This window comes from Pseudoalteromonas sp. Angola-4 (assembly GCF_028599265.1).
Lineage (GTDB): Bacteria > Pseudomonadota > Gammaproteobacteria > Enterobacterales > Alteromonadaceae > Pseudoalteromonas > Pseudoalteromonas atlantica.
The window spans coordinates 1-57,671 of the sequence record NZ_JAQREK010000010.1 but is presented as its reverse complement, the minus strand read 5'-3'; the positions used below and the strand labels follow the sequence as shown (position 1 = coordinate 57,671).

Genomic DNA, 57,671 nt, shown 5'->3' with positions numbered 1-57,671 from the left:
AAACATAACCGCTGCAGTGTGCGCGTTAACTAAAAAAGATGGCGATTTAACCGTAAGGCTGCCTACTAACGATAACAACGAAATATCAGAGCTTGCCGCTAACTTTAATTTATTTTTAGAGCAGCTACATGGCATGTTTAAGCAAGTGTCGGACTCAGCAAACCATGTTAAAAGCATTTCAGAAAATGTGTTAGTACAAGTACAGGGCGCGGCCAACTTGGCCGAGGTACAATCATCTAGCACGCAAACGGTGGCGGCAGCCGTTAACGAAATGGAAGTAACCGTACAAGATATTTCAAACAGTGCCAGTAACGCCTCTGACATTGCGACTTCAACAGAAGAAGCGACTCATAAAGGGGTGGAGTTTGTAAATAGCACGATAAAGCAAATGGAGCAGCTAGAAAACGCCATGGCTACCTCGGTTGCCTCGGTAACTGAGCTTTCAGGAGAGATAAAGTCAATTACGCAGGTGCTTGATGTTATTAAAGCAATATCAGAGCAAACTAACTTACTGGCACTCAATGCTGCCATTGAAGCTGCGCGGGCAGGCGAACACGGTCGTGGTTTTGCCGTTGTAGCCGATGAAGTAAGAACCCTTGCTATGCGTACTGCAGAGTCGACCGAGCAAATTAACGAAATGATAGACACGTTAAATTCTAAGGCTTCAAGTACGGTGTCGGCTATAGAGCTTGGCAGTAAAAATACCCTAGAAAACGCCGAACGTTTAAAAGTAACGGGGAGTACCTTAACGGGTATATCTCAAGAAATTGTTACCCTAAGTGAGCTAAATAGCTCAGTGGCTACAGCCACCCGCGAGCAAACGTTGGCTACCTCAGAAATTAGTCAAAATGTGGTGATGATTTCTGATTCTGCTGAGCAAACAAAACAAAATATGAAAACCTCAGAGCAGCTATGCAATGGGCTAAATGAAGAGTCGAATATATTAAAAGACTTACTGGGTAAGTTTACACTTTAAAAAAGTGACAACATTAAGCTAAAAAACGCGTTGTACCTTAGTTAATCTAAGCTTTGGTTAAGAGGTTTATTACCAAAGCTTAGGTTAATAACAACGCGTTTTTAAAAGGGTTAATTTTTACGGTAAATTTCGTGTTGAATGTCGTAAATATTAACGCTTAAGCTGTCAGAATCTCGGCAATAAGTTTTTAAACACTCAAGCAAGCTCTCGCTTAACATTTGTTTTTGTTCAATAGAGCGCCCGGCCATGATATGCGCCGCAATATGAATAAACCCTTCTTTTCCTTCACCTAGCTGGTATTGCTGATAAGCAATAGCGCGGGTTTTAATGGTTTCTAAGTCAAACAAACCACTTTGAAAAGTCGCGTTGTGCACTTTTTCAACAAGTACTTGCGGTAATACAGGAAGATCTTCAGAGTGTTCAATAATAATGTGCGGCATTTACGCGTTTCCTATTATGAGTTACTACGTGGGCGTACGTATAATTGTACCAAAGCCTGAACTGTGCGCTAACCCCTCAATGGCCTAAATTTAGTTGTATTAATTTTTGATGGTAGTATAAAAACAGTCACGTGAACCTTCGCTTATAAAGCAAAATTAAGGATTAATATGAAATTACCACACCGCTTTAAACGTTTAGCTGTGCTATTAAGTGCAGTGGTTACCTTAAGTGCCTGCTCAGATGATGTTGCATCGGTGAGCTTAGGGCTGTTTACTACTAAAGATGTAGTGGTAAATTCCCAGCAAGACCCGTTAGTAAAAGGGGTTACGTGCCATATTAGCCATATTGAGGCCGACTTAGATTTTTCAGATCCCTCTGATATGTCTATTGCGTGTCGCCAAACTGGGCCAATTACAGCCGATATGTTACAAGCAATAGATCGCAGTAAGTCGGGCGAAGTGGTGTTTAAGTCATCAAAAAGTATTTTATTTAAATCGCTAAAAGTGCGCCGTATTTACGATGCACAAAACCGCACATTACTGTACTTATCGTACTCGACTAAAGAGTCGAGCGGCAGCCACCACCACGCACTTTCAACTGTGCCTTTATACAATACACAAGCTTGGAACTGGGCACTTGAACAAAAATAAGAGCACACTATGTTAGCGTTATTTAAATCAAAGCCGCTGCTAGAACAAGCCGAGCAGCAGTGGCTAATTGATACCTTTATTTGGGCGGTAGAGCACTTTGATGCCGCATTTTTTACCAAGCACACGCAAATAATATTGCCAACGGTGGCGCACTTTCCTGATTCGGTATCAAGTATTGAGGAAATGGCCACTAAGGTATTTGTACGAGTACGTGATTACGCAGGTATGAGTGCGTGGCCAATACAATTAGTTGCGCCACAACAGTTACAGCCGCAAGTATTTCCGCATTTTGAATTTGCTGAGCACTTACGCGGAGAGCAAAGCCAGCTTATTGTACCGCCAAGCCACACGATTAATATCTCGTTTAATCCTAATCAAATTAATCAGCCGCAAGATTTAGTGGCCAGCTTTGCCGGCACGTTGGCTACTGTATTAATTCATCATGTTGGGGTGTTACCGCCAGGCGGTAAAGACTACTTGCCACAAGCGGCCGATGCGCTGGCCTGTTTTTTAGGGTTTGGGGTAATGATGAGCAACACTGTGTATCAATTTAAAGGCGGGTGTGGCTCGTGCTATAACCCTTATGCTAATCGTGAAGCGAAGCTCAGTGAAACTCATACCGTATTTATGCACGCGCTGATTAGTTATTTTAAAAACGATCGTGACTCTAAAAAACATTTAAAGCCACATTTGCGCAGCCAATTTAAAAAAGCCCAAAAAGAGATCAAAGCATTAGTTGATAACTCTGCTAATCCGCTATTGCTTGCCTATGCACCAACTTAAACCGGATACTTGTGAACTACTTAGACGAATTTTTACTGATTGCCATCGCCCACTTTTTTGCAGTAGCCAGCCCAGGCCCCGACTTTGCCGTTGTGCTCAAACAAAGTATACAGCAGGGCAGGCGTAACGCCCTATGGACAAGCGCTGGCGTGGGCGCTGCTATTTTATTACACGTAGGATACTGCGTATTAGGGGTTGCGCTAATTTTAACGCAATCGCCTAATTTATTTATGGCATTAAAGTACGTTGCAGGGGCGTATTTAGCCTATTTAGGCGTACAAGCATTAAGGGCTGCCAAACCACCGGTAAATAAAACAGACAACATAGAAAACAAAACAACCCCACAAGAAAGCGTATGGCATGCATTTAGGCGCGGCTTTTTAACCAACGCGCTTAATCCTAAAGCCACTCTCTTTTTTATGTCGTTATTTACCTTAGTTATTAGTGTAACTACACCAACTAGCGTGCAAATTGTGTATGGGGTTTATATGGCTCTGGCAACGTGGGTGTGGTTTTCTATGCTTTCTTTAGTGTTGTCAAAACCCAGTGTACGGGCGTTTTTTCAAAAAAGCGGCTATTGGTTTGACCGGGGTATAGGTGTTATTTTAATTGCTTTAGCCATTCGTGTAGTAATTTAACCCTAGGGAGAAGTCATGCCTATTTATAATTTTTCGTTTGGATCGAATATGTCCTCTAACCGCTTGCTTGCGCGTTTACCAAAAGCAAAGCGAGTCGGCACGGCTGTACTAAAAGGCTACGAGCTTACGTTTAATATGTTATTTAAAGATGGCTCGGGCAAGTGCAGTATTCAAAAAAGTGATGACAAAAACGCCTTGGTATATGGCGTGGTGTATGAACTTGATGAAGCCGAAAAAGCAATTTTAGACACCATAGAGGGCCCAGGCTACGATTGCGTGGCTATTAAGCCCGCTTTGTTAGATGGGGAGCAAATAGAAGCCCATTGCTATATTGCAAACACCCACGATAACGATGTACTGCCATACGACTGGTATATTCAGCACGTTCATCGCGGTGCACTTGAGGCGGGCGTACCAAAAGAATACAGTGATGCAATACTTAATCGGCCGCATAAGCCCGATACAAATAAAGAGCGTGCTGATATTGAATTTGCAGTGCACCAAAAATAATAAGGATAACCATGAAACTCACCAAATTAGCCAGTTTAGCGTTGCTTGCCAGTGCCACTTTTAATAGTTGGGCACAAATTAATACCACGGACTTAGAAGAGGTCATTAACACCTCAATGACACGCTTTGACGTACCGGGTATGGCGGTAGCGGTTGTGCAAGACGATAAAGTTGTATTTGCTAAAGGGTTTGGGACAAGCAACCTCAATACAAATGCAAAAGTGAACAAAGACACACTTTTTGGTATTGCCTCAAACACAAAAGCGTTTACCAGTGCAGCGCTGGCTAAGTTGGTTGATGAAGGTAAGTTAAGCTGGGATGACAGGGTAATTGACCACTTACCTGAGTTTAGGTTGTACGATTCCTACGTCACCCGCGAAATGCGTGTTCGTGATTTATTAAGCCATCGCAGTGGCTTAGGGCTTGGGCAGGGCGATTTAATGATTTGGCCAAGTACTGATAAATCTATAGAGGATATTTTAGCCGGCCTACAGTATTTAAAGCCAGCCAGCAGCTTTCGCAGCCAGTATGCCTATAACAACTTAATGTTTGTAACCGCAGGCGAAGTGGTGGCACGTGTATCAGGTATGAGCTGGAACGATTACATCGAAAAAAATATATTACAGCCTTTGCACATGGATAACTCTCGCGCGGGCTTTTCGCGTATTCCAAAAAGCAATAAAAACTGGGCAATTGGCCACATACCAATGGATGGTAAGCTCAATCCTTTTTTTGTTAACTACCTAGAAGATTTTAGAGGCGCAGGGGCTATTGCATCAAGCGTAAACGATATGAGCCAATGGTTACTAACGCAGTTAGCTGGCGGAAAAATGCCAAGTGGCGAGCAACTATTTAGTGAAAAACAGCAAGCGCAAATGTGGCACCCGCACATTACCTCTATGGCTTCTAAAAGTGCGTATGAGGCCTATCATCAGCAATTTAGAGGCTATGGGCTAGGTTGGAGCATTGAAGATTACCACGGCTTTAAAAAGCTAGGCCATGGCGGGGGTATTTTAGGTATGGTGTCGCAAGTTACATTATTGCCTGAGAAAAAGCTCGGCATTGTTATTTTATCTAATCAGCAAGCATTTAGTGCACTTTCGGCAGTAACCCACGAAGTGCTTGAAGATGCCCTTGAACTTGAAGATAAAGACTGGGTTGAAGAGTTGGCTAAAAAACATTTTGCGAGTAAACAAAAAGCCTACGCCAATGCAAAACCCGACACCCCAGCAGATTACCAGTCACAGTTACCTAATATAAATTACACCGGCACGTTACATGACGATTGGTACGGCGATGTAATTATTGAGCAACTCGATGGCAAACTACGTATTGATTTTACCCATACCAAACGCTTAAAAGGCACGCTTGAGCATTACACAGGTAATACGTTTATTGTTAAGTGGGATGAAAAGCTACTCGAGGCCGATGCGTTTATTCGTTTTGATATGGGCGCAAACAACCGTGTTAATAGCGCAAAAATGCGCGCCGTATCAACAGCGGTAACAGACTTTAGTTTTGATTTTAGAAACCTTAATTTAAAAGCTAAGTAGTGATGCTATACACCAAAGTCGCAAAGCCACCGTAAGGTGGCTTTGTTATATTAAGCACTCACATTAAAGGAGCGTTTATGCGTACTGCAGTTATTTCACATCCTCATTGCCGTAAACATAAAATGATTGACGAACATCCAGAGTGCCCAGAGCGCCTAGACGCTATTGCTGATAGACTTTTGGCAAGTGGTGTAGATATTGGCTTAACGCATCTACAAGCGCCTAAAGCGCAGCGTGAGCATTACTTATTAGCCCATGATGAGTCATTAGTTAACCTTGTGGAGCGCTTAGTTCCTCAGCAGGGGCTGCATAACCTTGATGGCGACACCTGGCTTTGCCCTGATTCATTTAAAGCGGTAGAGCGCGCCGTAGGAGCAGGGTTGCTGGCTGTAGATGAAATTCTCGCAGATAAACTCGATGCGGCGTTTTGCGCTGTACGCCCGCCAGGGCATCATGCCAATGCACACGCTTCATCTGGGTTTTGTGTATTTAATAATTTAGCTATAGCGGTTAAGTATGCCCAAAGTAAAGGCATTAAACGTATAGCAATTGCTGATTTTGACGTACACCATGGTAATGGCACCCAAGACATATTTATAAACGATGAAAACGTATTACTTTGTTCGCTATTTCAATACCCATTTTACCCAAACACGGCCGTAAAAAATAACAGCCACATAGTTAACTCCCCTTTGCCAATTGCCAGTAGTGGCGATGATTTAAAAGAAGTGTTTAATACCCAATGGTTGCCAAAATTAAAAGCCTTTAAGCCAGAGCTGCTATTTATTAGTGCAGGGTTTGATGCCCACCTAGAAGATGACATGGCAAGTTTAAAGTTTGTAGAAGATGACTACAGCTGGCTTACAGAGCAATTATGCGACGTTGCAAAAGAGAGTGGCTGCAAAGGTGTTATATCTTACCTTGAAGGGGGCTATGCGCTATCAGCATTAGGAAGGAGTGCTGTAGCGCATATAAAAGTGCTTAGTGAGTACTAAGACCAATCCGCAATAATACTTAATTAAGCGAATTGGTATAACTAAGGGTTACAAACCCAGTAAATCAAACGCCTGCTTGGTATTAAGGGTTTTAATTTTGCCAAGGCAGCATTGCCCTTCATTTAATAAATAAGTGGTGACCAGTTGCGCTAGCTGCTCCTGTGAAAGAGGGGCGCATGCAGCGCCTTGCAGGTCAACGTACTCACCTTGCTTGTTCAACACACGCACATTACTAAGCTCACTTTGCGTAACGCTGTGCAAACACGCTTCTTGTTCTTGTTTATCGTGCGCTATTTCAAGCTCATTATAAACAATTAATAACTGTGGAAAGCTGTTTAGCATAGTTACCCTACTGTTACCTCGTATGAGGTAAATTTACGCACATTAATAACGCCAGTATCAAAAATTAAGTACTGACCTTTTATACCTTGCAGCACGCCGCTTACTACTGGGTTTTTATCAAAATTAAACGAGCTAATTTTAGTAGGGTACTCTGTCACCGGAAAGTTTAAATCAACCACGTCTTCATCAAGTTGCTCTATGGCTGTGGCACCAAATAACTCGCTTAGCTCGTTTAATTTATCGCTAATTTGCGGGATCAGCTCTGCCGCAGCGGCTTTAAGGTCAATGGCTTCGTTTTGACCCTTTAGCATGTTACGCCAATTGGTTTTATCGGCAATAAACTCGGCCAATGCCACCTCAACTAAGCCTGATTGCAAACGTGTTTGTACTTTAAAAATAGGCAGTGCTTGAGTGGCGCCTTGATCAACCCAACGTGTCGGTATTTGCGTATGGCGAGTAATGCCTACTTTAAGCCCAGAGGTGTTGGCTAAATACACATAATGCGGGATCATGCAGTTTTCTTCGCCCCATTGCGGCTCGCGGCAAGTGCCTTTATCGTAATGGCAAGTTTCTGGTTTCATAATGCACATATCGCAGCTAGCAAGCTTGCGCATACACACAAAACAGTGGCCTTGCGAGTAACTCTTTTTGGTTTTTTTGCCACAGTTTGAGCATAAAATGGTACCGCTAAACGTCAGCGTTAACTCTTTACCAATGAGTGCGTTTAGGTCGACTAGGTTGTCGCCCACAGGAAGATGATATTGAACCGGCTCTGTTAAGCTCGATTTTAATTTACGCAAAGTGCCTTGCATCTTTACTTGGCCCCTAAAGATGTTGATATTAAAGCGTGGAGTTTAACATCTTTAAACTGTATTGGCTTTTTAAGAAATACAAATAGTCATCTAGGGGGAGTGGCTTAGCGTATAGGTAACCTTGCGCTCTGTCGGCGCCCATTTCTTTTAATAAGTGGTGCACATCTTGGGTTTCTATGCCTTCCATGGTTATAGATAGCCCTAGGTTATGTGCCATATCTATAGCGGTTTGCACAATCACTTTATTGGCGGTGTTATTCGTTAAATCAAATACAAACGATTTATCTACTTTGAGCTCCGTAAAGCGGTAATTAACCAAATAACTTAGCGATGAATAGCCAGTGCCAAAGTCATCAAGGACCACGCGCACCCCTAAATCAGAAAGCTCATTAACCAATGAAATAAGCGCTTCGTGGCTTTCGACTAATGCTGACTCCGTTAATTCAAACTTAAGAAGCTGCGCCGGAACTTGGTATTTTATAAGAATGTTTTCGACTTTTTCGGCTAGGTTTTTAATCGACAGATTTTTAGCACTTAAATTTACGCTAATTGGGTGATCGTTATAGCCTTGCTCGGTTAGTTTGACGATATCTTTACAGGCTTGCTCAATAACCCATAAGGTAAGCTCGTTAATAATACCTGTGTGCTCAGCAAGGGTGATCAGCTCTTCTATCGATACGCCTTTAAAAGCCGGGTCGGGCCAACGTAGCAGCGCTTCAGCGCCACATACTTGATTAAAGTTCAGCCCTATTTGAGGTTGGTAATACAACGCAAGTTGGTTGTTTTTAATCGCTTGTTGTAATTTAGCGGCCAATGCCACATCCATTAATATATTACTGCCGTTAGAAGCGCTTACTACTAAATCGTTATTACTTTTAGCTTTTTTAAGTGCCAAGTAACCCCGTTTCGTCCAGTATTCAAAGTCGTCACTGTGGGCTGCGCTACTAATCCCTATGTTATAGGTAAGTTGTAAGTTTAAGCCTTGAATTTCGTATTGTTTGGGTAGGCTATTTATAACTTTAATTAAGACCCTTTCAAGTGACTCCTGGTTTTGGTTTTTAGTAGATATGCAGGCAAATACCCCGCTGCCTAAGTCGGCTAAGCGGGGGCTGTTATTAAAATCTGTATCTAGGTTGGTAAATTCGCGCTCATGGCTAAGCTCTAACTCTATTTGCTTAGCCACATGCTTTATTAAAGTGTAGCCCTGTGATGGGGTAATAATGGTATTGAGCGAGTTAAAATGGCGGATTTTAATTAAACACAAGGTGGTATTTCGCCCCTGCGCTTGTAAGCTCATAAATGCTTGCTTTAATTTGGCACTGTTAAGTAATTTAGTTTGCTGGGTATGTGTAGCATGATAAAGCGCACGCTCGCGCTGGTAGCGCACTCTATCGGCAAGTGCCATAGCCATTAAAATAACTTCACACAATATAGCCACTAAAAACGCGTGACGAATCGCAAAGCTATAATCCAAATAGCCCGTTAATTCTAACGGCTGTATTGCCGCGCCAACAATGAGGGGAACCCACGAAAAAACGTAGAACTTCGCCCACCTAAAGCCCGTGCGTAGTTTGTTATAAATTAAAATAACACACGTAATATATAACAAGCTTAATACACAAAAAAAGATGGGTGCTGAAATGTACTCGGGTATAAATAAAGTGGTGATTGATAATAAAGATATTAAAATAAGTAGCGCTTTACTCATTTTATAGCGCCAGCATTTGTCCTTGTGGTAGCGCAAAAACATGGTGCAAAAGGCGAGCGTAAAAAAGGCCATTGCGTAGTTTGAAAAAATCACTTTTTCGTGTAAGTACAATTGCCACTCTAGGGGCCACAAGTAAAAGCCAAAGCCCATTACAATGCCCATTAAACACAGCGCACTAATTATATAGCCTATATAAACTAAATAAACGCGGTCTTTAATCCCAAAATAAAGCACTAAATTATACAGAGCAGCCATTAATAACACGCCGGCAAATATGCCCCAAATGCCGGTTTGCGAGCGAACTAAATCAACAAATTCTTTATGGCGATACAAATTAACTGGGGTTTTGCTGATCCCCGTTGTATCTATTTTTATGGCTAAGCGCTCTGTTGTTTTACTCTCAAGTGCAAAACGTATATGCGGTACGCTATATTGGAAAAGCGTGAGAGACTTTACTTTATCACCTAATTTATAGCTTTCTATAAGCTCATTTCTTTTGTTTAACCGATACACGCTGAGGTGATCAACCATCGGGTTATCAAAATGGGCAACAATGTCTTGAGCATCCAAACTTTTATTTTCAAGGTCTATAAATAGCCAATAGTTTTGCTGCTTAAAGCTCCATTGAATATCGGTTAACGGCTGGTGGGTGATTAGCTCGGGATTTAAAATAATATCGTTGAGTGTGTGAGATTTACTTTCATCTATGTAGTAGGCAAAGTCTAAATATACAGGCGTGGTTTTATCGATGGTATAGCGAGTCGGCACAACCAGGTTAGAAGCGAGTGTGCTAATAATATAAAATATGAAAATCAGTATGGCTATGGCCGCGGCATGATAACGTAAAGTTTTCGTTTCCAACGTTGTATACTTGTAATAAATCTTTTAATTAGTGTAGCACTAAAAAAGCGCATATAAACTGCGCTTTTTTAGTTAAATTTTTAGGACCTGCTTATCCTTCAGGATTAAAATTTGTTCTAACTAGGGACGATTTAATCGTGGCGCGAGGTTTGTAACCTAGTGGGCTAAGTAAAAACCGAGCAACAAAGAGTTAATCGTCCCTAGGACGAACCTTCGTGCAGCGCGTGTTTGGTATTTATACTGCGTTATCGCCTATTTATGGGGAATAACCACACTACATAGGCTCTGCCTTGCCTAAATACCAAACACACTACTGCAAATTTAATCTCGAAAGATAAACAGGCCCTAAGTTAAACCAATAATTTAGTTACAGGCTACTGCTCTCGGGCAATCGCTCTGTAAGCAATATCGGTGCGGTACTCCATACCTTCCCAGCTAACTTGTTTTACAAGCTCGTATGCACGTTGCTGTGCCTCGGTAACGGTATTGCCGAGTGCCGTTGCACATAATACACGTCCACCTGCGGTGACAACGTTTTCGCCATCTTGCTTAGTACCCGCATGAAATACTTTTTCATCAGCAGGGTAGTTAACTTTAAGGCCTGATATTGCATCACCTTTAGGGTAATCACCTGGGTAGCCTTTAGCAGCAAGTACAACACCTACGGCTGCGCGCGGGTCAAACTCAATGGTTGTTTTATCAAGTTCTTCGCGGTTTGCCGCTTCAACTAGTTCAACTAAGTCTGATTTAAGACGAAGCATCATAGGTTGCGTTTCAGGGTCACCAAAACGACAGTTGTACTCAATTACTTTAGGCGTGCCCTGGGCATCAATCATTAAGCCTGCGTATAAAAAGCCAGTGTAAGGATGGCCTTCGCTTGCCATACCCTCAACGGTAGGAACGATGACTTCGTTCATAATGCGCTGGTGGATTTCGTCGGTTACTACAGGTGCCGGAGAGTATGCGCCCATGCCGCCAGTATTTGGACCTTCATCGCCATTGTATGCACGCTTATGATCTTGGCTTGTTGCAAATGGCAAAATGTTTTTACCATCAACCATAACAATAAAAGAGGCTTCTTCGCCTTCTAAAAACTCTTCGATCACGACGCGGCTGCCAGCCTCGCCAAAAGCATTACCGGCAAGCATATCGCGAATAGCGTCTTCAGCTTCGCGTTCATCCATTGCCACAATAACGCCTTTACCAGCTGCTAGGCCATCTGCTTTTATTACAATTGGCGCGCCTTTTTCTTTTAAATAAGCAAGGGCAGGATCAATTTGTTCAAACGTTTGGTAATCAGCGGTTGGGATGGCATGGCGAGCTAAAAAGTCTTTAGTAAACGACTTAGAGCCTTCTAGCTGCGCTGCACCGGCTGTTGGACCAAAAATAGCGAGACCGTGTTCACGGAACTTATCTACAACGCCCAATACAAGTGGTACTTCAGGGCCAACAATCGTAAGTTCTACATTGTTTTGTTGTGCAAAGCTTAATAGGCCATCTAGGTCTTCAACGTTAATTGCAACGTTTTCTAGTTTTGGCTCAAGTGCAGTACCGGCATTACCCGGTGCTACAAATACAGTGTTTACTTTCGTGTTTTGAGCGGCCTTAAACGCAAGTGCGTGTTCACGGCCGCCGCTGCCAATGACTAATACATTCATGGCGAAATATTCCTATTTAAAGCGGTTTTTTAAATTTCAGCGTCATACGGTCGCTTTCACCAATAGCTTTGTATTTATCAGCGTCTTGTTCGCCAAGGCGTAAGCTAGGTGGTAGCGTCCACACCCCTTTAGGGTGATCGGCTGTATCTTTTGGATTGGCGTTAATCTCACTGCTTGCAACTAATTCAAATCCAGCTTTTTTAGCTAAATCGACCACGTAACTTTGCTTCATGTAGCCGGTTGATTTTTGATCCTCATCAGGTCGGCTTTCATCTAAGCGATGTTCAACTACACCTAATACGCCACCTGGTTTTAACGCTTTATAAAAAGACCTAAATGCACTGAGTGCGCCTTTAGTGTCTTTACCCATGTACCAGTTATGTACATTGCGAAAGGTTAATACCATGTCGGCAGTGCCGGCAGGGGCAATATCAGTGTGCGTTAATGGGGCAAACTCAGAAATTTTTACTTTGCTAAAACGCTCATCTTCGGCCACTTTTTTCTTAAAGCCGGCTAAAGAGCGCTGGTAGTAACCTACCGATGAATCACTCGGAAAATGCGCTGCGTAATATAAGCCTTGCTCTTTAAGTGCAGGGGCTAAAATTTCGCTGTACCAACCACCACCAGGGGCAATTTCAACTACAGTCATTGTTGGTTTAAAACCAAAAAATGCCAGTGTTTGCTCAGGGTGACGGTATTCATCGCGGGCGCTATTTTTAGCGCTACGCTCGCTTGATTGAATAGCATGGCTAAGGCTTGACTCATGGTTATGGCTAAGTGCCATTGTTGAGGTCAGCGTAAGCGAGGCAACAAGTAGTGACTTTAGTGCAAATTTCATCGTTTGTTCCTTAACATTTTATATAGGTGTTGAACCAGAGTACGTGAATTGATTGCAAACAAAAAGGGCTAAACGTTGTGTTTAACCCTTTGTGTGATTAGTGGCGGAAGTGGCGCATGCCGGTAAATACCATCGCCATGCCAGCTTCGTCAGCGGCGGCGATAACTTCTTCATCGCGCATTGAACCACCCGGTTGAATAACCGCAGTAATACCAGCGGCTGCGGCTGCGTCTATACCATCACGGAATGGGAAAAACGCATCTGATGCCATTACAGAGCCAGGTACTTCTAGGTTTTCATCAGCGGCTTTTATACCCGCTATTTTAGCTGAGTAAACACGGCTCATTTGGCCTGCGCCTACGCCAATGGTCATACCGTCGCGGGCATATACAATCGCGTTTGATTTAACAAACTTAGCCACTTTCCAGCAAAATAGTAAATCTTTAAGTTCTTGCTCAGAAGGTTGGCGCTTAGATACGACTTTTAAATCGCCTTGGGTAACCATGCCTAGGTCGCGGTCTTGTACTAAAACACCGCCGTTAACGCGTTTAATATCGTGGCCAGTTGCTTTGCCACTCCATTGACCACACGCTAATAAGCGTACGTTCTTTTTAGCTTCAACAATTTTTGCTGCTTCGCTTGAAACGCTAGGAGCAATAATTACTTCAACAAATTGACGCTCAACAATGGCTTGTGCTGTTGCAGCGTCAAGCTCGCGGTTAAAGGCAATAATGCCACCAAACGCTGAGGTTGGATCTGTTTTAAAGGCGCGGTCGTAAGCACTAAGAATATCTTCGCCAATTGAAACGCCACATGGGTTTGCGTGTTTAACAATAACACATGCAGGTACATCAAATTCTTTAACACACTCAAGTGCGGCGTCGGTATCTGCAATGTTATTAAACGACAGGGCTTTACCTTGTAGCTGAGTAGCTGTTGCAACAGACGCTTCGCTTACGTTGTTTTCAACATAAAAAGCAGCATCTTGATGCGAGTTTTCACCGTAACGCATATCTTGCTTTTTAGTGAACTGCATATTGATAGTGCGTGGGAATTTAGTCTCTTCAGCGGCTTCTTCAGTGTAATCAGGTACCATTTTACCAAAGTAGTTAGCAATCATGCCATCGTACTGAGCTGTGTGTTCATACGCGGCAATGGCTAAATCAAAACGTGTTTTGTACGTTGTCGAGCCATTGTTGCTTTGCATTTCGCTAATAACGCGCTCGTAATCGTTTGCGTTTACCACGATGGTTACGTCTTTGTGGTTTTTAGCGGCTGCACGAACCATGGTAGGTCCGCCAATATCAATGTTTTCAATAGCATCTTCAAGGCTGCAGTTTTCTTGAGCGACAGTATTCGCAAAGGGGTATAAGTTAACTACAACAATATCGATAGCAGAGATGTTGTTATCTGCCATTACGCTTTCATCTTGTCCGCGACGCGCTAAAATACCGCCGTGAATTTTAGGATGAAGGGTTTTTACGCGACCATCCATGATTTCAGGATGACCTGTGTGATCTGATACTTCAGTCACTTTTATGCCGTTATCAGCAAGGAGTTTGCAGGTACCGCCAGTTGATAAAATATCTACACCTTGCGCTTCTAGTGCGCGGGCAAATTCAACAATACCGGTTTTATCAGACACACTTAATAGTGCGCGACGAATAGGACGATGAGTATCCATTGTAGTTTAATTTCCTCAGTTAATGAGCTAGCTTAGAAGCGGGCATTTTAACTGATTACTACTCAAAAAACGACTTATAAAGCGCCAATAAGCGTGAGCATTTTGCAACATCTCTACTAAATTGTGCGCATAAAAAAAGCACCCTAAGGTGCTTTTTTGCATGATACCAATTGTATTTGATTAGTAAGCAGTTATAACGATAGGAAAACAAGTCTATAACAAGGCAAAAATTTTACAGTGTAGTTATTCTACATAAGAAATTTTTAACGCCGTTATGGGCTTGTTTAGTTCGTTAGCATGCTTACGATTTCAATATAATTGGTATTAGTTCATGCCATATTTTTTAAGCTTTTTACGTAAAGTACCACGGTTGATACCTAGTAAAATTGCCGCACGAGTTTGGTTACCACGTGTGTATGTCATTACTTCTTCAAGTAATGGCGCTTCTAGCTCTGAAAGAACAAGGTCGTAAACGTCTTGCACATCTTGACCGTTAAGCTGCTTTAAATAGTGGTGAACAGCTTTTTTTACTGCATCACGCAATGGCTGCGGTTTCTCGTGTGACTGAACATGAGGGTTTGTGATAAATGGAGAAGTCACGTTTTGTTCGAACATTATTTAATCTCTTTCTTTCTTAGTTAGCTGCTAGTGTTTTAAAGTATTGCGTTAATGCGTCAACCTGTGCTTGTGGGTTGTCGAGCGCATTAAATACTCGCCTAAACTGACCGTCACTGTCATGGGTTTGCAAATACCAAGATACATGTTTGCGAGCGATTCGCGCTCCCATTGGCTCGCCGTAAAACGCATGGAGGTTATCTAAATGCTCCATTAAAATACTTCGCACCTCTGAAATAGCAGGTGGTGGTAAGTGTTCTCCAGTTCGCAAATAGTGGTCTATCTCCCTAAATATCCAAGGGCGACCTTGGGCGGCTCGGCCAATCATGATGGCATCTGCACCCGTATAGTCCAAAACCTGCTTTGCTTTTTCTGGAGATGTAATATCACCATTAGCAACCACAGGTATCGACACTGAGCGTTTTATATCCCTAATCGTGGCATATTCTGCTTCACCTTTGTACATACATGCGCGTGTACGCCCATGTACGGCAAGTGACGCAATGCCATAACGCTCAGCTATTCTCGCAATCTCTACACCATTACGGTTGTCCTGATCCCATCCTGTACGGATTTTAAGTGTGACAGGGATATCAACAGCGTTAACCACTGCATCAACTATCTCTTCCACAAGTTCAGGAAACTGTAATAATGCAGAGCCTGCGAGTTTCTTGTTCACTTTTTTTGCTGGGCACCCCATATTGATATCTATGATCTGTGCACCGTTAGCAACATTGAATTGTGCGGCCTGCGCCATAAGCTCAGGATCAGCTCCTGCAATTTGCACCGCGCGTATACCCGACTCACCGCTGTGATCCATACGGTTCATCGATTTTTCAGTTTTCCAAACCTTCGGGTTTGACGATAACATTTCAGACACGGCCAAGCCTGCGCCTAAGCGGCGGCAAAGCTGTCTAAATGGTCTGTCTGTAATACCTGCCATTGGCGCGACTATTACATTATTCTCAAGTTGGTATGAACCGATACGCACTGTATTCAATAGGCCTCTTTTCAAGGGGCGCTAAGTTTACGGTTTTTTTAGGAAAAATCAAAGGCTATAAATTGAACAAAAGTGACTTTTTTTTGCCCTTTTCGTATTGACTTTTGATAACCGCATGACAAGTGGGTCGATTTGTTTGAAATTTAAACAAAAAATAATTTTGTCAAATTATGCATGCTAATTTTCTAACTGTAAAAAAATAGTAAAGCCTGTTAAATACAGGCTTTACATGCAAGTTTTGAGTTAAAACTCTAAATTTATAAATGTATGCGGTTAGCTATTTTTTGTGCCGCTTACACGGGTCCAATCACCCTCTAGTGCAATATCGTCAAGCTCAATAAACGGTGCGTAAATATCGGCAACCGATTGGGCTTGTTCTTCTAATATGCCCGACATAGCAATTTTGCCACCCGGTTTAAGTAATCCCAAAATTACACTGTGAAGCTCACGCAGCGGCTGCGCTAAAATATTAGCGACTACAATATCAGCACTAAACTCAGGTTGGTTTTCTGGTAGGTATACCTCAAGCTTATCGGCTACGCCATTACGTTGTGCGTTATCTAAGCTTGCTTCTAGTGCTTGCGGGTCAATATCAATACCTATCATGCGCTCTGCGCCAAGTTTTATGGCTGCGATACCTAAAATGCCCGATCCACAACCAAAATCAACTACCGTTTTGCCGGTTAAATCTTGGCTTTCTAGCCATTTAAGGCACAGTGCCGTTGTTGCATGTGTACCCGTACCAAACGCAAGGCCTGGGTCGAGCAGTACATTAACTGCATCTGGGTCTGGAATGTCGCGCCAGCTTGGGCAGATCCACAGTTTTTCGCCGAACTGGATTGGGTGAAAGTTATCCATCCACTCACGTTCCCAGTCTTTATCTTCTAGTTGCTCAATTTTGTATACCAGCGTGTCTTTAATTTCATCATGACGCTTAAGTAATGCAATTACCGCGTTCATATCATGATTGGCTTCAAATAGACCAATTACAGTGGTATCGGCCCAAAACTCAACGGTGCCAATTTTAGGCTCATAAATAGGTGTGTCTTTAGCGTCAATAAAAGTAACAGAGGCGCTGCCTGCTTCCATTAATAAGTCACTCACTGCATCTGCGGTAGCAGCATTGGCATTGATACGGATTTGGATCCAAGCCATGGTTGTTTCCTTTAAATAGAAAAAAGGCCGCTACAGCGGCCTTTTTAGTTTATATGAAGCGCTAAATTACTTAGCGTCTAAAAAGCTTTTTAGTAAATCAGAGCGAGAAGGGTGGCGTAATTTACGCAGTGCTTTCGCTTCTATTTGACGAATACGCTCACGTGTTACGTCAAACTGTTTACCTACTTCTTCTAAGGTGTGGTCGGTATTCATATCAATACCAAAGCGCATACGAAGTACTTTAGCTTCACGGGCTGTAAGGCCTGCTAGCACGTCGTTTGTTGCGCCACGAAGAGATTCCATTGTTGCCGAGTCGATTGGCGAATCAATAGTGGTATCTTCGATAAAGTCACCTAAGTGCGAATCTTCATCATCACCGATTGGTGTTTCCATCGAAATTGGCTCTTTAGCAATTTTAAGTACCTTACGGATTTTATCCTCAGGCATCATCATGCGTTCTGCTAATTCTTCAGGATTTGGCTCACGACCCATTTCTTGTAACATTTGACGAGATATACGGTTAAGTTTATTAATCGTTTCTATCATATGTACTGGAATACGGATTGTTCTTGCTTGGTCAGCAATTGAGCGGGTAATCGCTTGGCGAATCCACCACGTAGCATAAGTTGAGAACTTATAACCACGGCGGTATTCAAACTTATCTACCGCTTTCATCAAGCCGATGTTACCTTCTTGGATTAAATCTAAGAACTGTAAACCACGGTTTGTGTATTTTTTAGCAATTGAGATTACAAGACGTAAGTTAGCTTCAACCATTTCTTTTTTCGCACGGCGCGCTTTTGCTTCACCAATGCTCATACGACGGTTAATGTCTTTAATACGCTCAATGCTTAAGCCTGTGCTTTCTTCAATTACACATAGCTTTTGGATGCAACGAATAATTTCAGGCTTCACTTCTTCAAGTTTAGCTGAATGTTTTTCGTTAGCATTTATTTCTAGGTCTAGCCACGCTGAGTCAGTTTCGTTATTAGCAAAGTGCTTAATAAACGTTTTCTTAGGTAGCTTAGCAATTTGTACCGCTTGTTTCATGATAAGGCGTTCTTGAATACGCACTCTATCCATCATTTCACGCATGTTGTTAACCATGCGATCAAACTGTTTTGGTACTAATTTAAAGGTTCTGAAAAGCTCGCCAATTTCAAAAATAGCGGCTTGAGAATCTGGGTGCGAACGCCCTTTTTCATCAAAGGTAGCGCGAGCTTTAACGTATAAATCACGTAAGTTTTCAAAGTGAATACGGGCTTCTTCTGGATCTGGGCCTGTATCTACTTCTTCTTCGTCTTCATCGTCATCGCTGTCTTTGTCATCTTCATCATCGTCTTCATCAAGTTGCTCTTCACTTAATTCAGAGCCGATGTGAGTTGCTGAGATTTGCGCTTCGTCTTCGTTAGGGTCGAAAAAGCCTGAAATAATGTCGCTTAAGCGCATTTCTTCTGCTTCAAACTTATCCCACTGTTCAAGTAGGTAAGTAATCGCTTCAGGGTATTCGGCAACAGAAATTTGTACCTGGTTGATACCTTCTTCAATACGCTTAGCGATTACAATTTCGCCTTCACGTGTAAGAAGTTCAACAGTACCCATTTCACGCATATACATGCGGACTGGGTCAGTTGTACGGCCAATTTCTTTTTCTACAGTTGCAAGGGCTGCAGCAGCAGCTTCTGCTGCGTCTTCGTCTGTCGTGGTTTCTTGCATCATTAATTCATCAGCATCAGGCGCGTTTTCGCTAACCTTGATACCCATGTCATTAATCATGCTAATGATATCTTCTACTTGATCTGAGTCGATTATGTCTTGTGGAAGGTGATCATTTACTTCAGCAAAAGTTAAGTAGCCTTGCTCTTTACCTTTTTGAATCAGAAGTTTTAATTGTGACTGAGGAGTTGGATCCATAGAGATTGTTTCTTCCACTCTGATAAGTTGATACAACAGGCGTCATCATAGAGTTAGCCTTTTAACTAACTTTAATAATGTGACGCAGTGAATAGCACAGTATAACAGTTTAAATCAAGTCTGACTAGCTGTTACTCGCTTTTAGCGCTGTCATAAGTAAATGACATTCTAGTTTTTCATCACTTGATAAGCCCTGTGTCTTGTCCTTTATTAATAGGGTCTCTAGTCGATAATTTAAACACTGATCTTCAATAAATTTAAAAGTATTTTGAAAAACAGTCTCTAAACGCTCATCACTAATTTGGTGCTGCCATGTGGCAAGCTTTACTAGCGGTTCGTAATCCTCGGAATCTCTAAATGATTCGAGTAAAACTGCTGTGTTCGCATTGTCTTTTTGCAGTGCGCGCTCTTGTAAGCGCAGTAGCAAACCAATACCCGCTATGTTCATTTGCGCCAATTCTGGCAAATGGGGCACACTTTTAGCTAACTGTGGGTGCTGAATTAAAATACCAATAGCTTGGCGCATTGGGGTAATTTTAAATTTTCGCTCAACAGCGTGTTGTTGCTTTGGTGTTTTTAAGCGGCTATTTAGCTGCTCACGCGTACGGCCAATTAATCGCCCTAACTGCTCTAAAATATTTTCTTGGTAAAATTCACTCGGAATTTTTTCAATTAAAGGCAAAGCGGCACTTAATAGCTTCGCTTTGCCTGAGTCGAGTGTTAGGTCTACTTCTTGGCTAAGCTTATTAAATAACACTTTGGTAAAATCATCTGCTTGGCTTAAGCGTTGCTCAAACTGTGTTTTACCTTCTTGCTGAACCAGTGAATCGGGGTCTTCGCCGTCAGGTAAAAATACAAAGTGTAATGCTTTGCCATCGTTTAAGTAGGGCAGGGCATTTTCTAGTGCTCGCCATGCAGCGTCGCGGCCCGCTCTGTCGCCATCGTAACAACAAATAACTTTGTCGGTGGTTCTAAATAGCGTATGCATATGCTCGCTTGTTGTTGCGGTACCAAGCGCAGCTACGGCATATTCAATACCTTGCTCTGCAAGTGCAACTACATCCATGTAACCTTCTACAATAAGTACATGCTCAAGCTTTTTATGTGCTTGTTTTGCCTCATAAAGACCATATAGCTCAAAGCCTTTATGAAAAATGCGGGTCTCTGGTGAGTTGAGGTATTTAGGCCCTTGGTCGGCTTGCATTACACGCCCGCCAAAGGCAATAACACGGCCACGTTTATCACGAATAGGGAACATTAACCGATCGCGGAAAAAATCAAACTGCCTACCTGGTGTTTTTTCGGAGGCGAGCTTAAGCTCGACCAGCTGTTCTTTTTGCTCTTTTGTTCGGCCAAGTTGTTGGCACAGCGCTTCCCATTCGCTCGGCGCATAACCAATCATAAACTTTTTAACGGTTTCGCCACTTAAACCACGCCCTTTTACATAGTCAATCACCGCAGCAGAGTTACTGTGGTGCTTTAATTGATGCTGGTAAAAGCGTGCTGTGTGTAACATTAAATCGTAATCTGAGCGCTTTTGCGCTGCCGTGCGCTCAGGTGCTGAGCTACTGCCTTTCTCGCGAGGTACGTCTAAATTTAAAAGGCTTGCGAGCTCTTCTATAGCATCAACAAATTCAAGCTTGTCGTATTCCATAACAAACGAAATAGCGTTGCCATTAGCACCACAGCCAAAGCAGTGGTAAAACTGTTTATCTTGAGAAACAGTAAACGAGGGGGATTTTTCGTTATGGAAAGGGCAGCAAGCTTGGTAGTCTTTACCTGCTTTTTTAAGACCAACTTTAGAGTCTATTAGCTCTACAATATCTGTTCTGGCGAGTAAATCGTCAATAAAATTTCGTGGGATCTTTCCAGCCATGTTTTGTAAGTAGTCCTAACAATTGGTGAGGTGTAATTTCAACACAATGCGCGCATTTATAAAAGGGGTATCGGTAAGCTAAAAAGTTACATTATATCCATGGGCAATAATACTTAATCATTTTCAGGTGCTAAACCTGACGCTAACAGCATACAAAGCTAGGATATTGAAGGTAGAGCAGTGCAGGCGCAGTAAGTGATAGCCCTAAATAACCCATTTTACCCAGCCCTCGATGCGCTTTTGTAGTTACACAATAAATCACTTAATTACATGCACGAGCATTACTTAAAAGCGTTTTGTTTGTCTACTCAAACGAAGAAACCGAGCACTAGGCTCGGTTTGCTTTAATCATACTTTGTGTATGTGGGAGTATTAGGCTGTTAATCGTTGCTTAATTAAACCAGAAAGCTTGCCCATATCGGCACGTCCTTCGGCTTTGCTTTTGATTATGCCCATTACTTTACCCATGTCTTGCATACCTGCTGCATTAGTATCAGCAATAGCCGCATCAATAAGGGCAACTATTTCTTCTTCACTCAATTGTTGAGGTAAAAAAGTTTCTAGTGCTGCGATCTCATTGGCTTCAATTTCGGCTAAATCTTCACGCCCAGCATCTTTGTACTGAGTGTAAGAATCACGACGTTGTTTAACAAGCTTCACTATAACGGAGGTAATACCTGCGTCGTCTAGTGTTATTTGCTCGTCAATCTCACGTTGCTTGATTGCGGCAAGCACCATGCGAATAGGGTTAAGACGTTGTTTGTCTTTCGCTCTCATCGCATCTTTTTGCGCATCTTTTAGCGTTATTAAAAGGCTCATTTATACAAGACCTAATACTATTAGTATAATTTAACGCGACGTGCGTTATCGCGAGAAAGCTTCTTCATGTGACGCTTAACCGCTGCAGCTTTTTTACGCTTACGCTCAGCTGTTGGCTTTTCATAGTGCTCGCGACGACGAACTTCTGAAAGGATACCTGCTTTTTCACATGAACGCTTGAAGCGACGAAGTGCTACGTCAAACGGTTCGTTCTCTCTTACTTTAATTACTGGCATTAAAAATTCACCTACCTAAATTATGAGCGTTGCTCAAGTTGATCAAACATTGATCAAGTGGTTCAAAAATGGTGCGGTATTGTAATCCGAAGCAACACCACATGTAAAGGATAATATTAACAGAAATGCAGCGGCTTAAATAGTGTTAATTTGGCAGGCGTTGGTATAGCCTACAGAATACTTGCCCTGCTTTTTTTTCTTTAATTAACAGCCAGTTATCTGGTTGTGAAAAGCTGCTTAGTTCGGTTTCTACCTCAACGTAAATGAGCGCGTCTTCGCTAAGCCATTGGTTATTTTCTAATAAATCACAGCTACTTTGCGCTAAGTTTTTACGAAATGGTGGGTCAACAAAAACTAAATTAAATGGTGAATTTGTATTCTTTTGCTCTAAATATGAGAGTGAATTAGTGTGTTTTACCTGTGCATTTTCAAGCTTTAAAGTATTAATGTTTTGCTCAATTTGCTTAGCAGCCGAGGCATCTAGTTCGATAAACGTGGTGCTTTTAGCAAACCGAGACAGCGCTTCAAAGCCAAGCCCGCCAGAGCCTGCAAAGCAATCGAGTACTGTTGCATCGCGCGTATCTTGCATTAACCAATTAAACACGGTTTCTTTAATGCGGTCTGTTGTTGGGCGTAGCCCTTCTACATTTTTTACCGGCAGTTTACGGCCACGAAATTGCCCGCTGATTACTCTAATAAAGCCGTCAGTAGATTTGCTAATTGCTTTATTTATCGTTGTTTTTTTTCTCATTTAGGTCACTAAAAAATGGTATAAGGGATCTAGCTCAGATAATATTGTGCGTAGTTTACGTTTAGCTTCATTTTTCAACCGCATTAAAAGTGTTACTATTTAGCACTTACGTTTTGAACGGTTGTTTGGCCGGCACGCTTTGCTGAGCCACACCAAGCTATTTCAAATTTTAGTTTATCAGATTTTTATAAGTGGTTATTAGCAAGTATGGCAAAAAAAAGTAAATTCATGTCTTGGCTCGGTTTTGGTAAGTCAGATAAAAAACAAGCAGAAGCTGATAAACAACAGGCATTAGCTCAGCAACAAGAAGCTGAGCGCTTAGCGGCAGAAAAGGCCGAAGCAGAGCGTGAAGAACAAGCGCGTATTGCTGCTGAAAAAGCACAAGCAGAGCGTTTAGCAATTGAAAAGGCTAATGCAGAGTTGCTTGCAAAAGAGCAAGCCGAAGCACAGGCGCAACAACAAGCACAAGCTGCGCGTTTAGCTGAGCAAGAAGCGCAAATGCGTTTAGAGCAAGAGCGCATGGCTGCACAGCGAGCTGAGCAACAACGTTTAGACACAGAGCGCGAGCAAGCTGAGCAAGATGAAAAATTAGCAATTGAAAAAGCCAACGCTGAGTTACTTGCGAAAGAGCAAGCTGAAGCACAGGTGCAACAACAAGCACAAGCCGCTCGTTTAGTAGAGCAAGAAGCGAAAATGCGTTTAGAGCAAGAGCGTGTTGCAGCAGAAAAAGCAGAAGCTGAACGTGTAGAGCAACAGCGAATTGCCGCAGAGCAAGCAGAAGCTGAACGTGTAGAACAAGAGCGTATTGCACAAGAACAGGCAGAAGCTGAACGTGTAGAGCAACAGCGTATTGCAGCAGAACAAGCAGAAGCTGAGCGTTTAGAGCAACAGCGAATTGCAGCAGAGCAAGCAGAAGCTGAACGTTTAGAGCAACAGCGAATTGCAGCAGAGCAAGCAGAAGCTGAACGTTTAGAGCAAGAACGTATTGCAGCAGAACAAGAAGAAGCTGAACGCTTAGAACAAGAGCGTATTGCACAAGAACAGGCAGAATCTGAACGCGCAGAGCAAGAACGTATTGCTGCAGAAGCAGAAGCTGAGCGTTTAGAGCAACAGCGAATTGCTGCAGAGCAAGCAGAAGCTGAACGTGTAGAGCAAGAGCGTATTGCAGCAGAGCAAGCAGAGGCCGAGCGTTTAGAGCAACAGCGAATTGCCGCCGAGCAAGCAGAAGCTGAGCGCTTAGAACAAGAGCGTATTGCAGCAGAGCAAGCAGAGGCTGAACGCTTAGAACAAGAGCGTATTGCACAAGAACAGGCAGAAGCTGAACGTGCAGAGCAAGAACGTATTGCAGCAGAGGCCGAAGCTGATCGTTTAGAGCAAGAGCGCATTACGGCAGAGCTTGCAAAAGAAGAAGCTAAACTTGCCGAAAAGCCTAAAAAAGAAGGCTTTTTTTCACGTCTTAAAAAAGGGTTATTAAAAACCCGTGTAAATATAGGTTCTGGCTTTGCTTCTATTTTTAGTGGTAAAAAAATAGACGATGATTTATTTGAAGATTTAGAAACACAGCTTCTTACCGCCGATTTAGGTGTTGATACCACCATGAAGCTGATTGATAGCCTTACTGATGCCGCCAATCGCAAGCAGCTTAAAGATGGCGATGCGCTTTATGAATTAATGAAGCAAGAAATGGCCGCAATGCTTAAAACAGCTGAGCAACCGCTTGAGATACGTGCTGATAAAAAACCATTTGTTATATTAATGGTCGGTGTAAACGGTGTAGGTAAAACGACAACCATTGGTAAGTTAGCTAAGCAATTTCAAAATGAAGGTAAGTCGGTTATGTTGGCCGCAGGTGATACCTTTCGTGCAGCAGCCGTAGAGCAGCTGCAAGTGTGGGGAGATCGTAACAGCATTCCTGTTATTGCCCAGCACACTGGTGCAGATAGTGCCTCGGTGGTGTTTGATGCATTTCAATCCGCTAAAGCGCGTAATGTAGATGTATTAATTGCCGATACAGCAGGGCGCTTGCAAAATAAAGACAACTTAATGCAAGAGCTGGAAAAAATAGCCCGCGTAATGAAGAAAATTGACCCTGATGCACCGCATGAAGTTATGCTAACCATTGATGCGGGTACAGGTCAAAATGCAATTAGCCAAGTAAACTTATTTAATCAATGTGTTGGTTTAACCGGTATTACCCTCTCAAAACTTGATGGTACTGCTAAAGGTGGGGTTATATTTGCGGTTGCAGATAAGTTTAATATTCCTATTCGTTACATTGGTGTTGGCGAAGGTATTGATGATTTACGCGCATTTAAAAGCGATGACTTTATTGACGCTTTATTTAGCCAAGATGAGGATGACGCTTAATACATAAAAGGGAGCTTGCTCCCTTTTTTGGTCTGTTTATCTTTTGAGATTAAACATGCGCTGCCCTTTGGGCTATTTACTTTTTATTGCTCGGTTTTACTTAGCCCTCTGGGCTATAAACCTTGCGCCGCGATTAAATAGTCTCTAGGCAGAGCAAATTTCAATCCTGAAAGGTCAACAGGCCCTAGCTAAGGAATTCCATTTTACTAATTTGGGACTGGCATAATAAAAAATGATAAATTTTCAGCAAGTAAGTAAAACCTATCCGGGTGGGCATCGCGCTCTCGAAAAAGTTACATTTCATATTAAGCCTGGCGAACTGGCTTTTTTAACAGGCCACAGTGGTGCGGGTAAAAGTACCTTATTAAAGCTCATTAGCTTAATGGAGCGCCCCTCAGCAGGCAACGTGCTAATTAATGGTGTTGATTTAAATAAAGTTAATTCTCGGCAAATTCCTTATGCACGCCGCGATATTGGTATTATTTTTCAAAATCATCGTTTGTTAGAGCGTTACACTGTGTTTGATAACGTTGCACTGCCGTTGATTATTGAAGGCACTCATCATAAACAAATCGCTAAACGAGTTCATGGTGCGCTAGATAAAGTAGGGCTGTTAGATAAAGTTAAATGTCATCCTTCTACACTCTCAGGTGGTGAGCAGCAACGCGTAGGTATTGCCAGAGCGATTGTAAACTCTCCGCCTATTTTATTAGCTGATGAACCAACGGGTAACCTTGACCCCGAGCTCTCTATGGAAATATTAAGGCTATTTGAAGATTTTAATAAACACGGTACGACAGTACTTATAGCAACACATGACCTTGGCCTAGTGTCGCGTTTAAAATACCGTAGCCTGACTTTAAAAGATGGCCGTATGCTTGAAGACCCACTTGCGGAGGGCACGCTGTGAGCTTGTTATTTAAAGGACGCCAAAACTCAAACGATAAACAAAAAAAATCAGCCATAGCTGGCGGTTATTTTTTTATTATAAATATTTTTCGCCAAGGGGTGCACAGTTTAGGTGAAATGTGGCGTACGCCACTTGCATCATTAATGACAATTGCTGTACTTGGGCTAAGTTTAACATTGCCTGCAACGCTTTATTTAGTCGTAAAAAATGTACAGCAAGTCAGTAGCGGGTTTGAAGAAGCCAGTGAAATATCGCTTTTTGTAAAAGAAAGTATGAGCGAACAAGAAACACAAACCTTAGTAAAGCGTTTAGCACTTTACGCCGAGGTAGAAAGTGTTGAATTTATTTCTAAGCAGCAAGCATTAACTGAATTTAAAGATGTGTCGGGGTTTGGGCAAGCTTTAGAATACCTAGATAGCAACCCACTACCCGATGTTGTATTAGTGACACCTACTAAGCGGCATCGCCAGCCTAATGCGGCTAAAGCGCTGCTTACAAAGCTTGAGAACGAGCGCGAAGTAGATTTTGGTAAGCTTGATATTGCTTGGCTTGAGCGCCTAAATGCATTATTAGACTTATTAAAAGAAAGCGTTATCACAATTGCTTTATTACTTCTTACCTCTGTCACGCTTATTATTGGTAATACGATTCGTTTATCGATTATGGATAAAAAAGAAGAAATACAAGTAATGAAGTTAGTAGGTGCTACCAATACGTTTATACACGCTCCGTTTTTGTGGACCGGCATTTGGTATGGCGTTATAGGGGGCTTGTTTGCATTTATTTGTATTGCCTTAATGATGTGGTGGTTAACTAGCGCAGTAAGCAGCGTTGCAGGCGTGTATCAAACAAGCTTTTCGTTAATTGGTTTAACGCTTAATGAGTTTGGCGCATTAGTATTACTAGCAACCAGCTTAGGCTTTATTGGTTCTTACTTATCGGTAAACCGATATATTAAAGAAATTGAGCCTGATAAAGTATAAGTACGGCTGCTAATGACTGACTCAAAAATGTCATGTTTGTATATTATTATCCTCAAATGAGATTAGTTGTAAATGCGCTGTTACGCTTGCGCTAATCTCTTGCAATCCCTTAGTTCATCACTTATTCAGTCGCATGTAGTAGACTTAACATACACTAAAAAACCGCTTGATTTACGCTTAAAAAAAGTTTTAAATTGGGGTTAGCACTCTTAGAGAAAGAGTGCTAAGATGGTTTCAAATGTTTATCACCGAGGTGAAAAATGAGTAAAGATTTATACGCAATGGCACTTACAGTTGGGCAACAAAGCGCAAGTATGGACGGCTACCTTCAAGCGGTTAGCACAATTCCTATGCTTAAAGCTGAGCAAGAGAAAGAGCTAGCAACACGACTTCAAGAAGAAGGCGATCTTAGTGCTGCAAAGCAACTCATTATGTCGCATTTACGCTTTGTAGCACATATTGCTAAAAGCTACTCGGGTTATGGTTTACCGCAAGCCGATTTAATCCAAGAGGGCAATATAGGCCTGATGAAAGCGGTTAAGCGTTTCGACCCGAGTGTGGGTGTACGTTTAGTGTCTTTCGCTGTACATTGGATTAAAGCAGAAATTCATGAGTTTGTGCTTAAAAACTGGCGCATCGTAAAAGTTGCGACCACTAAAGCGCAACGTAAATTGTTTTTTAATCTTCGTAAAAACAAAAAACGTTTAGGTTGGTTTAACCAAGCTGAAGTAAGCACTGTAGCGAATGAGCTAGGTGTGAGTGAAAAAGAAGTTCGTGAAATGGAATCGCGCATGAGCGGCCAAGACATGGGCTTTGACTTAACGGGCGACGATAACGACGACGCACCAACAAGTACATATTCACCAGTACAATATTTAACAGACGGCTCAGCTGATTTAGCTGACGATATTGAGCAGCAACAATGGCAAGAGCAGTCACATACTCGATTATTTAGCGCGCTTAAAACGCTAGACGAACGCTCACAAGACATTGTTAGTGCACGCTGGTTGTCTGATGACAAAGCAACACTACAAGAGCTTGCTGAAAAATACAGTGTATCTGCTGAGCGTGTTCGCCAGCTAGAAAAAACAGCGATGAAAAAGCTGCAAAGTGCTATGAGCTAATAGCGCAAAAAATGTAAAACTTAAAAAGCCCTGCATTAATATGCGGGGCTTTTGCTTTGTGGCTATAAGTATTTTAATCAACGTTTTAGCTATTTAATATTGCTTTTGTCAGCTTAGTTGTATGGCTTAAATATACTTAAAACACCGCTTAAAGCTACCTAGCGTTGATTCCTTTACCTTGCGCCTGTGCTAATTGTATGTATTTTTTATGCACTAGTTGCGATACCGGAACTAACTCAAAGCCTTGCTCGGTGAGCTCAGGTAGCGCTTGGCGTAAAAAGTCGATTGTTTCTGGGTAGGGGTGGGCAATCGCTATGGCAAAGTGATGTTTAGTCGCTTTATATTTTAGCTCATCCAGCCTTTGCTGCAGTTGCTCATGCGTGGTTATATTGTCTAAAAACACATGGCGGCCAATATTTTCAACCCCGATAAAATTTGCTGCATTTTGCGCTTGGCTTAAGTCGGTAGTACGGCTATCTAAAAAGAATAAATTACGTTTTTTAAGTACTTCCATAGTCCACTTCATGGCTTGGCTTTGTTGAGTGAGTGCCGACCCCATATGGTTATTAACCCCTTTTACTTGCGGTAAGCTTGCCAATGCAGTGCCTAAAGTTTTTTGTAGCTGTTCTTTATCCATATTTACGGTGAGCCCGCCAGGGCCGAGTGCTTTACCGTTTAAGGCTTGCATAGGTACATGCAATAAAAGCTCTTTATTTGCTTGGCTGGCAAGTGTGGCAAAAATTTGAGAGTAGGGTGTGTGGGGCAAAATTGAATACGACAATTGCCCTGGTAAGGAAAGAAATTCTAAATCTCGCTGATGATAGCCAATATCATCAATTACGATGGCTATTTGCTTTGCCCAAGTAGTGCTAGATACAAAGCAGATAGCCAACAACAGCCATTTTATTATTTTCACGTTTATAGTTTTTATTATCTTTTTAATTTATTAAGAGTATTTAATCTCAGCGCCGGGTAATAAAGCTATCTCAGCAGCTATTTTTAGCGCTAACTGCGTTGAATTTACTTAAAACTTATAGCTAGAGAATAGCAGAATCTAATAGTGTTAATATTTATTCTGTTATTAAATCGCTTACCTAGAGTTCAGATTATTTACTATTGCATGCTAAGTAATTGCTTAGCTTTTACTAACTGTAAGTCGCCCAGTATTTCATGTTCAAATTGTGGTGCATTTTTGTTCTGCTCATTTTTTATTATAACGGCTTTATTTGATTGTGGAAGGGTTGCTTGCGCAATTGCTACATCGGGGGTAACTCCTACGCCTTCAATCGATACGCCCGCAGGTGTAAAGTACTTAGCAGTTGTTAATTTTAGCGCTGTATTACCATCACCAAGTGGGATCAAAGATTGCACCGATCCTTTGCCATAAGACTGATTACCAACCACTGTAGCACGCTTATTATCTTTTAAAGCAGCGGCGAGTATTTCAGCCGCAGAGGCCGAATTTTCATTAATAAGCACCACAATAGGCAAGCCTTTAAGTATGTCGCCTCGTTTAGCGTAGTAGGCTTGGTTAGCGTCGTAATAGCGCCCTTTAGTGGTGACGATAGTGCCGCTTTGTAAAAATAGATCCGCTACCGCCACTGCGCTTTGTAAAGTACCACCTGGGTTGTCACGTAAATCAATAACTAACCCTTTAAGGGGCGTGCGATAATCATTTTTAAGTGCAGCTACCTGCAGCGCCACTTCATGTAAGGTGTGATTAGAAAAGTTATTTATGGCTAAATACCCAGTGCCTGAGTCGAGTAATTGGCTAGTGGCGCTTTCTAAGTTTATTTCTTTGCGGTTTACCGCAAAGCTAATTGGTTGCTGCTGCCCTGCGCGCTTTATTGTTAGTTTAACCGCGTTAAAGCGGGTATCTTTTATCAACGCAGCTACTTGCTCTAAGCTACCTGTTTGCGTGTTTATATCATTAACACTAACAATAATATCGCCCGCTAAAATACCGGCCTTTTTGGCTGGGGAGTTTTTAACAACACCAACAATAGTAATGTCACTGTCAATGTCTTTCACTTCAATGCCCACGCCAGTGTAATGGCCATTTGTATTATTAAATAAAGCGTCTAAGTCATTTTCATTGAGGTATTTAGAATAAGGGTCTAGCTGGTCGAGTAAAATTTCTACTTGCTGATTATTAAAGGCACCCTGTGCACCTTTTGTCAGTGATAAGTCATCAACATAATAGGCTTTAATGTTGAAGAGTATTTCAGAAATTTGCTGACTTTTAAGATCTTTAACTGAGCTGGCAAGTAATGAATTGCTAAAACAAAAAATAGCAATACAGGTTAATGCGCACAATAAAAACGAATAGCGCGTACGGGAAGAGGGAAATGAGCGTGTTTGTGGTATTTTTTGAGTCATCAGCTGCTCCTAATGCGGTGCAGCTGTTTTATTCACTTAAATACGTCTGCACCATTTAACAGGATTTACTGCGCGTCCTTTGTGGCGTATTTCAAAGTATAGACCAGAACTCGATTGTCCGCCGCTTTGACCTACTAATGCCAGCGTTTCGCCTTCTCGAACCATGTCGCCCACATCTTTTAATAATGTTTGCGCATGGCCGTATAGGCTCATAAAGCCCTCACCATGATCAACCACAATAACCCAGCCAAAGCCTTTAAGCCAATCAGCAAAAACAACTTGGCCATTATTAATACTGTTTACATTAGTGCCTTCTTTTGCACCAATTAACACGCCTTTCCAGTCTATGCCGCCATGTTTGCGCTGACCAAATGTGTGTTTTAGCTTTCCTTTGCTGGGCCAATTAAGCTTGCCTTTACTTTTATTAAGGCCGAGTAATTCAATTTTTTGAGTCTTCTCTTGCTCAAGTTCTTCAATGGTGGTGATTAATGTTTGCTCGTTGTCTTTTAAGTAATTAATCGAGCTTTTAGTGCTATTGAGCTGTGCTTGTAAGTTTTTAAGATTAGTTTGGCGCTCGCTTTGGGCGTTTACTAGCGCGCTTTGGCGTCTTTTTTGTTCTTCAAATAAGGCGGCTAATTTTTGTTTGGTTTTGGCAAGTGCGGCTTGGTTTTCTGCAATTTGTTGTTGTAGTACTTTAAGCTCTTCAATTTGCTCTATGCGCGCTTTATTTAAATAGTTGTAATAGCTTAAGGTACGCTCAAATTTAGCTGTGTCTTGTTGGTTTAAAAGCATTTTGGGGTAGTCGTCGCCCCCAGCCATGTAAGCACTTTTTAGCTGGGCCGCTAAAATGGCTTGAAATTGCACGTGTTGCGCTTTTAATTGCTGTGCTTTTTGTTGCTGTGCTTGTTGTTTTTGCTCGGTTTCTTTTACTGATTGCTCAGCCATATTGAGGGCTTTGGCATTTTTAGCTATTTCTAACTCGTGTTTTTTTAAGTTTTTTTGCAGTGCGGCAATTTTTTTTCGCTGTGCGTTGTACTCTGCTTGGCTTTGTTCTAATGCAGATTGCACTTCAGATAGGTCTTTTTTAGTGCGGTTTTCGTTAGCGGTTGCAGGTGCAACCACTAACGAAACCAATACAAATGTATAAACACTAAACCAATTTACTGGTTTGCTCATGTTTTATTTCAACGTCATGATTGGCGTACCGGTCATTTCGCTTGGTTGCTCCATGCCCATGAGGTGTAGCATAGTAGGTGCTACATCACTTAATGCTTTGCCTTCACTTGGCGTTGCATCGCGTCCTACATAAATAAATGGCACTGGCTCGCTAGTGTGAGCGGTATGAGCTTGGCCCGTGGCAGTATTTGCCATTTGCTCTGCATTACCGTGATCGGCTGTGATAAGTGCTTCACCGCCAAACTCATCTAGCGCTTCTACCACGCGGCCTATACATGCATCAACAGCTTCACAGGCTTTAACCGCGGCTTCAAACACACCAGAGTGACCCACCATATCGCCATTCGGGTAATTACAAATAATGGCATCAAACTTACCGCTTTTAATAGCTTCAATAAGTTTGTCGGTTAGCATTTCTGAATTCATTTCTGGCTGAAGGTCGTAAGTGGCAACCTGTGGAGAAGGGATTAATTCGCGTGATTCGCCTTCAAATTCATCTTCGCGTCCGCCACTAAAGAAAAACGTAACATGAGCGTATTTTTCTGTTTCAGAAATACGTAGCTGCGTTTTGCCATTTTTTTCAAGCCATTCACCTAATACGTTTACCAATGGCGTAGGGCCAAATGCGACAGGGGCATCAATATCGGCTGAGTATTCTGTCATCATTACAAATGCGCTTAACTGTGGTGATTTTTTCTTTTCGAACCCATCGAAGTCTTGCTCTACAAAGGCACGGGTGATTTCACGGGCACGGTCGGCTCTAAAATTAGCAAAGATGATGGTGTCGCCATCATTAATTTGTGCTGCTTCAGTGCCTTGTGGCGTAATGGTGGTTGGTGCTACAAACTCATCGTTTTCGTCGCGCTCATAGGCGGCTTCTAATGCCGACACACCATCAGCATAATTAAACTCGCCTTCACCTAATGCCATTACATTGTAGGCTTTTTCTACACGGTTCCAACGGTTGTCTCTGTCCATGGCGTAATAACGGCCCACAAGAGACGCTAAGCGGCCACAATTTAGCTCGGCAAATAAGGCTTCTATACGCTCTATTGATGCTTTAGCACTGCGTGGTGGTGTATCACGACCATCTAAAAAGCCATGAAAATATACTTCTTTTGCACCGCGTTTAGCGGCTAATTGAATACTTGCGACAATATGATCTTCGTGGCTGTGAACACCACCTGGGCTTAATAAACCCATAATATGCACGGCTTTGCCTGCAGCGACTGCTTTATCGATGTTTTCAACAAGTGCAGGAGTTGAGTCAAATTCGCCATCGTTGATTGCTTTGGTAATGCGAGTAAAGTCTTGATAAACAACACGACCAGCACCTAAATTTACATGGCCTACTTCTGAGTTACCCATTTGCCCTTCAGGTAAGCCTACATCTAAACCTGAGCCTGAAATTAATGTGCGTGGACGGGTTGCCCATAGGTTGTCTAAAACGGGGGTGTTGGCTGCAAGAATCGCATTGCTTTGCTCATCTTCGCGGTATCCCCAACCGTCTAAAATCATTAATACCAGTGGTTTTTTATGCTCTGTCATAATAGCTCCTGAAAATTAGCACCTGTTGATGGGTACTGTGCGCCGAAAGGTTATCTGGTTAGTTTTAGCATACCGTGTTTTAGCGCCAGAATCAGCACTGAGAACAAGATATTAAATTTTTTACTTACTTTCATATATGGGGTGCTTTATGTGTTTTTAAAGCGCAGCAAACTCGCATTTTAACTTGGTTTGGGTATACTTGCGTGGCTAAAGTACAAAATACCTAGAATATTAGGGCGTGTTGCACTTTGGTGGCTGAATTTACAGCAGTATGTTTGGTTTTTAGGTAAGGCAGAGCCTATGAAGTGTGGTTATTCCCCATAAATAGGCGATAACGTAGCATAAATACCAAACATGCGCTGCCCGTTGGGTTTTTTCTAGGGACTATTACCTCTTTGTTGCTCGGTTTTTACTTAGCCCACTAGGTTACAAATCTCGCGCCGCGATTTAATCGCCCCTAGATTGAATAAATTTCAATCCACAAAGGCCAACACGCCTTAGGTTTAGAACATAATTTCATAGTGGAAGTAGAATGGAACAATATATTGAATTTATTACAAATCATCCTATTTTAAGCCTAGCTTGGGTTGGTATTGTATTCCTTATTGTAAGCGGCTGGATAAAGAGTAAGTTTTCAGCAGTGAGAGAAATAAACCCACAGCAATTAACACTTCTTATTAATCGTGAAGATGGCAAAGTAGTTGATATTCGTGCTCAAAAAGAATTTAACGCAGGTCGTATTGCAGGTGCTGAACACTTAAGCCCTGAAAAAGCAAAACAATCTGACTTTTCAAGCCTTGAAAAGCACAAGAGCAAACCCATTATACTAGTATGTGCCACAGGCATGACTGCTCAAGGTATTGCTAATGCAATGCATAAAGCAGGCTTTGAATCGGTTTATGTATTATCAGGTGGTATGGGGTCGTGGCAATCTGCCAGCCTTCCAACTACAACAGGTCGCTAATCAGTTTAGTAGTACCGATAGAGGATTTATTATGAGTAATGTTGTTTTATACACCAAAGCGTACTGTCCATTTTGCCAACGTGCTCTTGCACTTTTAAACAGTAAAGGCGTTGAGTACACAAATATTGATATTGGTGTTCAACCAGAGCTTCGCGATGAAATGATTGCTAAAGCAGGTGGTGCAAGCACAGTACCGCAAATTTTTATTAATGATGAACATATCGGTGGCTGCGACGACATGATGGCTATTGAAGCGCAAGGTAAACTTGACGCTAAGCTAAATGCTTAATTTTAATTATAAAAACTAACACGTAGGAAGCACAATGAACGAAGAAAATCAAAACGCAGCAGCACAAGAAGGTGGCGCACAATTTACTATTCAACGTATTTACACTAAAGATGTATCGTTTGAAACGCCTAACTCGCCTGCGATTTTTCAAAAAGAATGGACGCCAGAAGTTAAGCTAGACCTAGACACGCGCTCTAATAAGCTAGACGAAGGTGTGTTTGAAGTGGTTTTAGCACTAACGGTTACTGCTTCTATTGGTGAAGAAACTGCGTTTTTATGTGAAATTCAGCAAGCCGGTATTTTTACAGTTGGTGAGCTTGAAGAAGTACAACTAGCACATATGCTAGGTGCATACTGCCCTAACGTGTTATTCCCATACGCGCGTGAAGCCGTATCTAATCTTGTTAACCGTGGTACTTTCCCACAGCTTAACCTTGCGCCAGTGAACTTTGATGCGTTATTTGCACAATACATGCAACAACGTACTGCGCAAGCTGAGCAGGTTTCAGCAGACGCATAATTTATGAGTACAGCAACTTCAGCTGTTACTGTATTAGGAGCGGGGTCTTACGGCACCGCTCTTGCTATTTGCTTAGCCCGAAATGGTCACCAAGTGACACTTTGGGGTCGCAATAGCGACGACGTTGCCACGCTTGCAGCTGAGCGGAAAAATCAACGTTACCTTCCTGATGTACCATTCCCCGACACTCTTTTATTACAAGCCGATTTACAACAAGCCGTAGCCAGCAGTGCCATTGTACTTGTGGTTGTGCCAAGCCATGCCTTTGCAGATACATTGCAGCAAATTAAACCTGCGCTGGTTGAAGGTGCGCAAGTTGCGTGGGCAACAAAAGGGCTTGAGCCAAATACTGGTCGCTTGTTACAAGAGGTTGCCCTGCAGGAACTAGGTGATGAGATGCCGCTTGCGGTTTTATCAGGCCCAACCTTTGCAAAAGAAATGGCAATGGGGCTACCTACTGCGATATCGGTGTCGTCTACCTCAACGGAGTTTGCGCAACAACTTGCAGATTTACTCCATTGTGGGCGCTCGTTCCGCGTGTATAACAACGATGACTTTATTGGCATTCAGTTAGGTGGCGCGGTTAAAAACGTAATAGCCATTGGTGCTGGTATGTCTGATGGGGTGGGCTTTGGTGCTAATGCACGTACTGCACTGATCACTCGCGGCTTAGCTGAGCTAACGCGCTTAGGGTGTGCCTTAGGTGCAAAGCAAGAAACCTTTATGGGTATGGCCGGACTTGGCGATTTAATCTTAACATGTACCGACAATCAATCGCGCAACCGTCGCTTTGGTTTGGCATTAGGTAAAGGTGAAGGGGTTGATGCTGCTATTGAGTCCATCGGGCAAGTTGTTGAAGGCTTTAGAAACACAAAAGAAGTGTATTTATTAGCACAACGCGCCGGTGTAGAAATGCCTATTACTGAGCAAATTTATAAAGTACTTTATGAAAATAAAGATATGAAAGAAGCCGCCATGGCACTATTAGGCCGAGAGCAGCGCGCTGAATAAAGTGAGCATATAATGCCCACTTTATTAAAAGCATGAACATGCTTTGCTATTAAAAAAACCGACGCTATGTCGGTTTTTTTATTGTTTGGTACAAGGTGCTTATTGCGCGTTAGGAAAGCCTAGCTGGCGCCATGATTCATAAACAAATACCGCCACAGCGTTAGATAGGTTCATACTACGGCTATTGGGCTGCATAGGAATGCGCACACGCTGATCGTTAGGTAGCGCTTGAATCATCTCATCGGGGAGGCCGCGAGTTTCTGGCCCAAACACCAAGCAATCACCTGCTTCATAACTGGCTTCGTGATGAAACTGGCTGCCTTTAGTGGTGCATGCATACACTTTTTTAGGTTGGCACTTTTCAAGGTAGGCTTCAAACGAGGCATGGCGCTGTACGTTACTAAACTCGTGGTAATCTAGCCCGGCACGTTTTACTCGCTTATCGTCCCACTCAAAACCTAATGGCTCAATTAAATGCAATGAGTAACCTGTGTTTGCACACAAGCGTATGATATTTCCTGTATTTGGTGGAATTTCAGGTTGATATAAAACGATATCCAGCATAATGCGCCTTTCTATTAATCTATAATTTGACGAGTGGCAGTATACACGAAACCGGTAAAAAAAATGATATACTCGCGCCATTGAATACCGCAAGTAGTGAATATTAACGTGCATCACCGTAGTTACGAATTTTGGGTTAAAACATCAAGCATAGTTACCATGGTTATGGTTAGCTTAATGATAGCCGCTAAAACCTGGGCGTGGTTGGCATCGGGTTCAGCTTCTATGCTTGGCTCATTAACCGACTCATTAATGGATATTACCGCCACGGCCATGAGCTTTTTAGTGCTAGGGTATGCACTGCGCCCAGCAGATGACGATCACCGCTTTGGCCATGGCAAAGCAGAAGCCCTAGCCGGACTTGGTCAGGCTGCGTTTATAGCAGGGTCGGGGTGCTTATTGGCGTTTCACGGTATTGAGCGATTATTTAACCCAATTGTGCTTAGTCATTCACTGTTGGGTGTGTGGGTGAGTATATTTGCTATTGCTTGTACGTTAGTGATTGTGTTTTTTCAGATCAAAGTGGTTAAGCATACCGAATCCATCGCTATTAAAGCAGACTCGGTGCATTACAAAGGGGATTTAATTTTAAATGCCGCGGTATTACTTGCTATTTTGCTCTCGTACTATGGGGTGTTATACGCAGATCCGCTGTTTGCCATAGGCGTTGCCGGTTACTTACTTTATAACAGTTGGGATATTGCGTGTGAGAGTGCCGATCATCTAATGGATAAAGAACTCCCAGATGATGAAAAACAAAGTATTTTAGATATTGCTAACGCACATAAAGATGTACACGGTGTACATGATATCCGCACTCGCCAAGGCGGTAAAATTAAGTTTATGCAAATGCACTTAGAGCTTGATGATCATTTAAGTTTAATACGTGCCCACAATGTGGCTGACGATGTAGAAAAGGCGCTTGCCGAGCGCTTTGACTCTGAGGTTGATATTTTAATTCATCTAGATCCGCTTTCGGTGGTACCTAAGTATCAAACGAAGAACAAAACTGATACAAGCGCATAAGCACAGGTTTTCTAATTTCGTCGCGTTCAAACAATAACTCGTGCTTAGCCCCTGCAAAGCTTTTCAGCTCGGCATTAGGGAGCCTATTTACGAGCTTTTGTTGCGCGTTGTTATCAACCACTTCATCGTTTTGTGCGCTGGCAATAAAAATAGGGAGGTTGATTGTGTGGGTATCCACGGCAGACATAAAAGCAAAGCTTGCATTTAACCAACCATATGTAACGCCGCCTAACTGTAAAAGTGGCTGTTGTTGATAAGTGAGCCTAAAGAGGTTGTACCGCACTTGGCTGCTGGTTAAAGTATTAAGCGCAAATTCTTCTGGGTTGTAATCGTTTTGCCCTAGCGCATAACTGTAGCCAAAACCGAGCTTTGTGGCGGCGCTGGCTATAAATTTAGCTACTGGTTTAGGAATACCTTTAGTGTAAATATCAAACATGGGCGCAGATAAAAACGCACCGCTGAAAGTATGCGAGTAATTTGCAAAATAATCGTACGCTATAGCGCCGCCCATAGAGTGGGCTAATAATATTTTTTTGCCTTGCCAGTGCTTATTTACAATATGTTGGTTAAATAAATCTAAGTCGGCACTGTAATCACTAAAGCGTTTTACATACCCCTTGTGCTTATTTTTTAACGGTCGATACGAGCGGCCTTGCCCTTGGTGGTCGGCTATAAATACCGCATAGTTATTAGTATAAAGCTCCCACAGTAGCTCTTTGTATTTTTCAAGCCCTTCTATGCGCCCAGAGCTAATTACTATGGCAGTGTTAGCTGTTTCTGGCACTGCGTAAGCAAAAAACAGTTTACCTTCAGATGCATTAAAATAGTTTTTATTAAGTACATTTTCGTAAAAGTGATTAATGCGTGCTTGGTTACTTTCAAGCGCTGATTCGGTACTGTAAAACATGCTTACTCTTTAATTAGTGGCAGGGTGATATTGGCACAAAGCCCGCCTTTTTCTTTATTAGATAGCGCTAAACTACCGCCGTGGGCAATAATAGCATTTTTAGCGATAGCTAAGCCAAGCCCTGTGCCGCCACTTACTCTGTCGCGAGCGTCTGATTGCCTAAAAAAGGGCTCACAAAGCTTGCTAAGTTGCTCATTTGGAACGCCAGGGCCATCGTCGCAAATCTCTATATAGATTTGGTTGTTATAGTGTACGTTAAAGCTAATGTTGCTGTGCGCGTATTTTATTGCGTTACGTAATAGGTTTTCGAGTGCGCTCGCAATTAATGATTCATCGCAGCTTAGCATTACATCGGCATTGCCACTAAAAGTAAGTGTTTTAGTATTTTGCTTGGCTTCAAACTGCGCATCGTTTAATACGTGCTCTACTATATCTTTTAACGATTGCTTTTGCAGTGACAGTGTTTGGCTTTGCGCTTCTAAACGCGACACTTGCAGCACGTCAGCAATCATTTTATCAAGCTGGTTTGCTTCTTTTTCTATACGTAATAAATACGATTGGCTTGCTTCGTTGGCTTGCATTTGTGCAAGGCCTGTTGCCATTTTTAAACGCGTAAGCGGGGAGCGTAACTCATGAGATATATCAGCCAGTAAGCGCTTTTGAGCACTAATAAGTTGCTCAAGCTGATTAGCCATGCTGTTAAAGTCGCGCCCAAGTACTCCTAACTCGTCTTTTCTGCTTGCAGGTATGGCAACTCGCGCTGATAAATCGCCTGATGAAAGCTTTATAGCTGCTTTTTTAAGGCTGTTAATTGGGGCGATTAAATTGCGACTAAAAATAAAACTCAGGATTAAAGAGGCAAAAATAGCCACGAGTACTTTCATCCAATTCGGCATTAACTTAAAGCGCATGAGCAAAGGAGGTTGGTGGTTAATGTCTATTTCGTAGAGGTAAAACTGCCCCTCTGGCACGCTAATATTAACAGGGCCGAAAGCTTGGTATTTTTCGGTGAAAATGACCTGTGGTGCCAAGTTTTGACTAAAGCTAAGTAAGTTTAAATCTATTTCAGCGGGGATCTCTTTATTGCTTAATGCGTCTTCGGGTTGTGCTGCGCCTAAAAATAAAATTTTTCGTTTTGAAAGCCTAGGGTGCGACAAAACATCAGCAAGGGTGCGCTTGTGCTTAGTGGCGCTTCGCTCAATGCTTTTGGCAGTATAAATTAGGTTTTTTTTCATTGGCCCACGCAAAGGCTCGGTGCTTACTGCATTAATTGCCGTAATGTTGCTTAAAAATATAAGCGCAGCCACCGTGCCCGTTATTGTTAGCCAAAACCAAATAAATATTTTAAAAAATAAATAATGTCGAGGGTGCTTTAGCCATGCAAAGTAATGTTTATCACTCACCTTGGATGAAGACATAACCTGTTCCTCGCATTGTTTTTATTCGCTCGCCTTGAATATGCTCAGCTATTTTTTTACGAATATTGCTAACGTGCATATCAATTGAGCGGTCGAATGAAGCTAAGCGCCTGCCTAATACTTCTTCACTTATTTGCTCTTTACTGACAACTTCGCCGGCATTTTTAATTAATAACACCAGTACTTCGTACTCTGTGCCAGTAAGCGTGAGGGTGTGCTCGTTAATAGCGGCTTCTCGGGCTGCCAAATTAACCGTAATGCCATTTATATTCATTTTGCTAGGCGTTGCAACGTTTAGGCTATTTATGTGCTCTATACGGCGGGTAATGGCTTTTACTCGGGCAAGTAACTCGCGGTGATTAAAGGGTTTGGGTATGTAATCGTCTGCGCCAAGCTCTAAGCCAAAAATGCGATCAAAGTCTTCGCCTTTTGCAGTGAGCATAATAACCGGTGTTAGCTTTGTTTGCCTAAGTTGTTTAAGTACTTCAAAGCCATCAAGGGTGGGGAGCATGACATCAAGCAATATCAGCGCGTAGTCATTTGATAGAGCAAGCTTTAAGCCTTGCTCGCCATCGTGAACGCTTTGTACGTCAAAACCTTGCGCGGCTAAATATTCAGTAAGTAGTTCGCACAAACCTGTGTCGTCATCAATCATTAATAGCTTCATTTCAAACCCTTAGGCAATTTCTATATGGTTATTTTACTTCTTAAATTGTGCAAAAGTGAATCTTTACACAACCTTTACACTGCTTTGCGTTACTTTGCGTTGAGTTATGTATAGTTAACTTACTGGCTTAGCAGTCACAACCAAATTCAATCCATCCAATATTAAGGTGATGATTATGACTAAAGTAAATACACTTTCAAAATTAGTACTTATTTGTGGTCTAGCAACGGCTACACTTGGCGCCGGTAGCGTATTAGCAAAAGGCGGCATGCACGATAAGCAAGGCCATTCTCAAGCGCGTTTTTTATTATCTGAGCGCGGTGCCGACAAGCTTGATTTAACGCAAGAACAGCAAACTAAGCTTGAAGCTATTTTTGAAGCGCAAAAAACACAGATGAAAGCACTGCGCGGCGATGATAAAGAAGCCCGTAAAGCACAGCGTAAGGCTCAAAAAGAGAAAATGGATGCTTTACTTAGCGCACCAACATTTGACGAAAACGCTGCAAAAGAGCTATTAGCTGCACGCCACGAAAAAGGCACTGAGTTTGGCTTAATTAAGCTAAAAACACAGCATCAAGTAATGCAGGTACTTAACGCAGAGCAGCAAGAAAAGTTTGCAAAAATGCAAAAGCGTATGGGTAAAAAACACCGTAAGCAAAGAGATTAATTTATAAATTAAACACTAAAAAGCCAGCTTAATGCTGGCTTTTGTCGTTTAAGAGGGTGAAAAACGCTTATTTAAAAAAGTCGTCATCGTTTTTAGCCATCATCTCTTCAATATCTTCAATCATATCTTGGCTAATTTGGTTAGCCGAGGAAATAGGCGTTGATATTTTATTGTTCTCAAAAGACCATTCACCTAAATCAATAAGCTGACAGCGCTTAGAACAAAAAGGACGATGTGGGCTTTGCTGTGACCATTCAACTTTGTTTTTACAGGTTGGACAGTTAACAATTGTTGGCATACTTTACTCTCTACAATGTGTTTTAGCCCTAAATAGGGCTATCACTTTTACATATTGGTTACGCGATTAATTTCAGCCAGAGACGTTAAACCATCGGCGGCTTTTCGTAAACCCGATAATCGCAAGTTATTAAACCCAGCTTGTAGCGATACCTCTGCGATTTCGAGCGAGTTGCCACCGCGCATAATAATTTGTGCAATTTCAGGAGTAATTTGCATTACTTCGTAAATACCCACTCGGCCTTTGTAACCATCGGTGCAATTTTCGCAGCCTTTGGGTGCGTATAGTGTCATATCTTCAATTTGTGTTGTGCTAAATCCTTGACGAGCCAACTCCTCTGCTGGCAGTGTTTCAGGGGTTTTACACTTAGGGCATAAACGCCTAGCTAAGCGCTGGGCAATAATCAAACTTATAGAGCTTGCCACGTTATACGCAGGCACGCCCATATTTAATAAACGCGTTATGGTTTCGGGCGCTGAGTTGGTATGTAGTGTAGATAACACTAAGTGACCCGTTTGCGCCGCTTTAATTGAAATTTCTGCGGTTTCTAGGTCACGTATTTCACCTACCATCACTACATCTGGATCTTGACGTAAAAATGCACGCAGGGCGTTAGCAAAAGTCATTTCGGCTTTAGGGTTAATTTGTACTTGGTTAACCCCTTCAAGGTTTATCTCAACCGGATCCTCGGCGGTACTAATGTTACGCTCTGGCTGGTTAAGTATATTTAAACCGGTATAAAGCGATACGGTTTTACCAGAGCCCGTTGGGCCGGTCACAAGTATCATGCCTTGTGGTTGCCCAAGCGCATCCATATAAAGCTTTTTCTGATCCTCTTCGTAACCTAATACATCAATACCTAGCATAGCGCTTGATGAATCAAGGATACGCATTACTATTTTTTCGCCCCATAACGTAGGCATGGTACTTACACGAAAATCGATGCTTTTTCGCTCGGTAATCTTTAATTTAATACGGCCATCTTGTGGTTTACGTTTTTCTGCAATATCAAGGCGCGACATGACTTTGATACGCGCCGATAGCTTACTCGCTAAAGTATTGGGAGGGTTGGCAACTTCATGCAAAATACCATCAATACGAAAGCGAATGCGGTATTTATGCTCGTAAGGTTCAAAGTGTAAATCGGAGGCGCCTTTTTTAATGGCATCCATTAAAATTTTATTAATATAAACAATGATGGGCGCATCGTCTTTATCATCATCTTTAGGTGTGGTCTCTTTAGGGCCTTCACTATCTAAGTCGGCAAATTCTTTAAATTCATCAGCGCTTAAATCTAAGCTGCCTGCGGCATCAAGAAGTTGCTCAATTTTATTATCCAGTTGAATGTAATCAACCACGACTATTTCGCACGATAAGCCGGTGCTAAATTCAAAGTTTTCAAAGGCGCCGTAGTCGGTCGGATCGGAGGCGGCAATGTATACTTTTCTGCCTTTTTGAACCAGCGGTAAAATGTGGTGTTTACGTATTAGCTTTTCTTTAACTAAGTCTTCGGGGATTTGTGCAGGGTCGAAGTCTTTTAAATCAAAATACGGTACACGGAATAGGTCTATACATTGCTCAGCTAAGTCGTTGCTGTCTATTTTTCCACACTTAGATATAAGCTCAGCGGTTGAGGCAAACTCTTGCTGCTTTGCTTTTACGGTATCGGCATCAATGCGGCCAAGCGTTATAAATTTTCTCAATAACGGTGAGTTAATATTCATTGCGCACCTATTTTAGTCCTTCAATAGTTAACAATTTATCAGAAAAAAGCAGGTGATTAAATTCGTCAAGTTTATCAACACCTTTTTTGCTAACCAAATTACGAGTTTATGTTGTTATGACCGCATTAAGGGGCATTAGTTGTATTTTATACCGCATAGTGTAGGTAATTTTTATGAAGAACAACAAGTTCTGCATGAACAAGCGATAAATCGCGGTCATTATTAAGGATATCGTCAGCTTTTTGTTGTTTTTCTTCACGCGACATTTGCGATGCTATAATGCTATTTACTTGCTCAAGGCTAATATTGTCTCGCTTTATCGTACGTTCAATCTGTACAGGCAGTGGTACATCAATTAATAAAGTACGGTTGCAGTATGTGTTAAGTTTATTTTCAAACAATAATGGTGCAACTAATACAACATAAGCACTGGTTGCATTATTTAAATCGGTTAGTATTCTCTCTCGAATAAGTGGGTGCAATAGAGCATTAAGCCACTCTTTATCATCATTATTGGTAAATATTTTAGTGCGCAGCACTGCTCTGTTTAATGTGCCATCGGGTAGTAAAATACTCTCACCAAAGTGTTCAGCAATAGCATTTAGCCCTATGCTATTAGGCGCTACCACTTGGCGGGCAATAATATCGGCATCAACAACGCAAATACCCAGCTTTTCAAACATATTACTAACAGCCGTTTTACCGCAGCCAATACCGCCTGTTAAACCCAATACCCAATTGTTTATTTTAGTTGCTGGCTTATTCATACTAATAACCAATTAAATTAAAATAGGCCGCTTGAATTTGAGCGCCCCACAAAAGTGTTATCCAACCTGCTATGGCTAAGTAGGGGCCAAATGGGATAGGGGTTGCTTTGTCTTTACCTTGTATACTTAAAAGGGCAATACCAATAGTGGCGCCCACCACGCTTGAAAGCAAAATAATGGTTAATAGCGACTGCCACCCTAGCAGTGCGCCAAACACGGCCAGTAACTTAAAATCGCCATAGCCCATGCCTTCCTTGCCGGTTAATAGCTTAAATAGCCAAAACACACTCCACAGGCTTAAATAGCCGCAGGCTGCGCCCACTATCGCATCACTCGGGCTTATTGTTACGCCCATTACAGCGGCTATAAGCGCAAGCCATACTAAAGGCAAAGTGAGCTGATCAGGCAGTAACATGTGGTCAATATCAATAAAGGTGAGCGCGACTAAAATCCAAGTAACAAAAATATATAAAAGGGCCTGCTCTGTAGCACCAAAGCGGTAGGCAACAACTAAACTTAATAGTGCGGTAATGGCTTCAACTATCGGGTAACGCGCTGATATTGGGTTACTGCAATTAGCGCATTTACCTTTAAGCACAATCCAACTAATAATTGGAATATTTTGCCAAGGCTTAATCGCGGTTTTGCATTTAGGGCAGGTAGAATTAGGCTTTACTAAATTAAAAGGCTCAGTGGTGCCAGCCTTTGAAGGTTTAGTTGTGAGTTCATCTTCTAATAATAATCGGCATTCACTTTGCCACTCACGCTGCATCATCAGTGGCAGCCGGTAAATAACTACATTTAAAAAACTACCAATACACAGGCTTACTAAGCCCACAGTCAAAAAATAAAACCACTGCTGGCTTTGCATCGCGGTGGTTATATCAAGAAAAAGATTGTCCATTAAAATTCCTAACTTCAGGCCAATCATAGGCCAGCTTTATTCGCTGTGTTCAAAAGCTCTTATAATTCAATTTATCTTGCAAGCTATTAATTAGCGTTTAAAACTTTGCTTACAGCTTACAGCTTACAGCTTACAGCTTACAGCTTACAGCTTACAGCTTACAGCTTACAGCTTACAGCTTACAGCTTACAGCTTACAGCTTACAGCTATGTTTTTAAATTACAGAACCTAACTGGAAAATTGGCAAGTACATGGCAACAATTAAGCCACCTACAAGCACACCGAGTACGGCCATAATAAGCGGCTCTAATAAGCTAGATAATCCATCTACTGCATCATCCACCTCTTGTTCATAAATAGTCGCTACTTTGGCAAGCATACCATCAAGCGATCCAGACTCTTCACCAATAGCCACCATTTGAATCACCATATCTGGAAATATTTTAGCATTACGCATCGCCCAGTTCATTTGGTTACCCGAGCTCACCTCTGCTTTAATATCTAAAATAGCATAGCGGTAAACAGCATTACCTGAAGCACCTGCTGCAGAATCTAATGCATCAACCAGTGGTACACCTGCTGCAAAGGTGGTCGAAAGTGTACGGGCATAACGGGCAACAGCTGCTTTATTTAAAATCATACCAATTACAGGGAGTTTTAATATAGCTCTGTCGGTTGCATCTCTAAGTTTTAAACTTCTGAGCTTAGCTTCTTTAAACGCATAGCCAAAGCCAACAATGGCTATTAACATCATCCACCAATATTCTTGCATAAACTCAGAGATGCCAATAACAAATAAGGTAAATGCAGGCAGTTGTGCGCCAAAGCCTGCAAATATATCTTGAAACTGAGGAACTACAAAGATAAGTAATATAGAAGTTACAATGCCAGCGATAACCAATACTGAGATAGGATAAAACATCGCTTTTTTAATTTTTGATTTCAGTGCTTCAGATTTTTCTTTATAAAGGGCAACACGGTCAAATATTTTATCAAGCGCCCCTGATTGTTCGCCTGAGGCGACTAAATCACAATACAAATCATCAAAATAGCGAGGATGTTTTCTAAGTGCCTGTGAGAGAGGTTGACCTGCTTTTACCTCATCGCCAATGGTTTCCATTAATTTACCAACGCTTTTGTTAGTGGAACCTGAGCCAATCATTTCGATAGCTTGAATTAATGGAACGCCGGCCATTAGCATAGTGGCAATTTGGCGTGTAACTAAAGCAATATCTTTAGGTGTAATTTTTTGAACACTTTGTATGCCAAATAATGGCTTAGGCTTGCGCTTAACTTTTGATGGAGTAATGCCTTGTTTTCTAAGCTGAGCTTTCACAAGAGCAACACTAGAGCCTGTTAGCTCTCCTTCAAGCTTTTTACCTCGTGCACTTACGCCAACCCATTGAAAGGTATCAAGGCCTTTATCTTCTTGTTTTTTTGCCATAAAATGGTATCGCCCAGAATAAGTTATTAATTTGACATAAATAAAAGTAGGTGAAGTCAGGCTTAATTCAAAAAAAAACGCTCCAAAGAGCGTTTTATAGAAAAATTTAAAGGTTATACATGAGGGCAGCTCTTAGGAGCTAATAGCTTGTCATCAGCATCAGTAATACCACTAGTTTCACAAGTCCACTCTCCAGTAGCAGCCCTTTTTAAAGTAACAACTGCAGTACTAATTTGAGTCGGAGCATTTGCAATAGCACAAGCTATTTGACCAACACCAGCTGTTAGCTCTGCAGTAATAGTGCAATTTTGTGTTGTTGTATCCTTGATAGATTTTAGACCTCCAGCAGCACCAATAGTAGCGAACGATTCACCATTATTAGCTTTAATTTCCATTTCAGTTTTTGCTCCAGAGATTTCTGCTAAACCAGCTGTCAGTTTTGATGATGCTTGATAGTCAGAATAAGCAGGTAATGCTACTGCAGCAAGAATACCGATGATTGCTACAACAATCATTAATTCAATTAGGGTGAAACCCTGTTGTTTTTGAGTCATTGTTTTCATGTTTCCTCTCCTAAAGGATAATGTTTTGTAAGGTAGTCAGGTTAGTGGCGACAGTGCCAAGCTAAAATTACCTGATTAACTTTACAGATTTACTTAAAAATAAATTTTCACGTACTTTTAGCCTTAGGTATGAAACACAAAAGCTAAATGTGAGTTCATTATGTTGCAACTTGTACAGGCTACCTAAACACAAAGTAGACTAAATATAGGAAACATATTGACCATTTGCTTTAATCTTTTAGGTATTTTTTTAAGATTAAAACAAAAAGCAGTTACTTATTACTATATTTTTCAAAGAAGTAATACAACAGGGTTAGTCTAACACTTTTTATATGCTTAAAGCACACATAATTTTCTAAAAAGGATACTTTATTTAACAAGTTGTTACAAAGTAATCCTTTTGGGTTATTAAAAGTCTTTTCATGCGGTTTGTCAATTAATTAGAACTAATATGACAAAGTTATTGCTGTGATTTTATACGAAACGCATCGATAAATCGATGGATTGTAAATTTTTTGTTAGAGCGCCGCTTGATATAAAGTCGACACCTGCTTGTGAGTAAGTTTTAACTGTTTCTAGCGTCATATTGCCAGAAACCTCTAATTTAGCGCGCTTATTAGTAATGACAACAGCTTGTTGAATTTGTTCCACACTAAAGTTATCGAGCATGATTATATCGGCGCCTGCATTAATGGCTTGCTCAAGTTCATGTAACGACTCTACTTCTACTTCTACTGGTTTTGTAGGGTGGTTTTGCTTGGCTTGTGCGACTGCTTTATCAATACCGCCACACGCTGCTATGTGGTTTTCTTTAATTAAAAACGCGTCGAATAGGCCTATACGGTGGTTTGCACCGCCGCCGCATTTAACAGCGTATTTTTGAAGTAGCCTGAGCCCGGGTATTGTTTTACGGGTATCGAGCAGTTGGGTTGTGGTACCGCTAAGCTCTTTTACATAATTTGCAGTGGTTGTTGCGGTACCCGAAAGCGTTTGTACAAAGTTAAGCGCGGTACGTTCGGCTGTTAAAATAGCGCGGGCAGCGCCTTTAGCGGTAAATAAGGTGCTATTTGCTGGTACAAAGTCGCCATCATTTACAAGTACGTTAATTTCAACGCTTGGATCTACCTGTTTAAACACTTCTATAATTATGTCTTTACCACAAAAAACGCAATCTTCACGGGTAATCACTTTAGCATTTGCGTGCTCGTTTTGTGGAATAAGCTGCGCGGTAATGTCGCCGTCTTGTGCTGATTGATAATTTAGATCTTCATCTAAGGCGAGGGTGACAAGTTGAGTAATAAGCGTGTGCGAAATTGACATATGAAGGCTCATAAGTGTTAATAAATTAAGCAAATTTTACTATGTTTAAATAACTAATAGAAGCGCTTTTAAATGGGCGGGGTTTATTACACCTACATATATAGCATGGCTACTAAAAGTAATGCTACCTGCTGAATGTTAGCTAACCGCAATGGCTATCATTCTTTATATAAATCCTTTAGCATCAAGTTTATGTATACCGTGGTATTAAAATAATGCAGATAGATTCAAGCGGAGTTGCCGCTAATATAACGCAGCGGCCCTGTACGCATTTTGATGAGCGCCCTGAAAATACCGATATTTCGCTGTTGGTAATTCATAATATTTCCTTGCCGGCTGGGCAATTTGGCACCGAATACGTTGATGCACTGTTTATGGGTGAGATTAACTGTAATGCGCACCCCAGTTTTTGTGATTTAAATGGGCTTAGAGTGTCAGCCCACTGTTTTATAAAACGTACTGGCGAGATTATTCAATATGTGCCATTTAATAAACGCGCGTGGCATGCCGGGCAATCTGAATATGAAGGGCAAAGCGCATGTAATAACTTTAGTATAGGTATTGAGCTTGAAGGTACAGATACCACACCTTACACTCAGACGCAGTACACCAGCTTACATAATCTAACAAAGGCAATTATGACCCGTTACCCGCTTATAACCACTAAGCGAGTAGTAGGGCATTGCGATATAGCACCTGGGCGAAAAACCGACCCTGGGGAAAGTTTTAATTGGCCTGCTTATATAAGCAGGCTAGAACAAGCAAATTAAGTGAGTCGCTATCATGATTTTAGTTTCTATAATTATTGCACTAATACTTGAGCGTTTAGGTGCGCGATCACAGTATTGGCAAATAAGCCATTACGTTAATGGTTATTTAAATCGATCGGGTAAATTACTTAGTGAAAACGGATTGTTTAGCTCGGCAATTGGCTTTTTAATTTGGTTAGTTTTGCCGGTAGTGGCTGTTGCGCTTATATATGTACTCTCTGACTTTGTACTGTGGCAATTAGCTATAAATGTTGTGGTTTTATTGGTTTGTTTTGGTTGTGCTAAGCACCGCGCTTTATATAAGTCGTATTTAAATGCACTAACGCGGGATGATAAAACCGCGGCCTCATTATACGCACTACAAATGGGGCAAAAACACCTAGAGGATGAAGAGGGCGGAGAAACATTTGGGCAAACCTTAGCGTGGATTAATTTTAGATTTTATTGCGCCGTTATTTTTTGGTTTGTAATGCTTGGCGCCCCAGGGGTCGTGTTGTATGCAATAGTGCGTACGTTGGCCGATTTAGTTAAAGAAAACCATAAAGTGGTGTTTGCAAATCGTTTTACGCTGCTGCATAAATTATTATTTTGGCTAGATTGGCTGCCAGCACGTGTTGCAAGCTTTGGCTATTTAGTCATTGGTAACTTTAATAAAGGTACAAGCTACTGGCTACATTATGTATTGGATTTTAAAACGCCAAATCGCAAAGTAGTTACATGTACAGCGCTTGCGGCTGAGCAAGTAGAGCAGCGTTATTACGGATGTGCTATTGAAGCCACTTGTATGATTAAATTAGTTAAACGCAACGTGCTTTTTTATTTAGTACTGATTGCACTGCTTACTTTATTTGGCGGTTTATCGTAGTCGCGATTTTACATCGCGCAATGTGTACCTCGTTTAGGATGAGTATCGGGGGAGGGTTTAGTCGCGGGGTAAACCCACTGCTACGACCTTCTTTGATTCAAAAATTAATTTCTTCAATAAATTCAACTAGAGTGAATATTCTAATTCACTCTGGTCAGACCATTTGTTTTCATCTTGTTAACGTTTGAATAAAACAACCACAATTGTGCATTGTTTGAACTTCGTTCAAAATGCGTTACGCTACTCTAATTGCTCAAATAACCCGTAAATTGACAGTTATTTGCCTTTTTGATACCTTATTGAAAATTTTTGGTATGACCAATTTACCTTTTGGGTAAATCGTCAAGCTCTAGGCCTTAAAAATTAGGCTTTTTAGTATTTATGCAACGTGGACGTTGATTAATGTCTTTAAAGATTAAAGCAGCAAAATTATCTGATGTTATTTTACAGCAACTTGAGAATATGATTCTTGAGGGCTCATTAGCGCCAGGTGAAAAACTGCCGCCAGAGCGCGAACTAGCAAAACAGTTTGAGGTGTCTCGCCCCTCACTGCGTGAAGCTATCCAAAAGCTAGAAGCAAAAGGATTGGTCACTCGCAGGCAAGGCGGTGGCACGTTTGTAAAAAATCAGCTTGAAGAAGGACTCACTGATCCGTTGTTTGATTTGATCAGTAAGCATCCTGAATCACAGTTCGATTTACTTGAATTTCGTCATGCACTTGAAGGGATTGCTGCATATTATGCGGCGCTTCGTGGTACCAGCACCGATTTTACCAAGGTTAAACAAAGCTTTGATAAAATTGCTCAAGTTAATAACGATTTACAATTAAAAGCCAAAGCAATTAATGCGTTTCACTTTAGTGTAGCCGAAGCCTCACACAACGTGGTTTTACTTCACTTAGTGCGAGGCATGCAAGCGCTACTGGAGCAAAATGTATTGCAAAACTTAACGGTTTTATTAAAAAAACCAGATATTAGCAATCAATTAGCCCAGCACCGGCGCTTATTAATGGATGCCGTAATTGAGGGCAATCCAGAACAAGCCCGTTTAGCAAGTAATGCCCATTTAGCCTTTATTGAAGAAGCATTACTTGAAGCGGGTAAAGAGCATTCGCGAATTGAACGTAGTTTAAGACGCACAAAACAAAATTAAGCTAATACGCTGTACTTAGAACACACTAAATTAGGTATACGTGGTATTAAATTAACAACATTCGTATTTTAAACATAAGGAAACCTCCATATGTCTGAAGTCAATAAAATTGACGTAGACGCGCTAGAAACACAAGAGTGGTTACAAGCTCTTGAATCAGTTGTGCGCGAAGAAGGTGTTGAACGAGCTCAGTATTTACTTGAGCAAGTGTTAGAGCAAGCCCGTTTAGACGGCGTTGATATGCCAACTGGCACAACAACTAACTACGTTAATACTATTCCAGTAGATCAAGAACCGGCGTACCCAGGGGATGTAAACCTTGAGCGTCGTATTCGTTCGATTATTCGTTGGAATGCAATCATGATTGTATTACGTGCATCGAAAAAAGATCTCGACTTAGGCGGCCATATGGCGTCTTACCAATCATCAGCTGCGTTTTATGAAGTGTGTTTTAACCACTTTTTCAAAGCGCCAAATGAGGTAGACGGCGGTGACTTAGTTTATTACCAAGGTCATATTTCTCCGGGTATTTATGCGCGTGCATTTGTTGAAGGTCGTCTTACGGCTGAGCAGCTTGATAACTTCCGTCAAGAAGTAGATGGCAAAGGTTTACCGTCATACCCGCATCCTAAATTAATGCCTGAATTTTGGCAGTTCCCAACGGTATCTATGGGCTTAGGTCCAATTGCGTCTATTTACCAAGCACGCTTTTTAAAATACCTAGACGGCCGTGGCTTAAAAGACACTAAAAACCAACGTGTATACGCGTTTTTAGGTGACGGTGAAATGGATGAGCCAGAATCACGCGGCGCAATCTCTTTTGCTGCACGTGAAAAGCTAGACAACCTATGTTACCTAATTAACTGTAACTTACAGCGTTTAGATGGCCCAGTAATGGGTAACGGTAAAATTATTCAAGAACTAGAAGGCCTATTTAAAGGCGCTGGTTGGAACGTAATTAAAGTTGTATGGGGCAGCGGATGGGATATTCTGCTAGCTAAAGATACATCAGGTAAATTACTACAATTGATGAACGAAACAATTGATGGTGATTACCAAACATATAAAGCGAAAGATGGCGCGTACGTACGTGAGCATTTCTTTGGCCGTTATCCAGAAACAGCTGCACTTGTTGCAGATATGACTGATGACGAAATTTTTGCGCTTAAGCGTGGTGGTCATGAGCCATCAAAACTTTATGCTGCATTTAAAAAAGCTGAGCAAACCAACGACCGTCCTACCGTGATTCTTGCTAAAACTGTAAAAGGTTACGGCATGGGTGAAGCGGCAGAAGGTAAAAACATTGCGCACCAAGTGAAAAAAATGGACATGAGCCATGTTGAACACTTACGTGACCGTTTAGGCCTACAAGATTTAGTATCAGAAGAGCAAATTAAAGATCTTCCATACTTAACGCTTGAAGAAGGCTCGGAAGAATACAAGTACTTACACGCACGCCGTGATGCACTTAAAGGTTACACACCTACACGTATTCCTAAATTTACTGAAGAGCTAAAACTGCCAGAAGTAGACGCATTTAAGCCGCTACTTGAAGAGCAAAAACGTGATATTTCTACCACAATGGGCTTTGTACGTGCACTTAACGTGTTACTAAAAGACAAAGGCATTGGCAAAAACATTGTGCCAATTATTGCTGATGAAGCACGTACATTTGGTATGGAAGGTTTATTCCGTCAAATCGGTATTTACAATCCACATGGCCAAAACTACACCCCTCAAGACCGCGATATTGTTTCTTACTACAAAGAAGCTACATCAGGCCAAGTACTTCAAGAGGGTATTAACGAGCTAGGTGCAATGTCGTCATGGGTAGCTGCTGCAACATCTTACAGCACTAATGATTTACCTATGATCCCATTCTACATTTACTACTCTATGTTTGGTTTCCAACGTGTTGGCGACATGGCATGGATGGCGGGTGACCAGCAAGCACGTGGTTTCTTATTAGGTGCAACAGCAGGTCGTACTACACTAAATGGTGAAGGTCTACAGCACGAAGATGGCCACAGCCATATTCTTGCAAATACGGTTCCTAACTGTATTTCTTACGACCCAACGTACGCATTTGAAGTAGCGGTAATTATTCAAGATGGTATTCGTCGTATGTACGGTGAAAACCAAGAAAATATTTACTACTACCTAACGCTTATGAACGAAAACTACCATCAACCAGCAATGCCAGAAGGCGCTGAAGAAGGTATTCGTAAAGGTATTTACAAGCTTGAAAGCTACGAAGGTAAAAAAGCCAACGTACAGTTATTAAGCTCAGGTACTATCATGACTGAAGTGCGCAAAGCTGCAGCCATTTTAAGCGAAGAGTACGGTATTGCTTCTGATGTTTACTCAGTAACATCATTCAATGAGCTTACCCGTGACGGTCAAGACGTTGAGCGTTTCAACATGCTTAACCCAGAAAGCGAGCAAAAAACGCCATACATCACTAGCGTATTAAACGACTCAGTGACTGTTGCTGCGACCGACTACATGAAAAACTACGCAGAGCAAGCGCGTTCATTTATTCCAAGCAGCAACTATAAAGTGCTTGGTACAGATGGTTACGGACGCTCTGATAGCCGTGAAAACTTACGTCGTCACTTTGAAGTTAATGCAAGCTACGTGGTTGTTGCTACGTTATCTGAACTTGCTAAACGTGGTGATGTTGAAAAGTCAGTGGTTGTTGAAGCAATTAAAAAGTTCGACATTGACACAAACAAACTAAATCCACTGTACGCATAAGAGGTTTGCAATGAGTATTGAAATTAATGTACCAGATATCGGTGGCGATGACGTAGAAGTAACCGAAATCTTAGTAAGCGTTGGCGACAAAGTAGATGTTGATCAATCGCTACTAACCGTTGAAGGCGATAAAGCATCAATGGAAGTACCTGCTGCGCAAGCAGGTACAGTCAAAGAAATTAAAGTAAGCGAAGGCGACACGGTAACAACAGGGTCGTTAATCATGATTTTTGAAGGCGAAGAGTCAGGCTCACAAAGTGAGCCAGAAGCGCCAGCTAAAACTGAGGCATCTGCACCTGCAGAAGCTTCAGGTTCTTCAACTAAAGAAGTAACTGTACCAGATATTGGTGACGACGAAGTTGAAGTAACAGAAATCATGGTCGCTGTTGGTGACAGCGTAGATGAAGAGCAGTCAATTTTAAGTGTTGAAGGCGATAAAGCATCTATGGAAGTACCAGCTCCTTTTGCCGGTACTGTAAAAGAAATTAAAGTAGCCGAAGGCGACAAAGTAAAAACAGGCTCTTTAGTGTTTGTTTTTGAAGTAGCTGGCTCAAGTGCACCTGCATCAGATGCGCCAAAGCAAGAATCTGCGCCAGCAGAGACTACTCAAAGCGCCGAGCCAAGCACAAAAGAAGTAAACGTGCCTGATATTGGCGATGATGAAGTTGAAGTAACTGAAATCATGGTTGCTGTTGGTGATACGGTTGAAGAAGAGCAATCTATCTTAAACGTTGAAGGCGACAAAGCGGCTATGGAAGTACCAGCCCCGTTTGCTGGTACCGTTAAAGAAATTAAAGTGGCCGCTGGCGATAAAGTCAAAACTGGCTCACTTGTGTTTGTTTTTGAAGTTGCAGGCAGTGCGCCAGCAAAAGCAGCAGCCCCGGCTGAGCAAAAGCCAGCGGCTGCACCTGCAAAAACCGAGTCTGCGCCAGCTCAAGCAGCACCTGCGGCTAAAGCAAGCAACGAAAGCTTTGAAAACAACAGCGCGTATGCTCATGCATCGCCAGTTGTACGTCGTTTAGCGCGTGAGTTTGGTATTAACTTAGCAAACGTTAAAGGCTCAGGGCGTAAAAACCGCGTAGTTAAAGAAGACGTGCAAAACTATGTTAAAAACCTAGTTAAGCAAGTTGAATCAGGCCAATTACCTGCTGGTAAAGGCAATGCGGGCGGTGGTGAGCTTGGCTTAATTCCTTGGCCGAAAGTAGATTTTGCTAAATTTGGTGAAATTGAAGAGAAAAAACTATCGCGTATTCAAAAGCTGTCGGGTAAAAACCTACACCGTAACTGGGTGCAAATCCCACATGTTACACAGTTTGACGAAGCTGATATCACCAGCCTTGAAGTGTTCCGTAAAGAACAAAACGTGTTAAGCGAGAAGAAAAAGCTTGGCGTTAAAATCACACCACTTGTGTTTGTGATGAAAGCGGTAGCGAAAGTACTTGCTGAGTTCCCAACGTTTAACTCGTCATTGTCTGAAGACGGTGAAAGCCTTATCCTTAAAAAGTACATCAATATTGGTGTGGCAGTAGATACGCCAAATGGCTTAGTTGTTCCTGTATTTAAAGATGTGGACAAAAAAGGCATTATTGAATTATCTCGCGAGCTGATGGATATTTCTAAAAAGGCGCGTGAAGGTAAGTTAACGTCATCTGATATGCAAGGCGGCTGTTTTACTATTTCAAGCTTAGGCGGTATTGGCGGTACGGCATTTACGCCGATTGTTAATGCACCAGAGGTGGCTATTTTAGGTGTATCTAAATCTGAAATGAAACCTAAGTGGAATGGTAAAGACTTTGAACCAAAATTAATGGTTCCGCTTTCTATGTCGTACGATCACCGTGTGATTGACGGTGCTCTAGCTGCGCGCTTTACCGCAACGCTTGCTAGCTACATGAGCGACATACGTCAATTAGTGATGTAATCGCTACAATATGAACAAAATCAAATCCCAGCCAGTTGTTTTTAGCTGGGATTTTTACTATATGCAATGATACAATCTTTGCACTATTTGTGAATTGCTCTGATTTTCTGCCCATGCAGAAACATGGCAGTTAAATTTTAGGGCAGTGTCCCGTTCAAACAATTAAGGTAATAGCATGAGCAACGAATTAAAAACTCAAGTTGTTGTACTAGGCGGTGGTCCTGGTGGTTACTCTGCGGCTTTCCGTGCTGCTGACTTGGGCTTAGAAGTTACATTAGTAGAATCTCGTGAAACATTAGGCGGCGTATGTCTTAATGTTGGTTGTATTCCTTCAAAAGCACTTTTACACGTGGCTAAAGTGATTGATGACGCTGCAGAAATGTCATCTCACGGTGTTACTTTTGGCGCTCCGCAAATTGATTTAGACAAAATTCGCTCTTGGAAAGAGTCGGTTGTTGGCCAGCTTACAGGTGGCTTAGACGGCATGGCTAAGATGCGTAAAGTTAAAGTTGTACCAGGTTACGGTAAATTCACTGGCAGCAACACTTTAGACGTTGAAGGTGCTGACGGCACTACAACTATTACATTTGATAACGCAATCATTGCTGCGGGTTCTAAACCTGTAAGCTTACCGTTCATCCCAGAAGATGACCGTGTAATTGATTCAACGGGCGCATTAGAGCTTAAAGACATTCCAGAGAAGCTACTTGTTTTAGGTGGTGGTATTATCGGTCTTGAAATGGGTACTGTTTACCGCGCATTGGGTTCTGACATTGATGTTGTTGAATTTGCAGATCAGTTAGTTCCGGCTGCGGATAAAGATATCATCAAGATTTACCAAAAATACGTAAGCAAAAAATTCAATGTTATGCTTTCAACTAAAGTTGTTGGCGTTGAAGCGAAAGATGATGGCTTATACGTTACTTTTGAAGGTAAGAATGCACCAGCTGAACCAGTACGTTACGACAAAGTACTTGTTGCAGTAGGCCGTACGCCTAACGGTAACTTGCTTGATGCTGATAAGGCAGGTGTTAATGTAGATGAGCGTGGCTTTATTAATGTTGATAAGCAATTACGTACTAACGTAAACCATATTTTTGCGATTGGTGACTTAGTTGGCCAGCCTATGCTTGCGCATAAAGCGGTACACGAAGGCCATGTTGCAGCAGAGGTTATCTCTGGTCAGAAGCACTTCTTCGACCCTAAATGTATTCCTTCAATTGCGTACACTGACCCAGAAATCGCTTGGGTAGGTGTTACTGAGAAAGAAGCAAAAGAGCAAGGCTTGAGCATTGAAACTGCGGTATTCCCGTGGGCAGCATCAGGTCGCGCAATTGCATCTGCTCGTACTGAAGGTTCTACTAAGCTTATCTTTGATAAAGACAGTGGCCGTGTAATCGGTGGTGCTATGGTGGGTATTAACGCAGGCGAAATGCTTGGCGAAATCGGCTTAGCAGTTGAAATGGGCGCAGACGGTGAAGATTTAGCACTTACTATTCATGCTCACCCAACATTGAACGAGTCTATTGGCCTTGCAGCTGAGATTTTTGAAGGTTCAATCACTGATTTACCAAACAAAAAAGCGGTTAAAAAGAAGAAGTAAACTCTTTTAGTTAACTGTTTAAAAACCCAGGCCTCGGCTTGGGTTTTTTGTTTTTATAGTCGTCAGCCGCCAGTTTAAGACAAGCTCGTCTTGACACGTAAGTTAATATGAGCAAAATTTCTAGCTGATAGCTGATAGCTGATAGCTGATAGCTGATAGCTGATAGCTGATAGCTGATAGCTGATAGCTGATAGCTGATAGCTGATAGCTGATAGCTGATAGCTGATAGCTGATAGCTGATAGCTGAT

General features: G+C 41.9%; 54 protein-coding genes (1 of these 54 running past the window's edge). 23 read left to right on the top strand and 31 right to left on the bottom strand.

What is annotated here, in order from left to right; translation table 11 throughout:
- Window positions 1–976: the 3' portion of a methyl-accepting chemotaxis protein gene (locus PSH48_RS12610; protein ID WP_273611686.1), read on the top strand. It extends 905 nt beyond the left edge of the window; only the last 976 of its 1,881 coding nucleotides appear in the window; its start codon lies off the left edge, out of view; it ends in the stop codon at window positions 974–976.
- A 110-nt stretch (window positions 977–1,086) separates the two neighbouring features.
- Here the strand turns inward: PSH48_RS12610 and PSH48_RS12605 are convergent, their stop codons facing one another.
- Entirely contained in the window at window positions 1,087–1,416 is a 330-nt protein-coding gene (locus PSH48_RS12605) for a 5-carboxymethyl-2-hydroxymuconate Delta-isomerase (RefSeq protein WP_004588643.1), read from the bottom strand.
- Between the two features lie 168 nt (window positions 1,417–1,584).
- Between PSH48_RS12605 and PSH48_RS12600 the strand changes: the two genes are divergently transcribed.
- The 6 genes from PSH48_RS12600 to PSH48_RS12575 all read left to right on the top strand — a co-directional run bounded on the left by PSH48_RS12600 (window position 1,585) and on the right by PSH48_RS12575 (window position 6,546).
- Complete coding sequence (locus PSH48_RS12600; protein ID WP_004588642.1) at window positions 1,585–2,067, top strand: CreA family protein; 483 nt, start codon at window positions 1,585–1,587, stop codon at window positions 2,065–2,067.
- A gap of 9 nt (window positions 2,068–2,076) precedes the next feature.
- Window positions 2,077–2,850, top strand: a complete 774-nt coding sequence (locus tag PSH48_RS12595; protein ID WP_055252632.1) for a hypothetical protein — start codon at window positions 2,077–2,079, stop codon at window positions 2,848–2,850.
- 11 nt (window positions 2,851–2,861) lie between these two features.
- A complete protein-coding gene (locus tag PSH48_RS12590) occupies window positions 2,862–3,488 on the top strand; it encodes a LysE family translocator (protein ID WP_054983275.1) in 627 nt (208 codons plus the stop codon).
- 15 nt (window positions 3,489–3,503) lie between these two features.
- Window positions 3,504–3,998 carry a gamma-glutamylcyclotransferase family protein gene (locus PSH48_RS12585; protein WP_273611685.1) on the top strand — a complete coding sequence of 165 codons (495 nt, stop codon included), beginning with the start codon at window positions 3,504–3,506 and terminating at the stop codon, window positions 3,996–3,998.
- Between the two features lie 11 nt (window positions 3,999–4,009).
- On the top strand, window positions 4,010–5,551 hold the full coding sequence (locus PSH48_RS12580) for a serine hydrolase (RefSeq protein ID WP_273611684.1): 1,542 nt from the start codon (window positions 4,010–4,012) through the stop codon (window positions 5,549–5,551).
- A 77-nt stretch (window positions 5,552–5,628) separates the two neighbouring features.
- Window positions 5,629–6,546: a histone deacetylase family protein gene (locus PSH48_RS12575; RefSeq protein WP_273611683.1), complete on the top strand. Its 918-nt coding sequence runs from the start codon at window positions 5,629–5,631 to the stop codon at window positions 6,544–6,546.
- Window positions 6,547–6,594: 48 nt separating this feature from the next.
- On the opposite strand, the gene PSH48_RS12570 is transcribed toward PSH48_RS12575, so the two are convergent.
- The 14 genes from PSH48_RS12570 to rsmD form a co-directional block, all read right to left on the bottom strand.
- Window positions 6,595–6,888: a hypothetical protein gene (locus PSH48_RS12570; RefSeq protein WP_004588636.1), complete on the bottom strand. Its 294-nt coding sequence runs from the start codon at window positions 6,886–6,888 to the stop codon at window positions 6,595–6,597.
- A 2-nt stretch (window positions 6,889–6,890) separates the two neighbouring features.
- Window positions 6,891–7,700: a DUF2797 domain-containing protein gene (locus PSH48_RS12565; protein WP_055252638.1), complete on the bottom strand. Its 810-nt coding sequence runs from the start codon at window positions 7,698–7,700 to the stop codon at window positions 6,891–6,893.
- Window positions 7,701–7,728: 28 nt separating this feature from the next.
- The gene (locus PSH48_RS12560) at window positions 7,729–10,269 is read right to left on the bottom strand and encodes an EAL domain-containing protein (protein WP_273611682.1); all 2,541 of its coding nucleotides are present in this window, start codon (window positions 10,267–10,269) and stop codon (window positions 7,729–7,731) included.
- A 374-nt stretch (window positions 10,270–10,643) separates the two neighbouring features.
- Window positions 10,644–11,927, bottom strand: a complete 1,284-nt coding sequence (gene purD / locus PSH48_RS12555; protein ID WP_273611681.1) for a phosphoribosylamine--glycine ligase — start codon at window positions 11,925–11,927, stop codon at window positions 10,644–10,646.
- 16 nt (window positions 11,928–11,943) lie between these two features.
- A complete protein-coding gene (locus PSH48_RS12550) occupies window positions 11,944–12,765 on the bottom strand; it encodes a class I SAM-dependent methyltransferase (RefSeq protein WP_273611680.1) in 822 nt (273 codons plus the stop codon).
- Window positions 12,766–12,862: 97 nt separating this feature from the next.
- Window positions 12,863–14,449, bottom strand: coding sequence for a bifunctional phosphoribosylaminoimidazolecarboxamide formyltransferase/IMP cyclohydrolase (gene purH / locus PSH48_RS12545; RefSeq protein WP_004588631.1), 1,587 nt, complete (start codon window positions 14,447–14,449; stop codon window positions 12,863–12,865).
- A 324-nt stretch (window positions 14,450–14,773) separates the two neighbouring features.
- Window positions 14,774–15,064, bottom strand: a complete 291-nt coding sequence (gene fis, locus PSH48_RS12540) for a DNA-binding transcriptional regulator Fis (protein WP_002957804.1) — start codon at window positions 15,062–15,064, stop codon at window positions 14,774–14,776.
- Window positions 15,065–15,083: 19 nt separating this feature from the next.
- Window positions 15,084–16,055 (bottom strand): tRNA dihydrouridine synthase DusB, encoded by a 972-nt coding sequence (dusB, locus tag PSH48_RS12535; RefSeq protein WP_004588630.1) that lies wholly within the window; start codon window positions 16,053–16,055, stop codon window positions 15,084–15,086.
- Window positions 16,056–16,337: 282 nt separating this feature from the next.
- Complete coding sequence (prmA, locus tag PSH48_RS12530; RefSeq protein WP_004588629.1) at window positions 16,338–17,219, bottom strand: 50S ribosomal protein L11 methyltransferase; 882 nt, start codon at window positions 17,217–17,219, stop codon at window positions 16,338–16,340.
- 66 nt (window positions 17,220–17,285) lie between these two features.
- The gene (rpoD, locus tag PSH48_RS12525; protein WP_054983281.1) at window positions 17,286–19,133 is read right to left on the bottom strand and encodes an RNA polymerase sigma factor RpoD; all 1,848 of its coding nucleotides are present in this window, start codon (window positions 19,131–19,133) and stop codon (window positions 17,286–17,288) included.
- Between the two features lie 124 nt (window positions 19,134–19,257).
- A complete protein-coding gene (gene dnaG, locus PSH48_RS12520; protein WP_024031414.1) occupies window positions 19,258–21,009 on the bottom strand; it encodes a DNA primase in 1,752 nt (583 codons plus the stop codon).
- A gap of 372 nt (window positions 21,010–21,381) precedes the next feature.
- Window positions 21,382–21,828, bottom strand: coding sequence for a GatB/YqeY domain-containing protein (locus PSH48_RS12515; protein WP_004588626.1), 447 nt, complete (start codon window positions 21,826–21,828; stop codon window positions 21,382–21,384).
- 20 nt (window positions 21,829–21,848) lie between these two features.
- Window positions 21,849–22,064, bottom strand: a complete 216-nt coding sequence (gene rpsU, locus PSH48_RS12510; RefSeq protein WP_002957797.1) for a 30S ribosomal protein S21 — start codon at window positions 22,062–22,064, stop codon at window positions 21,849–21,851.
- Window positions 22,065–22,209: 145 nt separating this feature from the next.
- The gene (gene rsmD / locus PSH48_RS12505) at window positions 22,210–22,815 is read right to left on the bottom strand and encodes a 16S rRNA (guanine(966)-N(2))-methyltransferase RsmD (RefSeq protein WP_273611679.1); all 606 of its coding nucleotides are present in this window, start codon (window positions 22,813–22,815) and stop codon (window positions 22,210–22,212) included.
- A 207-nt stretch (window positions 22,816–23,022) separates the two neighbouring features.
- Here rsmD and ftsY point away from each other — a divergent pair, with 207 nt between their 5' ends.
- The 4 genes from ftsY to rpoH all read left to right on the top strand — a co-directional run bounded on the left by ftsY (window position 23,023) and on the right by rpoH (window position 28,199).
- Window positions 23,023–25,182 carry a signal recognition particle-docking protein FtsY gene (gene ftsY, locus PSH48_RS12500; protein WP_273611678.1) on the top strand — a complete coding sequence of 720 codons (2,160 nt, stop codon included), beginning with the start codon at window positions 23,023–23,025 and terminating at the stop codon, window positions 25,180–25,182.
- Window positions 25,183–25,414: 232 nt separating this feature from the next.
- On the top strand, window positions 25,415–26,092 hold the full coding sequence (gene ftsE, locus PSH48_RS12495) for a cell division ATP-binding protein FtsE (protein WP_004588623.1): 678 nt from the start codon (window positions 25,415–25,417) through the stop codon (window positions 26,090–26,092).
- On the top strand, window positions 26,089–27,075 hold the full coding sequence (gene ftsX, locus PSH48_RS12490; RefSeq protein WP_004588622.1) for a permease-like cell division protein FtsX: 987 nt from the start codon (window positions 26,089–26,091) through the stop codon (window positions 27,073–27,075). The genes ftsE and ftsX overlap by 4 nt, the downstream gene beginning before the upstream one ends.
- 260 nt (window positions 27,076–27,335) lie before the next feature.
- The gene (rpoH, locus tag PSH48_RS12485; RefSeq protein WP_004588621.1) at window positions 27,336–28,199 is read left to right on the top strand and encodes an RNA polymerase sigma factor RpoH; all 864 of its coding nucleotides are present in this window, start codon (window positions 27,336–27,338) and stop codon (window positions 28,197–28,199) included.
- Window positions 28,200–28,353: 154 nt separating this feature from the next.
- Here rpoH and PSH48_RS12480 read toward each other — a convergent pair whose 3' ends face one another.
- From PSH48_RS12480 to gpmM, 4 genes are all read right to left on the bottom strand, one after another.
- Complete coding sequence (locus tag PSH48_RS12480) at window positions 28,354–29,115, bottom strand: divergent polysaccharide deacetylase family protein (RefSeq protein WP_273611677.1); 762 nt, start codon at window positions 29,113–29,115, stop codon at window positions 28,354–28,356.
- Between the two features lie 197 nt (window positions 29,116–29,312).
- Window positions 29,313–30,578 carry a S41 family peptidase gene (locus PSH48_RS12475; protein WP_121638023.1) on the bottom strand — a complete coding sequence of 422 codons (1,266 nt, stop codon included), beginning with the start codon at window positions 30,576–30,578 and terminating at the stop codon, window positions 29,313–29,315.
- Between the two features lie 36 nt (window positions 30,579–30,614).
- The gene (locus PSH48_RS12470; RefSeq protein WP_121638022.1) at window positions 30,615–31,754 is read right to left on the bottom strand and encodes a murein hydrolase activator EnvC family protein; all 1,140 of its coding nucleotides are present in this window, start codon (window positions 31,752–31,754) and stop codon (window positions 30,615–30,617) included.
- 3 nt (window positions 31,755–31,757) lie between these two features.
- Window positions 31,758–33,302: a 2,3-bisphosphoglycerate-independent phosphoglycerate mutase gene (gene gpmM, locus PSH48_RS12465; RefSeq protein ID WP_273611676.1), complete on the bottom strand. Its 1,545-nt coding sequence runs from the start codon at window positions 33,300–33,302 to the stop codon at window positions 31,758–31,760.
- A 532-nt stretch (window positions 33,303–33,834) separates the two neighbouring features.
- On the opposite strand from gpmM, the gene PSH48_RS12460 reads away from it, so the two are divergent.
- Genes PSH48_RS12460 through gpsA form a run of 4 tightly spaced genes read left to right on the top strand, consistent with a single transcriptional unit; the run spans window position 33,835 to window position 36,086 of the window.
- On the top strand, window positions 33,835–34,266 hold the full coding sequence (locus tag PSH48_RS12460) for a rhodanese-like domain-containing protein (protein ID WP_273611675.1): 432 nt from the start codon (window positions 33,835–33,837) through the stop codon (window positions 34,264–34,266).
- 31 nt (window positions 34,267–34,297) lie between these two features.
- Window positions 34,298–34,555: a glutaredoxin 3 gene (gene grxC / locus PSH48_RS12455; protein ID WP_004588615.1), complete on the top strand. Its 258-nt coding sequence runs from the start codon at window positions 34,298–34,300 to the stop codon at window positions 34,553–34,555.
- Window positions 34,556–34,589: 34 nt separating this feature from the next.
- On the top strand, window positions 34,590–35,075 hold the full coding sequence (gene secB / locus PSH48_RS12450) for a protein-export chaperone SecB (protein ID WP_004588614.1): 486 nt from the start codon (window positions 34,590–34,592) through the stop codon (window positions 35,073–35,075).
- Window positions 35,076–35,078: 3 nt separating this feature from the next.
- Window positions 35,079–36,086: an NAD(P)H-dependent glycerol-3-phosphate dehydrogenase gene (gene gpsA / locus PSH48_RS12445; protein ID WP_024031407.1), complete on the top strand. Its 1,008-nt coding sequence runs from the start codon at window positions 35,079–35,081 to the stop codon at window positions 36,084–36,086.
- Between the two features lie 99 nt (window positions 36,087–36,185).
- Here the strand turns inward: gpsA and trmL are convergent, their stop codons facing one another.
- Complete coding sequence (trmL, locus tag PSH48_RS12440) at window positions 36,186–36,650, bottom strand: tRNA (uridine(34)/cytosine(34)/5-carboxymethylaminomethyluridine(34)-2'-O)-methyltransferase TrmL (protein WP_029773366.1); 465 nt, start codon at window positions 36,648–36,650, stop codon at window positions 36,186–36,188.
- Between the two features lie 108 nt (window positions 36,651–36,758).
- Between trmL and PSH48_RS12435 the strand changes: the two genes are divergently transcribed.
- A complete protein-coding gene (locus PSH48_RS12435; protein ID WP_029773365.1) occupies window positions 36,759–37,676 on the top strand; it encodes a cation diffusion facilitator family transporter in 918 nt (305 codons plus the stop codon).
- Here PSH48_RS12435 and PSH48_RS12430 read toward each other — a convergent pair.
- From PSH48_RS12430 to PSH48_RS12420, 3 genes are read right to left on the bottom strand one after another with little or no spacing between them, the layout of a single operon-like run.
- A complete protein-coding gene (locus tag PSH48_RS12430; protein ID WP_096740204.1) occupies window positions 37,636–38,583 on the bottom strand; it encodes an alpha/beta fold hydrolase in 948 nt (315 codons plus the stop codon). The genes PSH48_RS12435 and PSH48_RS12430 overlap by 41 nt on opposite strands.
- A gap of 2 nt (window positions 38,584–38,585) precedes the next feature.
- On the bottom strand, window positions 38,586–40,001 hold the full coding sequence (locus PSH48_RS12425) for an ATP-binding protein (protein ID WP_256846210.1): 1,416 nt from the start codon (window positions 39,999–40,001) through the stop codon (window positions 38,586–38,588).
- On the bottom strand, window positions 39,979–40,668 hold the full coding sequence (locus PSH48_RS12420) for a response regulator (protein WP_004588608.1): 690 nt from the start codon (window positions 40,666–40,668) through the stop codon (window positions 39,979–39,981). Before PSH48_RS12420 ends, PSH48_RS12425 begins: the two co-directional genes overlap by 23 nt.
- 175 nt (window positions 40,669–40,843) lie before the next feature.
- Here PSH48_RS12420 and PSH48_RS12415 point away from each other — a divergent pair, with 175 nt between their 5' ends.
- Window positions 40,844–41,335, top strand: coding sequence for a Spy/CpxP family protein refolding chaperone (locus tag PSH48_RS12415; RefSeq protein ID WP_004588607.1), 492 nt, complete (start codon window positions 40,844–40,846; stop codon window positions 41,333–41,335).
- Window positions 41,336–41,402: 67 nt separating this feature from the next.
- On the opposite strand, the gene yacG is transcribed toward PSH48_RS12415, so the two are convergent.
- From yacG to nadC, 7 genes are all read right to left on the bottom strand, one after another.
- Complete coding sequence (gene yacG / locus PSH48_RS12410) at window positions 41,403–41,633, bottom strand: DNA gyrase inhibitor YacG (RefSeq protein WP_004588606.1); 231 nt, start codon at window positions 41,631–41,633, stop codon at window positions 41,403–41,405.
- A gap of 47 nt (window positions 41,634–41,680) precedes the next feature.
- Entirely contained in the window at window positions 41,681–43,357 is a 1,677-nt protein-coding gene (gene pilB, locus PSH48_RS12405; RefSeq protein WP_029773362.1) for a type IV-A pilus assembly ATPase PilB, read from the bottom strand.
- Between the two features lie 146 nt (window positions 43,358–43,503).
- Complete coding sequence (gene coaE / locus PSH48_RS12400) at window positions 43,504–44,124, bottom strand: dephospho-CoA kinase (RefSeq protein WP_273611674.1); 621 nt, start codon at window positions 44,122–44,124, stop codon at window positions 43,504–43,506.
- Window position 44,125: 1 nt separating this feature from the next.
- The gene (locus PSH48_RS12395; RefSeq protein WP_273611673.1) at window positions 44,126–45,028 is read right to left on the bottom strand and encodes a prepilin peptidase; all 903 of its coding nucleotides are present in this window, start codon (window positions 45,026–45,028) and stop codon (window positions 44,126–44,128) included.
- A gap of 214 nt (window positions 45,029–45,242) precedes the next feature.
- The gene (locus tag PSH48_RS12390) at window positions 45,243–46,472 is read right to left on the bottom strand and encodes a type II secretion system F family protein (protein WP_273611672.1); all 1,230 of its coding nucleotides are present in this window, start codon (window positions 46,470–46,472) and stop codon (window positions 45,243–45,245) included.
- A gap of 113 nt (window positions 46,473–46,585) precedes the next feature.
- On the bottom strand, window positions 46,586–47,035 hold the full coding sequence (locus PSH48_RS12385; protein WP_273611671.1) for a pilin: 450 nt from the start codon (window positions 47,033–47,035) through the stop codon (window positions 46,586–46,588).
- Between the two features lie 474 nt (window positions 47,036–47,509).
- Complete coding sequence (nadC, locus tag PSH48_RS12380) at window positions 47,510–48,355, bottom strand: carboxylating nicotinate-nucleotide diphosphorylase (RefSeq protein ID WP_273611670.1); 846 nt, start codon at window positions 48,353–48,355, stop codon at window positions 47,510–47,512.
- 215 nt (window positions 48,356–48,570) lie between these two features.
- Here nadC and ampD point away from each other — a divergent pair, with 215 nt between their 5' ends.
- From ampD to lpdA, 6 genes are all read left to right on the top strand, one after another.
- Entirely contained in the window at window positions 48,571–49,125 is a 555-nt protein-coding gene (gene ampD, locus PSH48_RS12375) for a 1,6-anhydro-N-acetylmuramyl-L-alanine amidase AmpD (protein ID WP_273611669.1), read from the top strand.
- 13 nt (window positions 49,126–49,138) lie between these two features.
- Window positions 49,139–49,990: a beta-lactamase regulator AmpE gene (ampE, locus tag PSH48_RS12370; protein ID WP_273611668.1), complete on the top strand. Its 852-nt coding sequence runs from the start codon at window positions 49,139–49,141 to the stop codon at window positions 49,988–49,990.
- A gap of 402 nt (window positions 49,991–50,392) precedes the next feature.
- Window positions 50,393–51,142 (top strand): pyruvate dehydrogenase complex transcriptional repressor PdhR, encoded by a 750-nt coding sequence (gene pdhR / locus PSH48_RS12365; protein WP_004588597.1) that lies wholly within the window; start codon window positions 50,393–50,395, stop codon window positions 51,140–51,142.
- A 90-nt stretch (window positions 51,143–51,232) separates the two neighbouring features.
- Window positions 51,233–53,899, top strand: coding sequence for a pyruvate dehydrogenase (acetyl-transferring), homodimeric type (aceE, locus tag PSH48_RS12360; RefSeq protein WP_024031395.1), 2,667 nt, complete (start codon window positions 51,233–51,235; stop codon window positions 53,897–53,899).
- 10 nt (window positions 53,900–53,909) lie between these two features.
- Entirely contained in the window at window positions 53,910–55,820 is a 1,911-nt protein-coding gene (gene aceF / locus PSH48_RS12355; RefSeq protein WP_121638010.1) for a pyruvate dehydrogenase complex dihydrolipoyllysine-residue acetyltransferase, read from the top strand.
- A gap of 175 nt (window positions 55,821–55,995) precedes the next feature.
- Window positions 55,996–57,423, top strand: coding sequence for a dihydrolipoyl dehydrogenase (gene lpdA, locus PSH48_RS12350; RefSeq protein ID WP_055014755.1), 1,428 nt, complete (start codon window positions 55,996–55,998; stop codon window positions 57,421–57,423).
- A 10-nt stretch (window positions 57,424–57,433) separates the two neighbouring features.
- On the opposite strand, the gene PSH48_RS12345 is transcribed toward lpdA, so the two are convergent.
- Window positions 57,434–57,671, bottom strand: a 238-nt coding sequence (locus PSH48_RS12345; protein WP_273611667.1) for a hypothetical protein, incomplete at its 5' end; no start/stop codon positions are given.

Bases quoted from the DNA above. Each gene is read 5' to 3' on its own strand.
- pilB (WP_029773362.1), bottom strand. From the start codon at position 43,357: ATGAATATTAACTCACCGTTATTGAGAAAATTTATAACGCTTGGCCGC.
- PSH48_RS12475 (WP_121638023.1), bottom strand. From the start codon at position 30,578: ATGACTCAAAAAATACCACAAACACGCTCATTTCCCTCTTCCCGTACG.
- yacG (WP_004588606.1), bottom strand. From the start codon at position 41,633: ATGCCAACAATTGTTAACTGTCCAACCTGTAAAAACAAAGTTGAATGG.
- PSH48_RS12565 (WP_055252638.1), bottom strand. From the start codon at position 7,700: ATGCAAGGCACTTTGCGTAAATTAAAATCGAGCTTAACAGAGCCGGTT.
- PSH48_RS12420 (WP_004588608.1), bottom strand. From the start codon at position 40,668: ATGAAGCTATTAATGATTGATGACGACACAGGTTTGTGCGAACTACTT.
- ftsY (WP_273611678.1), top strand. From the start codon at position 23,023: ATGGCAAAAAAAAGTAAATTCATGTCTTGGCTCGGTTTTGGTAAGTCA.
- secB (WP_004588614.1), top strand. From the start codon at position 34,590: ATGAACGAAGAAAATCAAAACGCAGCAGCACAAGAAGGTGGCGCACAA.
- PSH48_RS12425 (WP_256846210.1), bottom strand. From the start codon at position 40,001: ATGTCTTCATCCAAGGTGAGTGATAAACATTACTTTGCATGGCTAAAG.
- PSH48_RS12595 (WP_055252632.1), top strand. From the start codon at position 2,077: ATGTTAGCGTTATTTAAATCAAAGCCGCTGCTAGAACAAGCCGAGCAG.
- rsmD (WP_273611679.1), bottom strand. From the start codon at position 22,815: ATGAGAAAAAAAACAACGATAAATAAAGCAATTAGCAAATCTACTGAC.
- gpmM (WP_273611676.1), bottom strand. From the start codon at position 33,302: ATGACAGAGCATAAAAAACCACTGGTATTAATGATTTTAGACGGTTGG.
- PSH48_RS12585 (WP_273611685.1), top strand. From the start codon at position 3,504: ATGCCTATTTATAATTTTTCGTTTGGATCGAATATGTCCTCTAACCGC.
- PSH48_RS12470 (WP_121638022.1), bottom strand. From the start codon at position 31,754: ATGAGCAAACCAGTAAATTGGTTTAGTGTTTATACATTTGTATTGGTT.
- PSH48_RS12460 (WP_273611675.1), top strand. From the start codon at position 33,835: ATGGAACAATATATTGAATTTATTACAAATCATCCTATTTTAAGCCTA.
- PSH48_RS12515 (WP_004588626.1), bottom strand. From the start codon at position 21,828: ATGAGCCTTTTAATAACGCTAAAAGATGCGCAAAAAGATGCGATGAGA.
- PSH48_RS12430 (WP_096740204.1), bottom strand. From the start codon at position 38,583: ATGTTTTACAGTACCGAATCAGCGCTTGAAAGTAACCAAGCACGCATT.
- nadC (WP_273611670.1), bottom strand. From the start codon at position 48,355: ATGTCAATTTCGCACACGCTTATTACTCAACTTGTCACCCTCGCCTTA.
- rpoH (WP_004588621.1), top strand. From the start codon at position 27,336: ATGAGTAAAGATTTATACGCAATGGCACTTACAGTTGGGCAACAAAGC.
- PSH48_RS12395 (WP_273611673.1), bottom strand. From the start codon at position 45,028: ATGGACAATCTTTTTCTTGATATAACCACCGCGATGCAAAGCCAGCAG.
- grxC (WP_004588615.1), top strand. From the start codon at position 34,298: ATGAGTAATGTTGTTTTATACACCAAAGCGTACTGTCCATTTTGCCAA.
- PSH48_RS12570 (WP_004588636.1), bottom strand. From the start codon at position 6,888: ATGCTAAACAGCTTTCCACAGTTATTAATTGTTTATAATGAGCTTGAA.
- lpdA (WP_055014755.1), top strand. From the start codon at position 55,996: ATGAGCAACGAATTAAAAACTCAAGTTGTTGTACTAGGCGGTGGTCCT.
- rpsU (WP_002957797.1), bottom strand. From the start codon at position 22,064: ATGCCAGTAATTAAAGTAAGAGAGAACGAACCGTTTGACGTAGCACTT.
- pdhR (WP_004588597.1), top strand. From the start codon at position 50,393: ATGTCTTTAAAGATTAAAGCAGCAAAATTATCTGATGTTATTTTACAG.
- dnaG (WP_024031414.1), bottom strand. From the start codon at position 21,009: ATGGCTGGAAAGATCCCACGAAATTTTATTGACGATTTACTCGCCAGA.
- coaE (WP_273611674.1), bottom strand. From the start codon at position 44,124: ATGAATAAGCCAGCAACTAAAATAAACAATTGGGTATTGGGTTTAACA.
- PSH48_RS12580 (WP_273611684.1), top strand. From the start codon at position 4,010: ATGAAACTCACCAAATTAGCCAGTTTAGCGTTGCTTGCCAGTGCCACT.
- aceF (WP_121638010.1), top strand. From the start codon at position 53,910: ATGAGTATTGAAATTAATGTACCAGATATCGGTGGCGATGACGTAGAA.
- PSH48_RS12415 (WP_004588607.1), top strand. From the start codon at position 40,844: ATGACTAAAGTAAATACACTTTCAAAATTAGTACTTATTTGTGGTCTA.
- prmA (WP_004588629.1), bottom strand. From the start codon at position 17,219: ATGGCTTGGATCCAAATCCGTATCAATGCCAATGCTGCTACCGCAGAT.
- PSH48_RS12550 (WP_273611680.1), bottom strand. From the start codon at position 12,765: ATGAAATTTGCACTAAAGTCACTACTTGTTGCCTCGCTTACGCTGACC.
- PSH48_RS12575 (WP_273611683.1), top strand. From the start codon at position 5,629: ATGCGTACTGCAGTTATTTCACATCCTCATTGCCGTAAACATAAAATG.
- ftsE (WP_004588623.1), top strand. From the start codon at position 25,415: ATGATAAATTTTCAGCAAGTAAGTAAAACCTATCCGGGTGGGCATCGC.
- trmL (WP_029773366.1), bottom strand. From the start codon at position 36,650: ATGCTGGATATCGTTTTATATCAACCTGAAATTCCACCAAATACAGGA.
- PSH48_RS12600 (WP_004588642.1), top strand. From the start codon at position 1,585: ATGAAATTACCACACCGCTTTAAACGTTTAGCTGTGCTATTAAGTGCA.
- fis (WP_002957804.1), bottom strand. From the start codon at position 15,064: ATGTTCGAACAAAACGTGACTTCTCCATTTATCACAAACCCTCATGTT.
- ampE (WP_273611668.1), top strand. From the start codon at position 49,139: ATGATTTTAGTTTCTATAATTATTGCACTAATACTTGAGCGTTTAGGT.
- PSH48_RS12390 (WP_273611672.1), bottom strand. From the start codon at position 46,472: ATGGCAAAAAAACAAGAAGATAAAGGCCTTGATACCTTTCAATGGGTT.
- purD (WP_273611681.1), bottom strand. From the start codon at position 11,927: ATGAATGTATTAGTCATTGGCAGCGGCGGCCGTGAACACGCACTTGCG.
- purH (WP_004588631.1), bottom strand. From the start codon at position 14,449: ATGGATACTCATCGTCCTATTCGTCGCGCACTATTAAGTGTGTCTGAT.
- aceE (WP_024031395.1), top strand. From the start codon at position 51,233: ATGTCTGAAGTCAATAAAATTGACGTAGACGCGCTAGAAACACAAGAG.
- PSH48_RS12385 (WP_273611671.1), bottom strand. From the start codon at position 47,035: ATGAAAACAATGACTCAAAAACAACAGGGTTTCACCCTAATTGAATTA.
- gpsA (WP_024031407.1), top strand. From the start codon at position 35,079: ATGAGTACAGCAACTTCAGCTGTTACTGTATTAGGAGCGGGGTCTTAC.
- ampD (WP_273611669.1), top strand. From the start codon at position 48,571: ATGCAGATAGATTCAAGCGGAGTTGCCGCTAATATAACGCAGCGGCCC.
- rpoD (WP_054983281.1), bottom strand. From the start codon at position 19,133: ATGGATCCAACTCCTCAGTCACAATTAAAACTTCTGATTCAAAAAGGT.
- PSH48_RS12605 (WP_004588643.1), bottom strand. From the start codon at position 1,416: ATGCCGCACATTATTATTGAACACTCTGAAGATCTTCCTGTATTACCG.